The sequence below is a fragment of the Staphylococcus edaphicus genome (genome assembly GCF_002614725.1).
Classification (GTDB): domain Bacteria; phylum Bacillota; class Bacilli; order Staphylococcales; family Staphylococcaceae; genus Staphylococcus; species Staphylococcus edaphicus.
Genome location: NZ_MRZN01000008.1, coordinates 57,672 through 99,210, shown reverse-complemented (window position 1 = coordinate 99,210; position 41,539 = coordinate 57,672). Strand labels below are relative to the sequence as shown.

Below are 41,539 nucleotides of genomic sequence, written 5' to 3'. Positions count from 1 at the left end.
AACAATCTCATTTACATATCGTGATATATCATTATTAGGTATTAAAATTGAAGTTTCCATTGGTAGTGTAATTTGAGTCATGTTATAATCTTTATACATAAGGCACCTCGTTAATTTAGTTTAGTAGAGTTTATTAAATTATACGAAAGGGCCTTATTTTTTTGAATAACAAAATGTATATTGTACCGATTTTGTAACGTGCTGACGCCTAGGGGAATAGTATGAGTGAGAGACTACAGGCTCGAACCATACCCCAGGCAAGCATGCACGGTCAAAATCGTAAGATTTTAAATATAAAGAGGACTAACCCATAAAGGATTAGCCCTCTTTTTTTGAGATTGGGTATTTATGTCCCAGCCTCCTCTATTAATATATGGACAGCATTTGAGTACAGTGATTGTTAAAGTATGACTCAAACAAATTATCCAACATGAAATACGAGCGTAACTTTGCCGTTTTCATCATTAAGTATGCTTAAAATGTCCAAGAATCAAAATCTTTCACAAATTTAAATGGTGGTGTCATCGGTTGTGACTTAAGTGATTCACTAATGGTTTCTACTTCGTCTATTGTATATCGATTACTTATATGCGTAATTAAACTATAATCTACTTGAGCATTTTCAATTAAACTAAACACATCTTCAATATGACTATGGTGATAATTATTTGCTAGTGTTTTATCCCCTTCTATATATGTACTTTCATGAACCATGACATTAGCATGATCAGCAATGATTTCCTCATTTTTACAAGGCATTGTATCTCCAAAAATAGCAACAACAGGGCCTTTCACTGCATCACCTTTAAAGTCATTTGAATTATAAATCATGCCATTATATTCAAAAGTTTCGTTATTTTTAACGTCTTGATATTTTGGTCCGGGTTCTAAACCTATTTCTTTTAAGGCAGTTACATCTATCTTACCAGATGTATAAGGTGCTTCAATACGATATCCAAATGAAGGTATACCGTGATTTAACATGTGCGCTTCTACATTGAATCCATTATTTTGATAAGATAAGTGATCTTCAATTTCTATATAAGTAATTGAATAGTTTAATTTTGATTCAGATAGGTGTAACGTTGTTTCTACAAATGCTTTGATACCTTTAGGACCAATAACTGTTAATGGTTTCCCTTCACCACCTTGAAAAGATCTGCTTGTTAACAATCCAGGTAAACCAAAAATATGATCGCCGTGCATATGCGTTATAAAGATATGATCTACTTTTCCTAATTTAATAGAGTGATGTAATATTTGGTGTTGTGTGCCTTCACCTACATCAAAAAGCCAAATATTATTAGCATATGGCTCTAAGTTTAATGCGATAGCTTGCGTGTTTCGTTCTTTTGTTGGTAGACCAGCACTCGTACCAAAGAATGTGATTTCCATGCATATGCCTCCTCTTCTTGTTCATATTTTATCATAGAAAAGAATAAAAAATATATTAAAATTTGCTTCTTTTAAGCAAAAAGGTATGAACAATACAGACGATTGTTCTATAATAAATACAGATTTATAAAAAGAATTGAGGTTTTGATCTTGAATACTAAAAATAAAGATATTCCATGCTTAATAACCATTTTTGGAGCAACTGGTGATTTAAGTCACAGAAAATTATTTCCATCACTGTTTCACCTATATCAACAAGAAAATTTAAATGAGCAGGTTGCTATAATTGGTATTGGTAGAAGAGACTTAACAAATGATGATTTTCGTAATCAAGTGAAGTCATCAATTCAAGAACATGTTAAAGATACGAAACATCTTGATAAGTTTATGGAGCATGTATTTTATCATAAACATGACGTAAGTGATGAGGCTAGTTACCAATCATTACTAGAAGTGAGTAATAAACTAGACAATGAATTTAATTTAAAAGGTAATAGATTATTCTATTTGGCTATGGCACCAAAATTCTTTGGTGTAATTTCTGATTATTTAAAATCATCTGGATTAACAGATACGACTGGATTCAAACGTTTAGTTATCGAAAAACCATTTGGTTCAGATTTAGAATCTGCTGAAGAATTAAATGAACAATTACGTCGGTCGTTTAAAGAAGAGGAAATTTATCGTATTGATCATTACTTAGGTAAAGACATGGTACAAAATATTGAAGTGTTACGCTTTGCAAACGCTATGTTTGAACCATTGTGGAACAATAAATATATATCTAATATCCAAGTTACCTCTTCAGAAGTATTAGGTGTTGAAGATAGAGGTGGCTATTATGAATCTAGTGGTGCATTAAAAGATATGGTACAAAACCATATGTTACAAATGGTTGCCTTATTAGCAATGGAAGCGCCTATCAGTTTACACAGTGAAGATATCAGAGCAGAAAAAGTCAAAGCACTTAAATCATTACGCAAATTAGAACCAGAAGAAGTTAAACAAAATTTTGTTCGTGGTCAGTATGGTGAAGGTACGATAAATGGACAAAAAGTGCCAAAATATAGAGATGAAGAGCGTGTCGCTGAGGATTCAACTACACCTACATTTGTTGCAGGTAAATTAACGATTGATAACTTTAGATGGGCAGGTGTCCCTTTCTATATTAGAACTGGTAAGCGCATGAAGAGTAAAACGATTCAAGTAGTTGTAGAATTTAAAGAAGTACCGATGAATTTATATTATGAAACAGACAAAAAATTAGATTCAAATTTACTAGTGATTAATATACAACCAAATGAAGGTGTGTCACTGCATTTAAATGCTAAGAAAAATGTCCAAGGCATTGAAACTGAGCCTGTACAATTATCTTATGCAATGAGCGCACAGGATAAAATGAACACAGTAGATGCATATGAAAATCTATTATTTGATTGTTTGAATGGTGATGCAACAAACTTTACACATTGGGAAGAATTAAAATCTACATGGAAATTTGTCGATGCGATTCAAGGAGAATGGAATCAAAACGAACCAGAATTTCCTAACTATGAATCAGGTTCAAATGGACCACTTGATAGTGACTTATTATTAAGTAGAGATGGTTTCAACTGGTGGGACGATATCCATTAAAGAATGAATTACTAAATTAAATGTGGGGCAGGGACGAATTAATGACGTCCCTGCCTCCTTTTATATTGTAAAGTCCCACTTCTCAATTTAATGAGTTAGTGGGACTTATTCATGAGACAAAACTCAGCTAATCTTTTTATATTATTTCAATCTAATCACACTTTACGGGATGGGACGATGACTTCTTTTAAAAAATCAGATTTCTATCCCACTCTCTTTTTTATTATCTATTTTTTTATGTTATGATTTAATCCATTGAGTTAAAAAAGTGAAATTCGATACAACTTATTTACATTTTACCCCATTTAATATTTTTAAGATGTATGTACAGCAAAAATGATGTAGAATGTACTTAATTAGTTAAAACATATTTACCATAATGTATTTATTTTTCGAGAATCAGCAAATAATTGTTCCATTATTTACAATGGTGTTGTTTGGTAAGTAATGGTATACATATCATTTGCATGTCCCTCTATAAATAAATATATTATAGACTATACATAATTGGACAATTTAGGAGTGAAAGTTTTGGACGTTATCAAGCAAATACAACAGGCAATTGTTTATATAGAAGATCATTTGTTAGAGCCTTTTCATTTGCAAGCACTTAGTGATTACGTTGGTCTTTCACCTTATCATCTTGACCAATCGTTTAAAATGATTGTCGGTCAGTCTCCAACAGCATATGCTAGGTCACGTAGAATGACGCTAGCCGCACAAGACATAATTAGTGGATCTAGTCGCTTAATGGATGTAGCTAAGAAATATCATTATAATGATACAAATGATTTTGCGAATGATTTCAGTGATTTCCATGGTGTTTCTCCTATTCAAGTTAATACAAAACGTGATGAATTAAAAATGCAACCACGATTATATATTAAATTATCGACCACTGAAAAACCACCTAATGCCTATCGTCTGGAAGATACAGAAGGTATTTCTTTAGTGGGGTATGCAAAATTTATAGATTCTGATCATTTAGAGAATCCTTTTAAAGTACCAGATTTTCTTGAAGATTTAATGGAAAATGGGAATATTAAAGAACTGCAACGATACAATGATGTCAATCCACATGAGTTGTTTGTAGTGAATTGTCCTCTAGATGAAGGTGTGGAAATATTTATCGGAGTTCCTAGTGAACGTTATCCGTCACATTTAGAAAGTAGATATCTACCGGATAGACAATATGCAAAATTTAACTTGCAAGGTGAATTAGATTATGTTGTTAATGAGGCTTGGTATTATATAGAAACAAGTTTACAAATGACATTACCTTATGAGCATAATAGTCTCTATGTTGAGGTTTATCCTTTTGACATTTCATTTGATGACCCATTTACCAAAGTACAGTTGTGGATGCCTGTAGATCAAGAACAGTATTTGAATTTTGACTAAATACTATTAAGTCCCACTTCTCAATTTATTGAGTTAGTGGGACTTTATGCATGAGCAACAGCTCAGGTAAACCATTGACCCCACTTCTCAATTTATTGAGTTAGTAGGACTTTATGCATGAGCAACAGCTCAGGTAATTTTTTTATACTTTTATAATTTCAGTTATATTTGAGACGGGATTGGGACAAAGAAACCTTTTTAATAAAATTAGATTTTTGAACCCGCCGTTATTTTAGTTTTATAACTTCATTACAAATGCTTCAAATGGAAGTATGTTATTAAAGTTTGGTGAATGTGTCTTATAATTTTCGAGCACTAGATTTTCATTATTAACTTTCATATTATTAGGTATATCTAAAGATGCTACTTGATCCGTAAGGTTTGCTACAACCAATACTTGTTTATTATCTAATGTTCTAGTATATGCAAATACTTGTTCATTTTCGGGGTCTACAAGGTCGAAGATGCCATAAGTATATACCTCGTCAGATTTTTTTAATTGAATCAACAATTTATAAAAGCTGAGTATGGAGTCTGGATCATTTTCCTGCGCGGCAACGTTAATTTTTTTATAATTAGGATTTATTGGAAACCACGGTTCATGCTCTGAAAATCCCCCATTTTTATGATGATTCCATTGCATAGGTGTTCTTGAATTATCTCTATTTTCCATCTTGTGTTTTTCTAATAAGGCAGAAGTATCTCCATTTTGAGATTTCACCATATTGTATTCATTCACAACGGCAACATCATTGAAAGTTTCAATATTTGTAAAAGGATAATTTGTCATCCCTATTTCCTGTCCTTGGTAAATGAAAGGTGTCCCTTGTTGTAAAAAATAAGCCAATGCATGACTTGTAGCAGATTCATGCCAATATGTTTCATCATCACCCCATGTTGATACGCGTCTCGGCTGATCATGATTTTCTATAAATAATGCGTTCCATCCTACATTTTCTAGTTTCTTTTGCCATCGATTTAATATATCTTTATATGATTTGACATCAAATTTGACATCCCCAGTATTCCATAAGCCGAGATGTTCAAATTGAAAAATCATATTAAATTTTCCCTTATCTTTACCTACCCACTCTTCTGCGTTATCAGGACTAACACCATTAGCTTCACCAACGGTCATAATATCATATTGACTCAGCGATTTCACTTTCATCTCTTGCAACCATGTTTGGATACCAGGTTGATTCATATCTACATCAAATGCAGGTGCATATTTTTTGCCTTCTGGTACAGGTAAATCTCCAGCTTCAAATGTTTTTTTGATATGTGTTATAGCATCAACTCTAAAGCCATCGATACCTTTTTCAAACCACCAGTTCATCATATCAAAAATTTCTTTTCGTACTTCTGGGTTATCCCAATTTAAATCTGGTTGTTTTTTACTAAATAAATGGAAGTAGTAGGATTCAGTTTGTTCATCAAACTCCCAAGTTGATCCATTAAAAATACTTTCCCAATTATTTGGTTCAGAACCATCAGATTTAGGTGCTTGCCATATATACCAATCCCGTTTAGGATTGTGTTTACTAGATTTTGATTCTATGAACCAAGGATGCTCATCAGAGGTATGGTTTACCACAAGATCAAGTATTAATTTCATCCCCCGCTCGTGTACGCACTCAAGTAATAAGTTAAAATCATGCATTGTCCCAAATTCATCCATAATATCTTGGTAATCACTAATATCATAACCGTTATCATCATTTGGAGATTTATACATTGGACTTAACCAAATTACGTCAATACCTAGATCTTTTAAATAATCCAATTTATCAATAATCCCTGGTAAATCTCCAATGCCGTCATTATTTGAATCATTAAAACTTCTTGGGTATACCTGATAAGCTATAGCTTCTTTCCACCATTTTTTGTCCATGATATTGCCTCCTTAAATTCCTTGTGTTGAAGCGCGTTTAACTATATGCGTGCTTATTATTTTATTTCTGTCTTCTATAGGTTCTTCTTTTAATAATTTGATAATACTTTCTCCTGCTGCTTGTCCTAATCTTTGGGGTTGGATATTAACTGCAGTTTGTGGTGGTGAAGCAGTTGCAGATATAAATGAATCATTAAAAGTTGCAGTTTGTATATTATCGGGAATACGTATATTCAAAGTATATAAGGCGCTTAAAACAAGTTGATTGAGCATCATATCAGAAGTAATTACGATTGTTGGCAATGTATGGTTTGTCATTAAACCTTTAAAATAGTTTATAATCTGATGACGATGCATTTCTATATATGATACATGTGGTTCTAGATGTGCTTTCTCCATTTCTTCTTTTGTATCCGTTAACACGATCTTTGATCACTTCATAATTACCTATTTCAGCTACAAAATGAAATGACGTATGTCCTAAATTGATTAAATAGCGTGTTAATAATTTTGAAGCAATAATATTATCGTTATCTATATGTATAATATTATCTGCAGTTATTGACTTACCGATAATGACAAAAGGTATAGCTTGCTGCTTCAATAAATTAGAAATATCATCATTTTCCTTTGAATATAATACAATAAATCCATCAACTGCGTGAGTTTGAATCATATGGAAGACTTCTGAAATGATTTCGTCAGGCTGCTCACTTGTCGTAGAAAGTGTTGAATAATCATATTTTTTACATTCAGTATAAATGCCAGACAGTACTTCTATAAGAAAAGGATTTTGTCTTGTTACCTCATCTCCATATTTTTGAATAATACCTATAGTTTTTGATTTTTTTGTGATTAAAGTTCTTGCAGCATTGTTAGGACGATAGTTTAGGTCAGCCATTATTTTTTTACTTTTTTCTGAGTGTTTATACTTATACGACTATTGCCACTAGTTACACGTGAAACTGTTGAGGGTGAAACATTTGCTGCATTTGCAATATCTCTAATAGTTACCAATCTAAGGACACCACCTATTTAAACACTTTATCTTTCTTAGAATAAGCATAGGTAAAAGATATAAGAAAGTCAAAAGATTCATGCAAACGATTGCACAAATTAAAGTGTAAATAAAAAAGCCAGGACATTTTCAAATGTCTTGGCTCTACAAAAAAACAAATAGTTATCAAATTAAAATATTAATGCAAATTCTATACTTACTATGAGTCATTTAATAAAATAGACGTCATAATGTTTTAAAATTATGATTAATCTTCAATCCATTGTGTGTGGAACACACCTTCACGGTCTTTACGTTCATAAGTGTGTGCGCCAAAATAATCACGTTGTGCTTGAATTAAATTTGCTGGTAAGTTTTCTGAACGATAACTATCATAATAATTAATACTAGCAGAAAATCCAGGTGTTGGAACTCCGTTTTGTACACCAGTTGCGACAACATCACGTAACGCATCTTGATAATTTGTTACTATGTCTTTGAAATAAGGATCTAATAGCAAGTTTTGTAATTCTGTATTGTTGTCATAAGCTTCTTTAATTTTTTGTAAGAATTGTGCACGGATAATACAACCCTCACGCCAAATCATCGCTAATTCACCTAATTTAAGGTTCCATTCGTTATCGTCACTCGCTTTTCTCATTTGAGCAAAACCTTGTGCGTATGAACAAATTTTACTCATATAGAGTGCTTTACGAATTTTTTCTAAGAATTCATCTTTATTTCCCTCAAATTTAGCATTTGGACCATTTAATTGTTTTGAAGCATTGACACGTTCTTCTTTAATTGAAGAAATGAAACGTGCAAATACTGATTCAGTAATAATTGTTAACGGAATGCCTAATTCTAGAGCATTAATTGAAGTCCATTTACCAGTACCTTTTTGTCCGGCTGTATCTAGGATTTTTTCAACTAAAGCATCATCAGATTTGTCATCTAATTTAGTAAAGATATCTCCAGTAATTTCTATAAGGTAACTTGACAATTCTCCAGCATTCCAATCCTTGAATGTTTGAGAAATTTCTTCATGTGACATGCCAAGTAAATCTTTCATCATTGCATAACTTTCAGCAATTAATTGCATATCTGCATATTCAATACCATTGTGAACCATTTTAACATAGTGTCCAGCACCATTTGGTCCAATGTAAGCAACACATGCAGCGCCATCATCAGCTTTAGCTGAAATTGATTCTAAAATATGACTTACTTTATCAAATGCAGCTTGTTGACCACCAGGCATTAATGAAGGGCCAGTAAGTGCACCAACTTCTCCGCCAGACACGCCCATACCTATAAAGTTAACACCACTTTCAGCAAGTGCTTTGTTACGTCTGATTGTATCTTGATAGTTTGTATTACCACCATCAATTAAGATATCATCGTTGTCTAATAATGGTAATAAACTATCAATTGTTGCATCTGTTGCCGGACCAGCTTTAACCATTAATAAAATTTTGCGGGGTTTTTCTAGAGAATTAATAAATTCTTCTATAGAGTATGTTGGATGTATGTCTTTACCTTCAGACTCTTTAACCATTTCGTCTGTTTTTTCTGAAGAACGGTTAAAAACCGAAACACTATATCCACGAGATTCAATATTCCAAGCAAGGTTTTTACCCATTACGGCTAAACCTACTACACCAATTTGTTGTGTCATTTAACTAACCTCTCTTATTAAAGTTTTCTAGTATATTATATCACAAAGCCGTAATAATATTCACTTAATCAGTTTGCTGATTGTTGAGTAATTATTTCAATAATCTTAATTAGTTGCTCAGTTAATAAATTTAAAGAATCGATGGGCATGCGTTCATCTGTAGTGTGAATGTTTTCATAACCGACGCCTAATATAACAGTAGGAATTCCAAATTGGTTAAAGATTGTGCCATCAGAGCCCCCTCCAGCCATTACAGTATTGGGTTTTAAACCTAGAGCAACAGCACTTGCTTTAGCAACTTTAGTTACAATAGCCTCATCAGATATTTTAAAACCAGGATAGCTCTTAATAATTTCAACGTCAGACGTACAGCCATATTTTTCTGCAGTATCTTCAAATACAGACTTCATATGTTTGACTTGTGCATTGATACTTTCATCGGAATGTGAACGTGCTTCAGCTTTTAGTGTAACTTTATCTGCAACAATATTTGTAGCAGAACCACCTTCAAAGCGCCCAATATTGGCCGTTGTATATGCATCTATTTGTCCTAGTTTCATTTCACTTACTGCTTTAGCAGCAATATTGATAGCACTGATACCTTTATTAGGCGTACTTGCATGTGCAGTTTTACCATAAATAGTGGCATTTACTTTCATTTGTGTAGGCGCATGTGTAACAGTAGTACCTACATCAACGCTTGCATCAATAGCATAGCCATATGCAGCATCTAATAAATTTTGATCCAATGCTTTAGCCCCTTCAAGTCCGGATTCTTCTCCTACAGTGATTACAAATTGGATTTGGCCATGAGGGATAGCTTGTTCTTTTAACACGTGAATACATTCTAGAATTGAAGCTAATCCGGCTTTATCATCAGCCCCTAAGATTGTACTCCCATCAGAGTATATGTATCCATCATCTTTAACTTGTGGTTTAACATTTAAACCAGGCACAACCGTATCCATATGGCTTGTAAAATATACTTTATCAATATTTGTCGAATTTGAAGTAGCAGGTAAAGTACAAATAAGGTTGTTAGCACCCAGTTTTTCATTTTCACTAGCTTTATCTTCTGCTACGATTAATCCTAATGATTCAAATTTTGTTTTGAGATGTGATTGAATTGTTTGCTCATTACCACTCTCAGAATTTATCTGTACTAGTTCTAAAAAAACATCTAAAAGTCGTTGCTTGTTAATCATTTAAAATGCCCCATTCCATTTATATATATCTTATGTTTAAGTTTAACGAATTATATAGTACAGTAAAACTAATATGATTCAACGTTGGTGGAAGTCATATGATATAATGAACGTATAAGTGTATGTATAGAACGTACGTAAAGATGTATGTTACATCGATGAAATTGTATGATTTGGAGGAATAATCTTTGAATAATAATAAAGTTTTAAGAGTTATTATCGTAGTTATGTTAGTTGCTGTAGTCCTTGCATTGATTTTGACAAGCGTAGTGCCATTAGTAAACTAAACATAAACGATCTATAGACACAATTTATTAATTAATAAAACAGTGTATTAGAAATTTGTTTTCTAAAAACTTTCCTGAATTCATTCTAACAAGGCAATGATAACTAGCTATGGATACTATTTAATTTGTCTAGCTAAACCTTTTGTTGTCTTTATAATCAAACTAGACCGAGACATGTGTATGTCTGGTCTAGTTTGATTATAAATATTATTTTGATGGGATATTATTGTTCGCTATGTAATCTTAACGAACCAAACTGTGATTTAACAGCCAAATACCCTTCTAATTCATATAATAATTGCAAGAGGCTTGCACGCGTTCTAAACGATGCATGTGTCGTTGGTAGATCTAATTCATTCAATTCTAATCTTATTTCATATAAAGAGTGTAGTCTTAATGCGGTATAGTCATTACTATTTACATTTTTTGCTACTTCAGCAAATAAATTTGAAATCTTAGTTAACAAGTAATCTTTTGTTTCAATATTTTCAATTATAATCGCCATTCGTCTCAATAATTCTAATTGTTCCTCTCTCATATCAAAATAATGGTAATAAGAGTTCTCATTTCTGACAAAATGATTTTTTACATCTCTAAAAGCAATAGATTTTGCCTTACGAATCGTATATTTTAAGTCTTTAAAAGAAATATTAATATCAGTATTAGGAGTTCTACATGTATTACTAAATGTTTCAAAAATTGTAGTGAATTGCTGTTCTATTTCCTGTTTATAGTGTTTTAAATTACCATCTAAACTAGGCATAATGATATTCATTAAAAATGCTATGCCTAGACCGACAACTAACAGTAAAACTTCATTTACGAATAAATGTAAGTCAATGGATTGTGCATTAAATACGTGCAATAAGATGACACAGCTTGTTACAACACCTTCTTGAACTTTAAATACAACTGTTAAGGGTATAAATAATAAAACAATGATGCCTAAAACAATCGCATGTTGTCCTAACATGCTGAAAACAATAGAGCCAAATATTAGAATCATAAGACAAGATACGAACCGAGATACAATTGCTTGCAGTGAATGTATTTTCGTATGCTTGATGCATAAAACTACTAAAATAGCGCTTGAAGCAAAATTATCAAGCCCCATTAACTTGGCAATGATAATACCAAGCGCCATGCCAACCGCTGTCTTAATTGTTCTAAATCCAATTCTATAGGGATTTAAACTTGTCATGTTTTACGCCTCTATTTTTCGACACAATATTTATCGAATAAATTTTGTAACTGTGTAATGACGTTCATTACATCATGTCCCTCTATTTGATGTCTTTCTATCATTTCAGTCACTTTGCCATCTTTGATTAATGCGAATGAAGGGCTTGATGGTGCATAGCCTTCAAAATAATCTCTTGCTTGTTGTGTTGCTTCCTTATCTTGGCCAGCAAATACAGTTACCAAACGATCAGGTAACTTATCGTAATGTAAGGCATGTGTAGCTGCTGGTCTAGCGATACCACCTGCACAACCACATACGGAGTTAACCATTACTAATGTAGTGCCATCCTGTTTTAATACATTATCTACTTCATCTGCAGACGTTAATTGTTCATAACCTGCTTCTTCAATTTCATTTCTAGCTTGGTTTACAACATCTGTCATATATAAATCAAAATTTAAGTCCATATTCATTTTCACCCTTCATTTCTAGATTAATACTTTCATTCTACTAATATATACATAATACTTCAACATGTGTGTTTTCTGTTGTCTAAACTTTTTATTTTATGTGAATACTTCAAAAATAATATTATCTACTATTTAGTAATTGATAAAAGTCTGATCACTTATCGGTTTGTGAGTTAATCTGAATTTTCTCTACTAGGTCTTATTGGCAAAAAAAAGCTCTAAAAAAGAGAATAATTGTACGATACCACCCTTATAATGAGATGTCGTACAATTATTCTCTAATTTATTGATTGTTTATCATACTAATAAATACTTGTATGCTCTATAGAATATTGTTCAATGCGTGTTTTAACAAAATTCATAAATCTGCCTGCTTGTAACCCATCTAAAATACGATGATCAATTGAAATACATAAATTAACCATATTACGAATTGCAATCATGTCATCAATAACGACAGGTTTTTTAATTACAGATTCAATTTGAAGTATAGCGGCTTGAGGGTGATTAATAATACCCATAGATGATACTGAACCAAATGTTCCAGTATTATTTACTGTAAATGTACCACCTTGCATATCTTCAGAACGTAATTTTTTATTTCTAGCTTTTTGTGCTAATTCATTTATTTCTCTAGCAATTCCTTTTATCGATTTTTCGTCAGCATTTTTAATGACAGGCACATATAATTTATCTTCATCGGCAACAGCAATAGAAATATTGACATCTTTGTGCATAACAATTTCTGAATCTTGCCAACTACTATTAAGTAATGGGTAGGCTTTTAATCCTTCAGCAACAGCTTTTACAAAGAAAGCGAAGAAAGTTAGATTATAACCTTCACTTTCTTTAAAACTTTGTTTATGATAATTACGTGTTTTAACTAAGTTGGTTGCATCTGCTTCTACCATCATCCATGCATGTGGAATTTCATTAACGCTATTAACCATATTTTGAGCAATTTGTTTACGAACACCATTAACTGGAATAGATGAGCCTGGCGATGGTTCATTATATACAGCTTGTTTAGAAACTTTTGGTGAATCTTTTGGCGAAATTATAGTCGAAGATGTTTTGCTCGTACCTTCTTTAATTGCCTTTTCAACATCTTTTTTAGTTACACGTCCTTCGAAACCAGTACCAACTACCTGTGTTAAATCGATCTCGTTTTCGGATGCAAGTTTAAACACGACTGGTGAATAACGTCCATTATTTTTAGGTTCATTATCAGAACTAGCGCTATTATGGCTTTCAACTGGTATTGTATGATTCGTGTCTTGTTCCTTAGATTCATTTGTACTGTCACTTTGGGTTTCAGCTTGAGACACGCTTTCCTCAGCGGATTCAAGTGTTTGATCATCAGCATCAAGGATACATATCACTTCATCTACAGCTACCGTTGTACCTTCTTCAACGATGATTTGACGTATAGTACCAGCGTATGATGAAGGCACTTCTGCAGTTACTTTATCCGTAATAACCTCACAAAGTGGGTCATACTCCTCTACTTTATCGCCTACTGAAACTAACCACTGTTCTATTGTGCCCTCATGCACACTTTCTCCGAGTTTAGGCATTTTTATTTCCATCATTGTGCCTCCTTAAAATTCTGCGAGTTCACGCATTTTAATTTTTATCTTATCTGGATTAATCATAAACTCATCTTCGAGTGTTGGTGCAAATGGCATTGAAGGAACATCGGGTCCAGCAAGTCTCATAATTGGTGCGTCTAAATCAAACAGACAATTTTCAGCAATAATTGCAGCAACTTCAGATATGATACTACCTTCTAGGTTATCTTCAGTGACCAATAAAACCTTACCTGTTAATTTAGCTCTCTCAATAATCGTTTCTTTATCTAATGGGTAGACTGTGCGTAAATCAACCACTTCAACATTTATATCATCTTCAGCAAGCATATCAGCTGCTTGAATACAGTAATTGACACAAAGACCGTAAGTAAATACAGTTATATCATCACCTTCACGCTTAACATCTGCTTTACCAATTGGCACAGTGTAATACGATTCAGGTACTTCGTCTTTAAGTAAGCGATATGCTTTTTTATGTTCAAAATACAATACGGGGTCATTGGATTCTATTGATGAAAGTAATAGGCCTTTAGCATCATATGGTGTAGAAGGAATAACTATTGTTAGCCCCGGTGTAGAAGCAAAAATGGATTCAACACTTTGTGAATGATAAAGAGCACCGTGTATGCCTCCACCAAATGGAGAACGAATAGTAATAGGACAATGCCAATCATTATTAGAGCGGTATCTCATTTTTGCTGCTTCACTCATAATTTGATTCGTTGCTGGTAAAATATATTCAGCAAATTGAATTTCTGCAACTGGCCGTTTACCTAACATAGCAGCACCAATACTAGTGCCTACAATATTTGATTCTGCCAGTGGTGTATCTAATACTCTTGCTTCTCCATATTTTTGTTGTAAACCTAACGTGACACCAAACACGCCACCTTTTTTTCCTACATCTTCACCAAGTACGAAAACGTCGTCATTCTTTGCCATGGCTTGGTCTAGTCCTTGTTGAATTGCTTCTAAATAGCTTAATTTAGGCATTGCTTGAGCTCCCTTCTTCGTAAACATACGTGTAAGTTTCTTCTGGTGATGGATAAGGTGCTTTTTCAGCCTCTTTAGTGGCTTGGTTTACGATTTCCTTGTGTTCATTTTCAATTACTTCTAACCATTGTTCATCAATTATTCCTTCATCAAGTAGAAACGATTTGAATTTTAGGTTACAATCTAATGATTTTAATCCATCGCGCTCTTCTTGTGTACGGTACTTGTCATCATCATCTGAAGAGTGTGCAGTCATTCTTGTACACATCGCTTCGATTAATGTCGAGCCCTCACCATTCAATGCTCGTTCTCGTGCTTCTTTCATTACTTTATACATTGCTATCGGATCATTACCATCGACATGCTCACCATGCATACCATAACCAATTGCACGATCAGATAATTTTTCTGCACCATATTGTAGCGTATCGGGTACTGAAATTGCATACTTGTTGTTTTCAATCACGCATATAAACGGAAGGTTGTGAACACCAGCAAAATTGAGGCCCTCATGAAAATCACCTTGGTTTGAACTACCTTCTCCCACAGTTGCCATAGCAATATTAGGCTTATTATCCATCTTTAATGCCAATGCAGCACCTACAGCGTGTACTATTTGTGTTCCTACAGGCGAACTTTGCGATAATATACCTTTTTCTCTTTTTCCAAAATGAGAAGGCATTTGTTTCCCGCCGGAATTTATATCATCACGTTTACCGAATGCAGCTAGCATTGAATCTAATGCTGTCATGCCCATATAAGTTACGAACGCTAAATCTCTATAATAAGGTGAAGAGATGTCTCCTTCACGCATAGCATATGCCATACCTATTTGTGTCGCCTCTTGCCCCTGGCAGCTTATGACAAATGGAATTTTCCCAGCGCGGTTTAAAAGCCACATACGCTCATCTATTTTACGACCTAAGTCCATCCATTTATACATGGTTTGTAAGTCAGACGCTTCGAGTCCAACTGATTTATAATCAAACATCTTATTTCCTCCTTATTTAAACATGAATCGATCTGTTTTCAACTTTTAAGCCTAACTCCATTAACACTTCGGACAGCGACGGATGTGCATGAGTAGTTAATCCAAGTTCTAGAGTGGAGCCATTCATAAATTGCATTAATGATACTTCATTAATTAATTCTGTTACATGTGGTCCAATCATATTAAGACCAAGTACAGTATCATTATCCTGATTGATTACGATTTCGCAAAAGCCATTTTGATTTGTAACATTTTCTATAACAGCTTTGCCGATTGCTTTAAACGGAACTTTAAAGGCTTTTGCATTAACGTTATTAGATTTTGCTTGTTCTAAATTTTGCCCAATACTAGCTATTTCAGGTTGCGTATAAACACATTTTGGCATTTTATCATAATTCAATGGTAAAGGTGCTTCATCAAACATGTGTTCAATAGCAGTAGTGCCCTCTTTTGAACCAACGTGTGCGAGTTGTAATTTGCCGATACAATCGCCTGCAGCATATATATGTTTGTCTTCTGTTTGTTGAAATTCATTTACAATTATATGATTAGCAGCTGATAATTGTATTTTCGTATTATTTAAACCAATATCATCCGTATTTGGCTTTCTACCAATTGCGACTAAGCATTTTTCAAAATGAGTCGTTTCATCATTCAATAAAATATTGATACCAGAGTCATCAATTGAAATTTGTGATTCCGATAGTTGTGTATTTTCATGAAATTTCACACCACGTTGTGTTAAATCATTTTTTAATGTATTTGCGATAGATTTACTTTCAGTCGGTAAGATGCGTTCACCTGCTTCGATGACCGTTACTTTAACCCCAAAATCTGTCAGTAAAGATGCAAATTCTAAACCTATGACTCCTCCACCAATGATAACAAGTGATTTTGGTAACATTTCTAATTTTAAGATGTCGTCACTAGAAAGAACAATATCATGATCAAATGGTAAAAAAGGTAAAGGCATTGGTTGTGATCCAGTTGCAATAAGAACATTATTATTTGGTATAAGTTCGGATTCGCCATTTTCAAATTCCACAGATATTGTACCGCTTTGTGGAGAAAATATAGAAGGTCCTAAAATACGCCCAGTTCCATTAAAGACATCAATTTTATTATGTTCCATTAATTGAGTGACACCGTTAAACATTTGTTTTACGATATCGTTTTTTCTTGATTTTATGCGTGAATAATTAAGCTTAAAGTCTTCTACATCAACACCATAGTCAGTAGCGTTTGAAATTGTCCGCATAACTTCTGCCGATTTTAATAAAGCTTTTGTCGGTATACACCCTTTATGTAAACAAGTACCACCTAAGAGAGATTGTTCTACGAGTGCAACTTTTTTACCTAATTGTGAGGCTCTGATTGCAGATACATAACCTGCAGTACCTCCACCAAGTATTACTAAATCATATTTTTCTTCTGACATTTTTTTGCTCCTAACTATAAGCTTTAACCTTTTCGTCTCCAGTTAATACTGCTAAGGTTCTGCTAGCCATTGCTTCCATTTCTTGTTCACCGGGATATACAGATACTGGTGCAAGCCATGAAACAAAGCCTTTAATATTTTCTACAAGTTGTGTATTATAACTTAATCCACCAGTTAAAATAATTTGATCAATTTTGCCTTGAAAAACAATTGACCTTTCACCAATTGCTTTTGCAATCTGATATGCTAATGCGTCAAAAGCAAATTGAACATCGGGATTCGTATGATACTCACTTGATAATTGTGACAAATCATTTGTTTTGAACATACTAATGAAACCACCTTCTTTACTCAAAAAGTGATTCATTTCTGTTGGTGTGAAATTGTGTTGATAACCGTAATTGTATAATTGATCATTTGGAATGGATCCTGTACGCTCAGGACTAAACGGGCCTTCACCAAGTAATCCATCGTTGACATCCACTACATTTCCATTTTTATGTGCCCCAACTGTTATGCCACCACCCAGATGTGCAACAATGACATTTATGTCAGCGTAGGTTTTTTCTACAGACATTGCATAATGTCTTGCAACTGCTTTTTGATTTAATGCGTGAAAAACACTACGCCTTTCTATACCTTTAATCCCTGTTACTTTTGCTATTGGCATTAATTCGTCGACAACTACTGGATCCACGGTGAAAACGGGTATATTCAAAAAAGAACCCAATTCATAACCTATAATACCACTCAAATTCGATGCATGTATACCATATTTAAAAACTTTGAGCTCATTGTACATTGCTTTATCAATGCGATATACGCCACCGGAAATTGGTTTTACAATACCACCTCTACAAGCAATAGCATGAAACTGACTAAAATCCATACCAACAGTCTGTTCAATGAAATATTTTATTAGTTTCATACGTGGTTCTTTTTGATCAATTAATTTTAAAGACGTTAATTGTATGTTATGTCTTATTGTCTTATTTTGTATACACGTTGTATTTTCGTATATCGCAATTTTAGAAGAAGTACTGCCCAAGTTCAATATCAAAATTCGCGCCATATTTGCACCTTCTTTATTAACATAACCATCATTTATTGGTTATTAAACGTGAGGTACATTGGAAAAGTTAAAGATGAAAAACTGTGGCAATGCAATCTTAGCTTTTAAATCAATATCCTATAAAGTTTGGCTATATTAATCATTTTATAATATCCATATTTATTTTACATCAATTAAGGTCTTTATAAAATTAATAACCTATCCCTAAATAAGAATAATACATTTAGTTGTAAGATTATTTTAGTTTAATACTTTAAGTGCCAGTAATAATGAATCTAGTTTATTCTGTTTTGAATCAGTGCGTGAGGTTAATACAATTGGGAAATTGGCGCCTAACACTAAACTTGATACCCTTGCGCCACCAAAATACGTAAATGATTTATATAAGGCGTTACCAACATCAATATGTGAGACTAATAATGCATCTACATCGCCTGCGACTGATGAAGTAATATGCTTCTTAATTACACTTTCCATATTAACCGCATTGTCAAAAGCAAATGGTCCGTCAACAACTAAAAAATTTGACTCAGCACGATGAAAGATTTGTTTCAATTTTTCTGAATCTATGGAAGATTGTATCTTTTTAACAGCCTTTTCGACAGAAGATAGTAAACCTACTTTAAATTGCTCATACCCAAGTGATTTAGCAAAGTTTGATAAATTGATAATGATTTGCTCTTTTTCTTTGACAGTCGGATTAATATTAAATGCAACATCACTCAGCATTAGTGTTTTGTGATAGTTAGGTATATCGAAACATGCAACATGATTTAAAAATCCGTGGTTATCTATGAAATGTTTATGACTCAATACAAACGATAATAAGGTTGAAGACATCATATTGCCCTTCATTAATAAGCTTACTTTACCTGTAGTTAAATCATCTGCACATTTCTGGAATAATTCATTTTTAGTGCTAAAACTAAGAATATGAATTCGATTTAATAGTTGTACTTCTATATCAAATGAGCGGATAATTTCAGTCAGGTCTTGTGTATCATATAAATAAACTTCTATATCACTTATAGATAATGCTTCGATGACTACAGACAACATTTTCTCATCATTAGCAAATAAAATAGCGACATTACCCTTTAAGGATTGAGTTGGCGTAATTAAATGTTGATATTGCACGAAAATCAACACCTTTCTCAGTTTATAAAATACGAGTTAGTTATTTACGTAAACGTTGGTTTTGTTCTATCATTTCTTTTGCATTCTGGCGTGTGAGTTCAGTAACACTTGCCCCCGAAATCATTCTCGCAATTTCTGTTACACGTTCTTCACCTGATAAAGCTTGGACATGCGTTGTTGTGCGATCTTCTGACGTATTTTTACTAATAAATAGATGATGGTCACTCATCGTAGCTACTTGTGGTAAATGAGAGATACAGATAACTTGAATATAAGTAGCTAAATCTTTCATTTTTTCGGCCATTTTTTGTGCAGCTTGACCAGAAACACCTGAATCAACTTCATCAAATAATATTGCTGTTTGTCCTCTAGTTTTCACAAAAATTGATTTAAGTGCTAACATAATTCTAGATAATTCTCCGCCAGATGCAATTTTATTTAAACTTTTAAGTGGCTCTCCCTTATTTGGACTTATTAAAAATTCTACAAATTCTACACCTTCACGATTTGGTGTGTCTAAAGGTTTAAATGAAATTTCTAAATTAGCATCTTTCATTTGTAAATTTTGAATCTCTTCAACAATATGAGCTCTAAGTGTTTGTGCAACATCACGTCGTTCTTTAGATAATTGTTTACCTAAATGAATTACTTCATCATATAATGATTCGATTTCTTGTCGTAATTGAGAGGTGCTTTCCTCGTAATTTTCAATTTTATCAATTTCACTGGCTAATTTACTTTGATAAATCATAAGTTCGTTAACATCTTTACCATATTTTCTTTTCAGGTCATTAAGTACATTCATTCTAGACTCAAGTTCGTTTAAATATTGTTCATCAAATTCTGTGTTTGTTAATTCATCGTATAGCTGATGCTTAGCATCTTCTAAAGTATAATAAAACTGGTCTACCTCTTCTTTTAAACTGTCATATTTTTCAGGTAGAATTTGATTAATTGCTTGTAGTTGATTACTTAATTCATATAGCCGGTCGGTAATCGCATGTTCATCAGTTAAGGTAAGGTGTGCATTATTTAAAGCAAGACTTAAATTTTCAGAGTTTTGTATGCGTTTAATATCTGTTTCAAGCTGCTTAACTTCACCTTCTACTAAATGAGCTTCTTGTAATTCTTCATATTGGAACTTCAACAAATCTAACCTTTGCAACAAGGCTTGATCGGCAGATTCTAATGCTTCTAGTTCTTTCTTCTTAGCATGATATTGATCAAATGTTGAAATATACTTATCTAATAAATCTTTATATTTATCTTCAGCGTAATTATCAAGCAGTTGTAGATGATATCTTTGTTTTAACAGTGTTTGAGTTTCGTGTTGCCCATGAATATCTAACAATTCTTGCATGATTTTACGTAAATCTTGTAATGTAACGATTTGGTTATTAACTCTACACAAGCTTTTGCCTGTACTAAAAATTTCTCTTTTTACTAAAAGAAAATCTTCATCTATATCAATATCTAATGCTTCTAGTATGGAAATGGCTTCTTTACTTTCATCTATATCAAAAATGCCTTCAATAATAGCTTTTTTCTCACCATGTCTTACATAATTTGACGAAGCTCTCATTCCAATCAATTGACCTATTGCATCAATTATAATTGATTTACCAGCACCTGTTTCACCACTGAGTACAGTTAATCCATCACCAAAATGGACTTCTAATTCATCGATAATTGCAAATTGTTTTATAGATAGCGTTTGGAGCATCTTTTTACACTTCCTTATTCTTATAATAAATTAAAGATGCGTGTTTTGATCTTTTCACTTGCAGCATCATCGCGACAGATAATTAAACAAGTATCGTCGCCACAAATTGTACCTAATACTTCTTCCCAGTCTATTTGATCTAAAATTGCACCGATAGATTGTGCGTTTCCAGGCAATGTCTTTAATACTAATAAATTATCCGTACCATCAATATTTACAAACGAATCCATTAAATAGCGACCTAATTTTTCTAGTGGGTGGTATTTCCTGTCATTAGGTAGACTATAAACATATTGACCTGCGGGAGTAGGCACCTTAATTAGTTGTAGTTCTTTAATATCTCTAGATACAGTCGCTTGAGTGACATTTAATTCATATTCATTTAATCGTTTTACCAATTCATCTTGTGTTTCAATTTTTTCATTTGAAATGATTTCTCTTATTTTGATATGTCTTACTGATTTTTTAGCCATATATAGCACCTCTATAAACGAATATTTATACATTTATTTTACCATAAGCCTTATTATACTACTACCAAAGACAGTTTATAATTTATATGAATAGCACGATTGTTTCGCGTGCTTCTAGTCTATTTAGTACATAATTACATCATCAAAGTATTTAGAATTTAATTATTGTATATAGTTACATTATAATTCTGATGAATAATTATTAAATAGAATAAAAGATTTAAATAAAAAATCACACTACCATAAGGTAGCATGATTATTAAAGTTATACATTTAAATCTAAGATTCACGATGATTAAAGAGTTCAATGATATAAACTAAATTGTCTGTATGATAGTGTTTTGGCAATTGTCTTAAACATCGGTATGCTGCTTCAGTATGATATTTAAGTTTTTCTTCTGCACCTTGCTGACCTAAAAGTGACACATATGTACTTTTATCATTTTCTATATCACTGCCCACTGATTTACCAAGTTTTGCCTCATCACCATAAATATCTAATAAATCATCTTTGATTTGGAACATTAATCCCAAATGTTCACTGTATAATTCTAGGGCTTCGGCAACATGCTTTTCAGGATTAGCAATATCTACTGCTGCCATTACTGCAAATTTTAAAAGGGCACCTGTTTTTGCATTATGAATTTGCTCTAGGGTATCGATATCGACACGCGTTCCTTCACCTTCACTTTGCATGTCCAATGTTTGCCCGCCTACCATGCCTAAGTGCCCACTTGCAAATGCTAGACGTTTTATTAATTTAATTTTAGCTGCATCAGAAAGTGCTTGATCATTTACAATTATATCGAAAGCTTTTGTTAATAAAGCATCGCCTGCTAGTATTGCTTTCCACTCTCCAAACACTTTATGATTCGTTAGTTTCCCTCTACGATAATCATCATTATCCATCGGTGGTAAGTCATCATGTATGAGTGAATACGTGTGTACCATTTCTAGTCCAAGTGCTGATGAGAAACCTTTATTATAATCGTTCGTTAACATTTCTAAAGTTAGAAGTAATAAAACAGGTCGAATGCGTTTTCCCCCTGCTTCTAGTGAATAACGCATACTTTCTTCTAAATTAGTATTTAGTGTTGAACTTGGAATTGTCTCAGATAACATCTGATTAATTTCTTCAGTTAACTGGTCCATTTTTTTATTCATCATCGCTATCAACCTTCTCGAGATTGTCATTAGTATCGTTTTGATCATCAGACATTAATTCGTTAACTTTTTTCTCGGCATCTTTTAACGTTTCATCACACGTTGCAGATAATTTCATACCACGTTGGTATAAATTTAAAGACTCTTCTAATGATACGCTCTCATTGTCTAATTTTTGAACGATTGTTTCTAGTTCTTTCATCATATCTTCAAAACTTTGTGTACTATTATTACTCATCATTACACCTTACTTTCTTAACTTGTGCATCAACAACACCGTCTTTCATTGTTAACACAATGTTATCATTTTCAGCTAGGTCTTTAGTGCTCGTAATAACTTGCTCATCCTTATTTACAATGGTATAACCACGCAACATTGTATTTGTAGGACTTAAATTATTTAGATTCTCTAGTTTTCTAGCCAAATTATTTTTTTGATTATTAATAAAATTACGCATAACTTTATTTAAATCTTCGCGCTTTTGATTGATTGTTAATTGCTCTCTATTGATATTGAGTTTAAACGTTTTCAAATTAAATTTATTATATAATAATTGTAATTGCTGTTGTTGATTTTTAATTTTTAATTGCATTGATAGATTAAGTTGTTTCTCTAAGTCATCACGTTTTTGTATTTGCTGATCATAAAGCAATGAAGGCGTTTTGAATTTATAATAAGAAGCAACATGTTCTAAATATTTTCTTTGTTGTTGCATATGTTGTTTGATAAATCGAGTGAGTGACAAATTGGTTTGATGTAAATATTGGCGCAATTCGTATTGGTCTGGCGTAGCCATAACTGCTGCTTGCGTTGGCGTTGCTGCTCTAACATCTGCTACAAAGTCGCTTAGTGTAAAGTCTGTTTCGTGTCCTACTGCGGAAATAATTGGTGTCTGACAAGTATAAATGGCTTTAACAACATCCTCTTCGTTAAAATTCCATAAATCTTCGATAGAACCACCGCCACGACCGATGATAACTGTATCCACATTTAGTGCATCTGCTTGACGAATCTTATCAATAATATCATTTTTAGCTTGTTCGCCCTGTACAAGTGTATTGATTTGAATTTGTTCAGCTAGTGGATATCTACTATTAATAGTTGTATGGATATCTCGTATAGCAGCGCCCGTTCCTGCTGTTAGAACTGCAATTTTTTTAGGGAATTTAGGTATGGGTTTTTTATGATTTTGATCGAAATAACCTTCTTTAGTTAATTTCTTTTTTAGTTGCTCTAATTTTTGATAAAGGTTGCCTACACCATCAATATGCATTTTATTAACATATATTTGATAATTACCACGACGTTCATAAACAGAAACACGTGCTTCTAGTAGCACTTCGTCTCCTTCTTTAGGATCGAAATCTATTTTAGAAGCATTACCTTTAAACATCATTGCGCTTATCACGCTACTTTTATCTTTTACGTTAAAATAAAGATGACCGCTACTATGCTTTTTAAAGTTTGATAATTCACCTTTAATCAAAACAGATTGAAGATGAGGGTCTTGGTCAAATTTATATTTAATATATTTAGTTAACGAAGTAACACTTAAATATTCTGACATGTTATATCACTCTTTTATTCAATATTGCTCAATACACCATTTATAAATTTGTAGTGGTCATCATCACTGAATTGCTTAGCTAATTCAACTGCTTCATTGATAATAACCTTCTGTGGTGTTGAACTATGTAACAATTCAAACGTAGACATTCTTAAAATAATTCTATCTGATTTTAATAATCTGGCTAAAGTCCAATCTTTCAAATGGGGTTGAATCTTTTCGTCTAGTACAGATTCATGGTCTTTCACGCCAGTTACTAGCCAATTGATGAACTCGAATTCTAAATCTGGATTCTCATCCTTAATAAAGCTGATTGCTTCTTCAATTGTTAAATCGCTATTTTTCATTTCAAGTTGAAATAGAGTTTGAAAGGCTTGCGTTCTGGATTCTTTTCGACTCATTATAAACTCCTTCAAGCATTATATTATTGTAAATCACTGGCGAAAAGAGATGTTTCACAAAGATAACATGCACTTTTCGCAAAATGAATTTAAATTAAATTTGCTTTTATAAATTTTAAGTTGTTGGTTCAATATGTGTAATATGGATATTGATTTGACTTGGTTCAATTGTAGTCATTGTTGTTAAAGAATTATAAATGGCTTGTTGTATTTTTTTGGCAGCTTCTGAAATATTTATTCCATTAGATAATGCACAAAACACATCGATATAAATGCCATCTTCTTGCGTATCAACTTTGATACCACGACTTAATTGCTTTTTACTAATATGTTCTAAGCCGCTTTTTTTCAATTCTTTAAAATGACCTTGTATACCTTTTATTTCTGAAGTGGCTATACTTGCAATTACAGTTAATACCTCAGGTGCAATTTCTATTTTGCCTAATTTGGAATGTGAGGTTTCTGATACTTTAACCATGTCACATACCTCCTATTTAGATTGATCATCCATAATATTATAAGTTTCTAAAAACTTAGTATTAAATTCTCCGCTTCTGAAAATGTCATTATTTAACAGACGAATATGGAAAGGTATTGTTGTGTCAATACCTAAAACAAGATACTCACCAAGTGCTCGTAAACCAGTCATTATTGCTTCTTCTCTTGTTGGTTCATGTACTATAAGTTTCGCTACCATAGAATCGTAATATGGTGGGATAGTATAATTAGTATAACATGCCGATTCTATTCTTACTCCGAAACCGCCTGGTGCTAAATATTGAGTGATTTGTCCTGGTGAAGGCATAAAGTTTTTGAAGGGATTCTCAGCATTTATTCTGAATTCCATTGCATGTCCATCAATTTTAATATCTTGTTGTTTGAATGGTAATTGTTCACCCATCGCAATTTTCAATTGTAATTTAACTAAGTCAACACCTGTAACCATTTCAGTAACTGGATGTTCAACTTGAATCCTAGTATTCATTTCCATAAAGTAGAACGCATTAGAATCTAAATCATAGATAAATTCTATTGTTCCAGCGTTTTCATAATTAACGGCTTTTGCAGCTCTAACAGCTGCATTTCCCATTTCTTGACGCTTTTCTTCAGTAAGTATTGGTGAAGGAGCTTCTTCAACTAATTTTTGCATCCTTCTCTGAATTGTACAGTCGCGCTCGCCTAAATGAACAACATTACCAAAGCGATCGCCCATGACTTGTATTTCAATATGGCGGAAATTTTCAATGAATTTTTCCAAGTATAATCCACCATTACCAAATGCAGTTTCAGCCTCTTGTTGCGTCATTTTAAAACCTGTTTCTAATTCTTTTTCATCACGAGCAACTCTGATACCTTTGCCGCCTCCACCAGCAGTTGCTTTAATAATTACAGGGTAACCAATTTTTTTAGCAATCTTTTTTGCATCATTAATATCTTGGACTAGACCTTCACTACCTGGTACTACAGGAACTTCTGCACGTTTCATTTCTTCCTTAGCGACATCTTTAATTCCCATTTTTTGTATTGATTCATAACTTGGTCCAATAAATTTTAATTGGCAAGCTTCACATAATTCTGCAAAATCTCCATTTTCTGCTAAGAAGCCATACCCTGGATGAACACCATCACAACCTGTAGAAGTTGCTATCGATAAAATATTTGGGATGTTTAAATAAGAATCTTTAGATTGAGTTGGGCCAACGCAATATGCTTCATCAGCAATTTGAGTATGTAATGCGTCTTTATCTCCTTCAGAGTATATTGCCACTGTTTGCAATCCAAGGTCATGACAAGCACGAATGATTCTTACCGCAATTTCCCCTCTATTAGCTATTAAAATTTTATTCATTATTTCACCTTAAATAACGGTTGGCCATACTCTACCATTTGACCGTCTTCTACTAAAATTTCTGCAATTTCTCCAGATACTTCGGCTTGAATTTCATTGAATAGTTTCATTGCTTCTAATATGCAAACTGTTGATTCATTTGTAACAGAATCACCAACTTGTACATATGCACTTTCTTCAGGTGATGGGGATTTATAAAATGTACCAACCATGGGTGCATTAATTGTTTGTAAGTTATCGTCAGCAGTACTTGCATTTCCAGTAGTTTCTTCACTGCCACCTGTTATAGGCGCTGAAGCTACACCTTGTTGTGGTGTTAATTGTTGCATTGGTTGTTGAGAAATTTGTGGAGTAATGATTTCAGTTTCTTTCTCTTTTTTTAAATTAACGACATTACCTTTGTCTTCTATATTAATTTCAGTCAAACTTGATTGATCAAGAATTTCGATTAATTCTTTAATTTCTTTAAAATTCATAAATACTGACTCCTTCAGATTGTTTTCATTTACCTAGTTTATTTTACTTTAGTGATATGCTCAATTCAAGCATATACATACTTTCTATAATAAACTGATTAACTTTTATCGTGTTCTATGTACTTATATGCTAAGACAAATGCTTTTTATTTATGAATATTTTGTTTGATTTAATAATATTCTAAAGTATTAAAAAATAAAAACCTTTCCAAAGCACGGCTAATTGGAAAGGTTTTATAAAAAAATTAATGCAATTATGCTCTTGAAATGTAGCTACCGTCACCAGTATTTATCACTAATACGTCACCTTCATTAACAAATAAAGGCACGTTCAATGTATAACCCGTTTCTACAGTAGCAGATTTAGTTGCACCGTTAGCAGTATCACCTTTAATACCAGGTTCAGTTTCAGTAACAGTAAGTTCAACTGTTTTAGGTAATTCAACACCTAATGTTTCATTTTCATAAGATTGGATTTGAACTTCCATGTTAGCTTTTAAGAAATTAAGTTCATATTCTAAATAATCAGCTGGTAATTCTGTTTGTTCAAATGTTTGATTGTCCATGAAAACATGCGTATCGCCATCAGCATATAAATACTGCATGCGACGATTTTCAATCAAAGCGGTTTCTACTTTCTCGCCACCTCTGAATGTTTTCTCTTGAATTGCCCCAGTTCTTAAATTACGTAATTTAGAACGTACAAAGGCTGATCCTTTTCCTGGTTTGACATGTTGGAAATCTAATACTTTCCAAATGCCATTATCTACTGATATTGTTAAGCCTGTTTTAAAATCATTAACCGAAATCATTCAGTTTCCTCCTCGATTGTAAGGTCTTCTATAAAATAATAAGGTTTTTAGTGCATTTAGTAAAGCGTTCACAGCCATTTTCTTTAATTAAAATGTCATCTTCTATACGAACGCCGCCTAAGCCATCTAAATATATGCCGGGTTCTATTGTAACACAATGATTAACATCCAATTCAGTATCAGATTTCCTTGACAGATTAGGACCTTCATGAACATCTAATCCTATACCGTGACCTAGTGAATGACCAAATGCTTCTCCATAACCTTTTTCTGTAATATAATCTCTTGCTATGGCATCTAATGCTTTACCTGTAATTCCTTTTTTCGCAGCCTCGATGCCTTTTAAATTAGCCTCTAGAACAATATTATATATTTCTTTAAGTTTCGGATCTGGTTCTCCGATAGCAAATGTACGTGTGATATCAGAAGTATAGCCTTGGTAATAAGCACCAAAGTCTAATGTAATGAGTTCACCTTTATTAATAACTTTATCACTAGCTACGCCATGTGGTAACGCCCCTCTTACGCCAGAGGCCACGATAGTATCGAAGGATGGACCTTCTGCTCCTAATTCTAACATTTTACTTTCTAATTTAGCTTTTAATTGTTGCTCTGTCATACCCGCTTTAGCAACTGTTAAAATATATTCAAAGGTTTCATCAACAATTTCTGAAGCTTTTTGTATTAGCTTGATTTCTGCTTGGTCTTTTACTTCACGTATTTTCTCGATTACTCCAGTGATACTAATTAGACTGATGTATGCTTTACTTAATTGTAAATATGTATCATAGCTAACGAGATTCCCTTCAAAACCTACATTTTGTACATTTAATTTTTCAAGTTGATGCTTCACTTCTTCAATTAACGAGCCTTGCTGCTTTATAATTTTAAAATCAGGTGCTTGCGCAGTTGCTTGTTCTATGTATCTAAAATCAGTTATTAATAAATTTTGATCTTTAGTAATGATTAACGCACCGCTTGTACCTGTAAACCCTGATAAATATCTTCTATTAAAATCTGATAATATGACTGCGCCTTCTAAATGTTTCAATTCTAAGGCAGAATTTAATTTTTCAATTCTTGTCATTTGTCTTCCTCCCATTCAATAAATTTGTACATTTTCCATTTATACATTAAAATGATAGCATAATTATTATATAAATTTATAGTTTTTGAATTAGGAGAGAATTATGAAGAAAAAAATTGTAGCTATTTTAGGTGCTTCATGTTTATTAGTAGGATGTGGAAGTCAGAATTTAGGTCCGTTAGAAGAAAAAACAATAAAATTACGCGACGAAAATCATAAGTTGAAAAGTAATATTCAGGAATTAAAACAAGACATCAGCAAGGAAAAAAATAATATCACTGCACTAGAAAAAGATAAAAAAAACATAGGCACAGCTAAAAGTAATAAAAAGAGAGTTACAAACTTAAAAGCCTCTTCTACATATTACCAAGATATTGCTAAATCAATAGAACATTATGATGAAATTGAAAGTGATATTACGAAAAATAAAGGCGATAAAAAAGTTCAAGAAAAACTAAATGATATTACTAATAAAATAGACACCGCCTATACTACTTACAAAAATGATCTTAATAAAGAAAAGATGAGTAGCGAAGACAAATCTAAAAATAAAAATATCACTCAACTTAATAAAAAGTTGAGTGATGCGATGAGTAATATTAGTGAAGGTTATAATGATAAAGATAAGAAAAAAATAAAAAAAGGACAAAATGATTTATCAACTATAAGTATTAATAATAATAAAAGTTAGAATGATATAGGAGTGTTTTAAGTGAAACAAGCAATATTTTATATTGTCATTGCTGTTGCAGTTGTCGGATTGGTTCTTAATTTAGATGCTTTTATTTTTAGTTTCGTAAGAATGGCAATTAGCTTAGCAATATTTGCGGGAATTATTTATGTGATATATTATTTCTTCTTCCTTACTGAAGATCAACGTAAATACAAACGTGCACAACGTAAATACAACAGACAAAAAAGAAAGAACAAATAGAAACAAACATGGATAGAACTACGATTATCAATGATAAGTTAAGCTCCCTTCGATGTAGCCATTTAGAAATGAAAACATTGAAGGGAGCTTTTGTATTTTAAAAAATGATTAGACATGTATTAAGTTAATTGATTTTTGAGAAATATGAAAAAGGATTGTGTAACAAATATATTCATATAGACATTAATGTCCAGAAATAGAAATGTTTTATTTCCTAATGCCAATTATTTACGGTAATTCCATTCATCAGCTTTATATTTTACGACTAATTTATCAATTTCCTCTTGTTGATCTGAAGTTAGTTCTAGAGGTTTAAAGTTAATATTCAAGCCTTTTTTAAAACCAATTTCAAAAGCTTCTTCCATCTCTTCAAGCGTGATATAACGTTCAGAAATATCATTGATTGCAACAGCTTTATCAACAAAAGCTTGTTTCATTTTATCTTTTAATCGTTCATTTTTGAAAATAAACATATCAAACAAATCATCAATATCCACATCTTGTAACAATGAACCGTGTTGTAATATGACACCTTTTTGTCGTACTTGAGCACTGCCTGCTATTTTTCTGCCTTCAACTACTAATTCATACCAACTTGGTGCATCGAAGCACACTGCACTTCTCGGTTGTTTGAGTTTCGCCCTTTCTTCCTTAGAGCGTGGAATAGCAAAAGAAGCATCAAAGCCTAAATATTTGAACCCTTCTAACAGCCCTTCAGAAATCACTCTATAAGCTTCTGTAACTGTTGAAGGCATATCCGGATGTGATTCTGGGACGATTACACTATACGTTAATTCTTTGTCGTGTAGTACGCCCCTTCCGCCTGTTTGGCGACGTACAAGCCCATATCCTTTTTCTGCCACTTTCTCTATATCGATTTCTTTCGTTAACCTTTGAAAGTAACCTATAGATAATGTTGCAGGATTCCAAGTATAAAATCTGATGACTGGGTCTATTTCACCTCTAGAAACAAAATTTAATAGGGCTTCATCCATCGCCATATTAAAATAAGGATCTTTACTACCAGTATTGATAAAATTCCATGTTTCTGTCACATTCAAAACTCCAATCGCTAAATTAAATTGTGATAACAGATATTTTGTGTTATCGTTTTCAATAATTGTACAAGTTTGTCAGCATGAAATATGTATCAAAAGAAAAATATTTTGATAAATTGCGCTAACAGTCTTATAATATATAATATCGGTTAATTAGGGAGGATGCAAGATGAGTAACTTTTGGTTTATACCGTTAGCAGTATTAATAATTATCATCGCTTACATGCTAATCAATTATTTTCTTAATAAAAGAGCAGTCACAGAATTAAACCAAAATGAATTCCATAATGGTTTGCGCAAAGCTCAAGTAATTGATGTAAGGGAAAAAGTAGATTATGATTACGGGCATATTAACGGAGCACGTAATATACCCATTACAATGTTTAAACAAAGATATCAAGGTTTAAGAACAGATCAACCAATTTATCTTTGTGATGCTAATGGCATTGCCAGTTATCGTGCCGCTAAAACACTAAGAAAAAATGGTTATAAAGACATTTATATGCTAAAAGGCGGATACAAAAAATGGACTGGTAAGATCAAGTCTAAAAAATAGTTTTAATAATTAGCTATTCAAATGATATAGGATTATTTAACTAAAATTAACAAGCGAGCCACTATTTTAAATGCATAGTGACTCGCTTTATTTATTGTGATATTAATCTTTTTCAGAACGAAGATGTTCAAATTTTAAAACAGGATTTCTTGCTGCTTTTGTCTCATCTAGTCTATCTATTATTGTCGTATGTGGCGCTTCTAACACTTTGTCAGGGTTTTCTTTAGCTTCATTTGCAATTTCAATCATTTTATCACAGAAATAATCAAGTGTTTCTTTTGATTCTGTTTCTGTTGGTTCAATCATCATGCCTTCTTCAACATTAAGTGGGAAATAGATGGTTGGTGGATGAACACCAAAATCAAGTAAACGTTTAGCCATATCTAATGTCCGTACACCATGCTCTTTTTGTTTTGAACCACTGAGTACAAATTCATGTTTACAGTACTGAGGGTAAGGTATTTCAAAATGATCTTTTAAGCGTGCTTTAATATAATTTGCATTTAAAACAGCTGCCTCAGAAACTTCTTCAAGTCCTTTATTACCCATCGTACGAATATACGTATATGCTCTTAGATATATACCAAAATTTCCATAAAAAGGTTTTACGCGTCCAATTGAATTTTCAATAGCATTATCATATTTATAAATATCATTTTCTTTAACCACCATTGGTTTCGGTAAAAAACTAGCTAATTCTTTTTTTACGCCAACTGGTCCAGAACCTGGTCCACCTCCACCGTGTGGTCCAGTAAATGTTTTGTGTAAGTTAAGGTGTACTGCATCAAATCCCATGTCTCCAGGTCTTACTTTATCCATAATCGCATTTAAATTTGCACCATCATAATACAGTAACCCACCTGCCTCATGCACGATGTTTCTTATGTCCATGATATTTTTTTCAAATATTCCTAACGTATTTGGGTTTGTCAGCATTATTGCCGCAGTATTTTCATTTACAACACGTTTCAGATCGTCAATATCAACTTCACCGCGTTCGTTTGATTTTACAGTAACTGCTTTGAATCCTGCAAAAGCTGCAGATGCTGGGTTAGTACCATGAGCAGAGTCAGGTACAATGACTTCATCACGGTGTCCCTCACCATTCTTTTGATGGAACGCCTTGAAAATCATCAAGGCAGTCCATTCTCCATGTGCCCCAGCAGCAGGTTGTAAAGTGACTTCATCCATACCCGTTATTTCTTTGAGTTCCTCTTGAAGACTATAAATAATTTCTAAAGACCCTTGTACTTGTGATTCATCTTGAAGTGGATGTGAATCAGCAAAACCAGGGATACGAGCAATTTTTTCATTAATCTTTGGATTATACTTCATTGTACATGAGCCTAATGGATAAAATCCTGAATCAACCCCGAAATTTTTGTTAGAAAGTTCAGTATAATGACGTACTAAATCTAATTCAGCGACTTCAGGCAGTTCAGCTTTATTTTTTCTGATGAATTTTCCATCCAATAATTTTTCTACCGCACCATTATCAATTTCTTTTTTAGGTAATGAATATGCATAACGACCTTTTTTTGAACGTTCGAATATTAATGGACTAGATTTACTTACTACCATTTAATTCACCTGCTTTCTTAACAAATGTGTCGATCTCGTCTTTAGTTCTTAACTCTGTAACAGCTATCAACATATAGTTTTCAAAGTCTTTTGAAACTTCACATAAGTCGAAGCCACCAATAATTCCTTGTTGTAGTAGTGCGTCATTAATATCTTTGACGGGTTTGTCAAATTTCACTACAAATTCATTGAAAGATGTCCCGTTTGATACTTCTAATCCAATTTCTTTGAATTGTGTTTTTGCATAATTAGCATTTTCAAAGTTTTGTACTGCTATATCATAAATTCCTTGTTTACCTAATGCAGACATACAAATTGATGAAGCTAATGCATTTAATGCTTGGTTTGAACATATATTCGAAGTTGCCTTGTCACGACGGATGTGTTGTTCACGTGCTTGTAATGTTAATACGAAACCACGATTTCCATCCCCATCTTCAGTTTGGCCAACCAGACGTCCTGGTGTTTTTCTCATTAATTTTTTAGTAGTTGCAAAGAAGCCACAGTGTGGTCCACCAAACTGTGCTGGTATACCAAATGGTTGTGTATCTCCTACAACGATATCAGCTCCAAAACTACCTGGTGGTGTTAATAAACCTAAAGCAAGTGGGTTTGCATAAACAATAAACAGAGCTTTTTTATCTTCTATAAATGAGTGGATTTTTTCTAAATCTTCAATAGAACCGTAAAAATTGGGGTATTGAACAGCCACAGCAGCTGTGTTCTCATCAACTGCATTTTCTAGTTTTTCTAAATCAGTTATCGTACCATCGAGATCAACTTCTACGACTTCAAATTCTTCACGTGTTTTAACGTAAGTATTTAAAACTTGTAGCGCCTGATAATGAAGTCCTTTTGAAACAACTATTTTATTTTTACGTGTTTGATTAAATGCTAAAATACACGCTTCTGCAAAACTAGTGATTCCATCATACATTGATGAATTAGCAATATCCATATTTGTTAGTTCACAAATTAATGTTTGAAATTCAAAGATGGCTTGTAATTCACCTTGTGAAATTTCTGGTTGGTACGGTGTATATGCAGTATAAAATTCTGAACGAGAAATCATAGCATCAACGACAGCAGGGGCGTAATGATCATATACGCCTGCACCTAGAAATGAACTGTGTGTTTCTTTCGTAATGTTTTTACTAGCTATTCTACTTAAGCGCCTTGTTAATGTAGTTTCAGCTTCACCATCTGGTATGGCTAACTCTCTATTTAATAATATATCTTTTGGAACATCACCAAAAAGTTCACTAATAGAATTTGCTCCAATGGTATTTAACATTTCGTTTTTATCTTGTTCTGTTAATGGAATATAACGATGACTCACAGTAACACCCCTTTGAATTATTTATTAATTTGATTTTTTTTGACAATTTTAGCTCTAACTTGTCTTTTTCTAACTTGAACAATTACTTCTTTTCCCATTTCAAAAACATTTCGATCGATTAATGCTAGTCCAATAGATTTACCTGTTAAAGGTGATTGTGTTCCTGAAGTAACTTCACCTATTTGATTACCATCTAAATCGTATACCTCATAACCTGTTCGTGGAATACCTTTATCAATCATTTCTAGACCTACAGTTCTGCGTTTAGATCCATTCTCTTTCTGATCCTTTAAGACGTCTTTACCTATAAAATCAGCTTCAATTAATGGTTTTGCAGCGAATGCAATTCCTGCCTCATAAGGTGTGATTGTTTCACTTAAATCTTGTCCGTGTAATGGCAATCCAGCTTCCAATCTCAATGTGTCTCTGGCACCTAAACCACATGGCGTCACATTATATTTAAGTATTTCATTCCATAAATATGGCGCATCATCCGCAGCACAATATATTTCAAATCCATCTTCACCTGTATAGCCAGATTGTGAAAGGATGATATTTTTACCGAAGAAATCAACATCTTGCTTAAATTCAAACGGCTTCATCTCAATTATATTGGTATTTACATGTTGTTGAACTAAATCACGTGCTTTTGGCCCCTGAATTGCTAACTGACCATATTCACTTGAGACATTGAGTACTTCAGCTTCAAATTCACTTGATTTTTTCTTCATCCATTCGAAGTCTTTTTCAGTATTTCCTGCGTTAACTACTAAAAGATAAACATTTTCTTCTAGTTTATACGTGATTAAATCGTCTATAATGCCACCATTTTCATTACATAAAGCAGTATACTGAGCTTTAGTAGTAGTTAAGTTTTCAGTATCATTTGAAAGTAAATATTGAACCAACTTAGCAGCATCTGGCCCTTTAATAATAATTTCGCCCATATGACTTACATCAAATAAGCCTATTTCAGTTCTAACAGCGTTATGTTCTTCTTTAATACTAGAAAATTGGACTGGCATCGCCCATCCACCAAATTCTACGATTTTAGCACCACTATCTACAAATGTTTGATAAAGTGGTGTTTTTTTAAGTTCGTTGGACATGAAGAAACCTCCTAATGATTTTTATATATTAAAAAAACAGAGTAGCCTTAACTACCCTGTTTTAATATTCCAGGAATGCGTTACAGTATTATCCTTTTGCCTGAGAGTTTCGTAAAAACTTGCACCTTCGGCGATGGTAAACAGTTATATGATACATAACGATCCATTCTCTCTAATACTGATCATTCGCAAACTATCTCTTCCATGATTTCACTTTGTAGAACTGAAAGAGACTGATTACTATTTATTTTTATGAATGCGATTTCATTATATCTTGAAAACCGGGATGAATACAAGCTTTTTAATTCAAATAACGATTTATTATTTGCATTTGGTCTATTACTGTCATGGCTTATTCTGTTGTAAACAATACTTATATCGCAATCTAACCAAATCACTTTTGGCTGTTTTTTTAAAATTTCAAATGATTGGTCACCTTCGATAATTCCACCACCAGTTGAAATAATATCATAATTTTGAATACACTTTTTTAAATATTCAAATTCTAATTGTCTAAATCCACTTTCACCTATAGCTTTAAAAATGTCCGGAATAGAACTTTTTTCCTGAGTTGCTATATGTTCATCTAAATCAATATATGAAAGTTGGTTCATTTTGGCTAAATATTTACCTAATGTTGTCTTACCTGTCCCCATAAAGCCAATAAGTATTAAGGGTTCAATTTTATTATTATTCAAAATTAACGTCCTTTTTTATGTAAGTATTTATTTGTTTTTTATAATATGATTCAATGTTATCTAAAGTTTTTAATTGTATACCGATTTGAAATGTATAAATAGTTATTAAAGATAAATATAGCATAAATATCACCATCATAAAAGGATACATATATGCTGAACGATTAAAAAATAAGTTTCTTTTCATAGTAGTTGCCTTTCTCCAATATTTTTAAATAAATAACTATATATTTGTCATTAATGATTTTAAATTTAGCACTGCCAACTTTGTATAATAATGTTATATTACCTTTTCCATTTATTGTTTTAATAATTTTTTTATTTACAAATTGATAAACAATGCTTTTATGTTTATTTTTTATTACAACACGTTGATGATTAGACTGATTTACATCAATGTATGCATCATCTTGAATTAAATCTTGTGTAAAATCTCTTGAAAAAAATGCCAAATCAATTTCCTGACTATTCATTATTTGTTCATTGAGGTTGCCTGTGGTTTTAAATAATGTTGGTAAGATTGACAAAATAAGAATGCATATAAAAAGAGAAAATAAGAGTTCTATATATGTGAAAGCTTTCAAGCTATTTAAAGAAACATTTTTCATATTTCTCCCCTTTTTTAGTTATACATATTTTGTTGTTATCCAATTTCAGTTTGTACCTATCAATAGTGATACCAGTTTTTAGTTCTTTTTTATTGTAATGATGAAGTGAATTCAATAACACCCTACTTAATTCTATTTCATTGGTTTTAATTTGAATATTTGATTTTAATTGTAATATCATAGGTATAAATAAGACACAAATAAAAGTAATCATTGAAAATGATAAGAGACTATCAACAAATAATGATCCTTTCATATTAAATTTGTTCATATCTTATACGTCCTTTATCAATATGAAATATAATTTTATAAAGTGAGTCTACTGTCTTTATATATAGACTGCCAAATTTATTTCTTTCTCCAGATTTATTAAAGGTAATGAAATGTAAGTTTGTACGAGGATGTATAAAGCAGTTGTGGGGCAACTTAATAGTATGGATTGTTTTACTAGTAGTAAATTGTTCTCTAACAATAACTTTATTAGAGTAGTCATTGAAGAGAAGCGTGATAGACTGGTTTTCTTTTATAGCTTTTGATTTTATATAGTTGAATTGCATTATCAAGTTGTTAATTTTTTGTTGTTCATGACTAATGCTATTATTAGAAATGATACTGACGTTAGATACTTGTATAAATAAAAGTAAACTGACAATACATAATACGAAAAGCATTTCGACATAAGTAAAAGCTTTATTCATTTGCAACAGCTTCACCATTATTGATAGTGATCGATGAGCCAGATCTACATTTGCTTTGATTTTCTTTAATATATCCTTCTGCAATTAAATCATCAATAGAATTGGGTTTTTTATTGAACTTTAATGTGTAAGCTTCAATTTGGCTATCGATCATTTTAATCTGCGCTTTACATCCTGTACTTTGTATATGAGATGATTGTTTTGCAATATTTGGAATTATTAATATTAATAATAAACTAATAACCAATAATACGAGTAACATTTCTATTAATGTAAAAGCATTTTTACTAATATTTAATTTCTTCATAGTTAATTTAATTTCCTCTATTCAAAGTTATTTAATTGTTTGCATTAAATCAAACATTGGTAACATAATAACCAGGTATAGTGACACTATTAATATTGCAATCAAGGAAAATATAACTGGTTGAATAAATTTTATAATTAAATGAATTAATTGTTCTGTTTGCTCAAGTAAGATGTCACTATATATTTTCATTTCGATTTCTAATCTTCCTTTTTTCTCTCCTTCTTCAACAAAGCTAATTAAATTTTTTTCAAAACAAAGTAGTTTTTTTAACACTTCACTTAAATTTAATCCATTTTGCGTACCTGTCGAAATTTCATTTGCTAAATAATTTAAGTATTCATCTTTTTGTTTAGCATAAATATCAACAATTTTTTGTAATGTTATACCATTTTTATAAAACAAAGATAATTCAGTAGATAAGCAATAAGTTTTATATAGTTTAAAAAATTTAGAAATAATGGGTATTGCTAAAATTAATTTGTGTTTGGTTACTATAGGTGCCTTTCTGAATATAATTAAGAAACTAAGCGTGCTTAAAACGAGGAAAATTGTACAATAAAGGAGAAAAGTAGGTAAGTTTGATATAAATAAAGATAAGTAAGATTGTAACGGTGAAATACTTACATCCATATTGCTATATAGATTTTGAAATTCTGGTATGATTGTATGGTTTAAGATAATTAGCATAATCATAAAAATTATTAGTAATAATAAGGGATATTGTATGGTTTTTAAAAAGCGTTGTTTTGATTTATAATTTCTTACTAAAAACTCATAAGCATGTGGTAAAGTGATTGTTAAATCTCCAAATATTTCTGCGAAGTGAATTAAAGTTACGATGGCTTTAGGATAATTTAGTAATTTTAATATTTGGGCGCAATTTGCACCATTATTTAATGCTAGTTTAATTTGTGATTGTAAATGAAGACTTCTAATATTTGTATATTGAATGATGAATAGAAATGCTTCAGATAGCGTGTAACCATGATCCAACAAATCTTTTAGTTTTATTAGTAAGACTATTTTACTTTTTTCGCTTAAAAGAAAGAATTTTTTAAATCTAAATATATCGGTCCTTAGTTTCTTCACAAATAACACCCTCTTTTGCTAATTGAGTTAATTGAGTGGATAAATTAAAAAAAGAGTTGGGCAATGCGAAATTATTATCAATTAAATGCTTTATTTGTATTTTGTTTAATTGTTCATAAATCAACTTTCGTTCATTATTATAGGTTGTGATAAGCCTTTGGTTTATAACACTTAATAATGACTGGCTCATTTCTTGCATTGTAATGCCCATTTCTTGAAGACGTAGTAAAGTGCCCTTACAATTATCGGCATGAATAGTTGTTAATACTAAATGACCGCTCAAGCTTGCCTGTATTGCACATTTAGCGATTGAATCATCTCTAATTTCACCTATTAAAATAATGTCAGGGTCACATCTTAAAATTGCTTTAAAAGTATTAGTATAATTTATACCTGCCTTTTCATTTATTGATACTTGTGTAATCCCTGAGATTATCTGCTCAACAGGATCCTCGATAGTTATGATATTTAAAGCTAAAGTTTCTTTGGCATATATAAGCATGTGATACATCAATGTACTCTTACCAGATCCTGTTGGACCGCTGAACATTATTAACCCTTGCTTTTTATTCATTAATTTATATAATTCACTTAGATTTGTCGTACCATCACCTTTTTGAAAGTATTGTGGAATTATTCTAATTACACAACTTTCTATGCCAAGTGATAAAGGTAATGTAGATATTCTTAAAAAGTAAATTTCCTTTAATTTATATATGTGTCTTCCACTTTGAGCTACATTATGCTTTGAAACATCTAGTCCAGCTTGGTATTTCATATAAGTTAATAACTTTAAATATACATGATGTTGTATTGATTCAATTGGTGCAAGTTTATCTAAAAGTCTAAATTTAATATCTATTTTGTCGTCTGTTGGAATAAAGTGTATATCTGTAGCATTCGTGCTGATGGCTTTTTTTATTATATTATTAAATAAAAGTTTCAAAAAAATCCACCTCCTACATATTTACACGTAAGAGGTGGATAAATTACTTTTATTTTTTTGAAACTTTAAATGGAATTAAGAGAGAGCGTTAGCCATGTAAGTAAGGATTTAACTGTTCATCTTCCACAGTAGTATAAGGACCATGTCCTGGAAATAGTGGTAAGTCATCTTCTAAAGAAAACAATTTATCAAGTATTGAATCTACTAAAGTTTCATAGTCTCCTTTATATAAATCAGTTCTACCTATACCTTGTTTAAATAATGTATCACCAACTATAGCAAATTCATTAAATACAAATGTCAAACTTCCGGGAGAATGACCAGGCGTGTGAAGTACATTAAACTCAAAGTCAGAAATCTTCTTAGTCCCTTCTGATAAGGGCTGTGGCGTTACATTGCTGATTACTTGCGGTAGACCATACTGTTTAAATTTTTCAGAACCGTTTTTCTCAGTATTAGTTAAGAAATCAAATTCTGAATGATGCATAAAAACAGGTACTTGATATTTCTCTACAATTTCATCTAATGCACCAATATGATCAAAATGTGCATGTGTTAGTAAAATTGCGGAAAGTGGTTTATTAATTTGATTTAACTTTTTAATAATCAAGTCACTATCACTCGCAGGATCAACTAAAATAACATTTTGCTCATTTTCTATAAAATAAGCATTTGTATCAACTAACCCTAAAGTTAAACTTGATATTTTCATTATTCTTGTCCTCCATAATCTAAATGTTTTTGGACTGATTCTAGTTTGTCGTTCATTTTACGAGATTTATCTCTTCTGTCATCTATTCTAATATTTGTACACACTCGTTCTAAACCTTTATCGAAAGGTAATTCATGGATTGCTTGTACAACTTCAAATAAATCTTTCAAGTCACCTTCTATCAACGTATTCATAGGTGTTAGTTGATAGTCAATCTTTCCTAGTGCTTTATATTCTTTAAGTTTAGTTTGGATTTCAGCAATATATTTACTTACACTTGGCCCCTCAGTACCAACTGGTATAACTACTACATCTACAATTGCCATTATTTAACACCATCCATTTCTATTACATAAGTATAAATTAATCCTGCTGCTCCAGTGATGCCAGCATCATTACCAAGTTGTGCTTGGACAATTTGGGTTTCTTGCTGTGCAGGCGTGAAAGTTAGGTTATGATACTCAGTTTTAATATTTTCAATCAAAATCAATCCTGCAGTTGACATGCCACCACCTAAAACAATGTACTTTGGATTACTAGTAACACTTAAAATACTACATAAATAAGCGATATAATTAGCCACTCGTTCAGTAATGAAAATGCAGAATTGATCGCCTTCTTTTGCTGCATCAAAAACTGCCTTTGCAGTCACTTTATTATCTTTTATCAATTGAAGTATAGAAGATTTAAAAGTCAATTTTGGATAATAAAAGTTGACGAGGTTCACTACCCCAGTAGCGGAGGCGACAGTTTCAATACATCCTGATTTACCGCAGTTACATTTAAAACGCTGATCATGATCAACTCTGAAATGGCCGATTTCAGCCCCAGATCCATTGTGACCGTGTACGATTTCACCATTTGAAATTATTCCTCCGCCGAGTCCAGTGCCTAATGTAATAGCAACAACGTCCTCAGAGCCATTACCTGCTCCTTTGTGTTTCTCCCCCAAAGCAGCAACGTTAGCATCATTATCAACG

Annotated in this window: 45 protein-coding genes and 1 riboswitch (1 of these 46 running past the window's edge); of the genes, 6 read left to right on the top strand and 39 right to left on the bottom strand. The window is 32.3% G+C overall.

The window, feature by feature from the left end; translation table 11 throughout:
- Positions 1-474 precede the first annotated feature (474 nt).
- Positions 475-1,395: a ribonuclease Z gene (gene rnz, locus BTJ66_RS06915; RefSeq protein WP_099090238.1), complete on the bottom strand. Its 921-nt coding sequence runs from the start codon at positions 1,393-1,395 to the stop codon at positions 475-477.
- A gap of 150 nt (positions 1,396-1,545) precedes the next feature.
- On the opposite strand from rnz, the gene zwf reads away from it, so the two are divergent.
- Together zwf and BTJ66_RS06905 are read left to right on the top strand one after the other, a co-directional pair.
- The gene (gene zwf / locus BTJ66_RS06910) at positions 1,546-3,030 is read left to right on the top strand and encodes a glucose-6-phosphate dehydrogenase (RefSeq protein WP_099090237.1); all 1,485 of its coding nucleotides are present in this window, start codon (positions 1,546-1,548) and stop codon (positions 3,028-3,030) included.
- Positions 3,031-3,561: 531 nt separating this feature from the next.
- Positions 3,562-4,431 carry an AraC family transcriptional regulator gene (locus tag BTJ66_RS06905; protein ID WP_099090236.1) on the top strand — a complete coding sequence of 290 codons (870 nt, stop codon included), beginning with the start codon at positions 3,562-3,564 and terminating at the stop codon, positions 4,429-4,431.
- Between the two features lie 238 nt (positions 4,432-4,669).
- On the opposite strand, the gene BTJ66_RS06900 is transcribed toward BTJ66_RS06905, so the two are convergent.
- The 6 genes from BTJ66_RS06900 to BTJ66_RS06885 all read right to left on the bottom strand — a co-directional run bounded on the left by BTJ66_RS06900 (position 4,670) and on the right by BTJ66_RS06885 (position 10,205).
- Positions 4,670-6,325, bottom strand: coding sequence for a glycoside hydrolase family 13 protein (locus tag BTJ66_RS06900; protein WP_099090235.1), 1,656 nt, complete (start codon positions 6,323-6,325; stop codon positions 4,670-4,672).
- 12 nt (positions 6,326-6,337) lie between these two features.
- Positions 6,338-6,682, bottom strand: coding sequence for a substrate-binding domain-containing protein (locus BTJ66_RS13820; protein WP_238597602.1), 345 nt, complete (start codon positions 6,680-6,682; stop codon positions 6,338-6,340).
- Positions 6,651-7,226, bottom strand: a complete 576-nt coding sequence (locus tag BTJ66_RS13815) for a helix-turn-helix transcriptional regulator (RefSeq protein WP_238597601.1) — start codon at positions 7,224-7,226, stop codon at positions 6,651-6,653. The genes BTJ66_RS13820 and BTJ66_RS13815 overlap by 32 nt, the downstream gene beginning before the upstream one ends.
- The gene (locus BTJ66_RS13810) at positions 7,226-7,342 is read right to left on the bottom strand and encodes a LacI family DNA-binding transcriptional regulator (protein WP_238597600.1); all 117 of its coding nucleotides are present in this window, start codon (positions 7,340-7,342) and stop codon (positions 7,226-7,228) included. The genes BTJ66_RS13815 and BTJ66_RS13810 overlap by 1 nt, the downstream gene beginning before the upstream one ends.
- Before the next feature lie 248 nt (positions 7,343-7,590).
- Positions 7,591-9,000, bottom strand: a complete 1,410-nt coding sequence (gene gndA, locus BTJ66_RS06890) for an NADP-dependent phosphogluconate dehydrogenase (RefSeq protein ID WP_099090234.1) — start codon at positions 8,998-9,000, stop codon at positions 7,591-7,593.
- A gap of 68 nt (positions 9,001-9,068) precedes the next feature.
- Positions 9,069-10,205: a M20/M25/M40 family metallo-hydrolase gene (locus tag BTJ66_RS06885; protein ID WP_099090233.1), complete on the bottom strand. Its 1,137-nt coding sequence runs from the start codon at positions 10,203-10,205 to the stop codon at positions 9,069-9,071.
- Between the two features lie 188 nt (positions 10,206-10,393).
- Between BTJ66_RS06885 and prli42 the strand changes: the two genes are divergently transcribed.
- Positions 10,394-10,492, top strand: coding sequence for a stressosome-associated protein Prli42 (gene prli42 / locus BTJ66_RS13515; protein WP_017724546.1), 99 nt, complete (start codon positions 10,394-10,396; stop codon positions 10,490-10,492).
- A 223-nt stretch (positions 10,493-10,715) separates the two neighbouring features.
- Here prli42 and BTJ66_RS06880 read toward each other — a convergent pair whose 3' ends face one another.
- The 19 genes from BTJ66_RS06880 to BTJ66_RS06790 all read right to left on the bottom strand — a co-directional run bounded on the left by BTJ66_RS06880 (position 10,716) and on the right by BTJ66_RS06790 (position 28,921).
- Positions 10,716-11,693: an aromatic acid exporter family protein gene (locus BTJ66_RS06880; RefSeq protein WP_099090232.1), complete on the bottom strand. Its 978-nt coding sequence runs from the start codon at positions 11,691-11,693 to the stop codon at positions 10,716-10,718.
- Positions 11,694-11,704: 11 nt separating this feature from the next.
- Positions 11,705-12,142 (bottom strand): bacilliredoxin BrxB, encoded by a 438-nt coding sequence (gene brxB, locus BTJ66_RS06875; protein WP_099090231.1) that lies wholly within the window; start codon positions 12,140-12,142, stop codon positions 11,705-11,707.
- Positions 12,143-12,447: 305 nt separating this feature from the next.
- Positions 12,448-13,734, bottom strand: coding sequence for a dihydrolipoamide acetyltransferase family protein (locus BTJ66_RS06870; RefSeq protein WP_099090230.1), 1,287 nt, complete (start codon positions 13,732-13,734; stop codon positions 12,448-12,450).
- A 12-nt stretch (positions 13,735-13,746) separates the two neighbouring features.
- On the bottom strand, positions 13,747-14,730 hold the full coding sequence (locus tag BTJ66_RS06865; RefSeq protein WP_099090229.1) for an alpha-ketoacid dehydrogenase subunit beta: 984 nt from the start codon (positions 14,728-14,730) through the stop codon (positions 13,747-13,749).
- Positions 14,723-15,721 carry a thiamine pyrophosphate-dependent dehydrogenase E1 component subunit alpha gene (locus tag BTJ66_RS06860; RefSeq protein WP_099090228.1) on the bottom strand — a complete coding sequence of 333 codons (999 nt, stop codon included), beginning with the start codon at positions 15,719-15,721 and terminating at the stop codon, positions 14,723-14,725. The genes BTJ66_RS06865 and BTJ66_RS06860 overlap by 8 nt, the downstream gene beginning before the upstream one ends.
- Positions 15,722-15,737: 16 nt before the next feature.
- Positions 15,738-17,159 (bottom strand): dihydrolipoyl dehydrogenase, encoded by a 1,422-nt coding sequence (gene lpdA, locus BTJ66_RS06855; protein ID WP_099090227.1) that lies wholly within the window; start codon positions 17,157-17,159, stop codon positions 15,738-15,740.
- 10 nt (positions 17,160-17,169) lie between these two features.
- Positions 17,170-18,231: a butyrate kinase gene (gene buk, locus BTJ66_RS06850; RefSeq protein ID WP_099090226.1), complete on the bottom strand. Its 1,062-nt coding sequence runs from the start codon at positions 18,229-18,231 to the stop codon at positions 17,170-17,172.
- A 240-nt stretch (positions 18,232-18,471) separates the two neighbouring features.
- On the bottom strand, positions 18,472-19,368 hold the full coding sequence (locus BTJ66_RS06845; protein WP_099090225.1) for a phosphate acyltransferase: 897 nt from the start codon (positions 19,366-19,368) through the stop codon (positions 18,472-18,474).
- A gap of 40 nt (positions 19,369-19,408) precedes the next feature.
- Positions 19,409-21,091 carry a DNA repair protein RecN gene (recN, locus tag BTJ66_RS06840; protein WP_099090224.1) on the bottom strand — a complete coding sequence of 561 codons (1,683 nt, stop codon included), beginning with the start codon at positions 21,089-21,091 and terminating at the stop codon, positions 19,409-19,411.
- 20 nt (positions 21,092-21,111) lie between these two features.
- Positions 21,112-21,564 (bottom strand): transcriptional regulator AhrC/ArgR, encoded by a 453-nt coding sequence (gene ahrC, locus BTJ66_RS06835; protein WP_099090223.1) that lies wholly within the window; start codon positions 21,562-21,564, stop codon positions 21,112-21,114.
- Positions 21,565-21,843: 279 nt separating this feature from the next.
- Positions 21,844-22,731, bottom strand: a complete 888-nt coding sequence (locus BTJ66_RS06830; RefSeq protein ID WP_099090222.1) for a polyprenyl synthetase family protein — start codon at positions 22,729-22,731, stop codon at positions 21,844-21,846.
- On the bottom strand, positions 22,721-22,966 hold the full coding sequence (locus tag BTJ66_RS06825) for an exodeoxyribonuclease VII small subunit (RefSeq protein ID WP_099090221.1): 246 nt from the start codon (positions 22,964-22,966) through the stop codon (positions 22,721-22,723). Before BTJ66_RS06825 ends, BTJ66_RS06830 begins: the two co-directional genes overlap by 11 nt.
- The gene (xseA, locus tag BTJ66_RS06820) at positions 22,959-24,296 is read right to left on the bottom strand and encodes an exodeoxyribonuclease VII large subunit (protein WP_099090220.1); all 1,338 of its coding nucleotides are present in this window, start codon (positions 24,294-24,296) and stop codon (positions 22,959-22,961) included. The genes BTJ66_RS06825 and xseA overlap by 8 nt, the downstream gene beginning before the upstream one ends.
- Before the next feature lie 14 nt (positions 24,297-24,310).
- Positions 24,311-24,697: a transcription antitermination factor NusB gene (gene nusB, locus BTJ66_RS06815; RefSeq protein ID WP_099090219.1), complete on the bottom strand. Its 387-nt coding sequence runs from the start codon at positions 24,695-24,697 to the stop codon at positions 24,311-24,313.
- A 115-nt stretch (positions 24,698-24,812) separates the two neighbouring features.
- Entirely contained in the window at positions 24,813-25,175 is a 363-nt protein-coding gene (locus BTJ66_RS06810) for an Asp23/Gls24 family envelope stress response protein (protein WP_099090218.1), read from the bottom strand.
- Positions 25,176-25,187: 12 nt separating this feature from the next.
- On the bottom strand, positions 25,188-26,546 hold the full coding sequence (gene accC, locus BTJ66_RS06805; protein ID WP_099090217.1) for an acetyl-CoA carboxylase biotin carboxylase subunit: 1,359 nt from the start codon (positions 26,544-26,546) through the stop codon (positions 25,188-25,190).
- Positions 26,546-27,022 carry an acetyl-CoA carboxylase biotin carboxyl carrier protein gene (gene accB, locus BTJ66_RS06800; RefSeq protein ID WP_099090216.1) on the bottom strand — a complete coding sequence of 159 codons (477 nt, stop codon included), beginning with the start codon at positions 27,020-27,022 and terminating at the stop codon, positions 26,546-26,548. The genes accC and accB overlap by 1 nt, the downstream gene beginning before the upstream one ends.
- A gap of 254 nt (positions 27,023-27,276) precedes the next feature.
- The gene (gene efp, locus BTJ66_RS06795; protein WP_002483201.1) at positions 27,277-27,834 is read right to left on the bottom strand and encodes an elongation factor P; all 558 of its coding nucleotides are present in this window, start codon (positions 27,832-27,834) and stop codon (positions 27,277-27,279) included.
- A gap of 28 nt (positions 27,835-27,862) precedes the next feature.
- Positions 27,863-28,921: a M24 family metallopeptidase gene (locus BTJ66_RS06790; protein ID WP_099090215.1), complete on the bottom strand. Its 1,059-nt coding sequence runs from the start codon at positions 28,919-28,921 to the stop codon at positions 27,863-27,865.
- 103 nt (positions 28,922-29,024) lie between these two features.
- On the opposite strand from BTJ66_RS06790, the gene BTJ66_RS06785 reads away from it, so the two are divergent.
- Both BTJ66_RS06785 and BTJ66_RS06780 read left to right on the top strand, forming a co-directional pair.
- Complete coding sequence (locus tag BTJ66_RS06785) at positions 29,025-29,612, top strand: hypothetical protein (protein WP_099090214.1); 588 nt, start codon at positions 29,025-29,027, stop codon at positions 29,610-29,612.
- 21 nt (positions 29,613-29,633) lie between these two features.
- On the top strand, positions 29,634-29,855 hold the full coding sequence (locus tag BTJ66_RS06780) for an SA1362 family protein (protein ID WP_099090213.1): 222 nt from the start codon (positions 29,634-29,636) through the stop codon (positions 29,853-29,855).
- Positions 29,856-30,079: 224 nt separating this feature from the next.
- Here the strand turns inward: BTJ66_RS06780 and BTJ66_RS06775 are convergent, their stop codons facing one another.
- On the bottom strand, positions 30,080-30,910 hold the full coding sequence (locus BTJ66_RS06775) for a lipoate--protein ligase family protein (protein WP_099090212.1): 831 nt from the start codon (positions 30,908-30,910) through the stop codon (positions 30,080-30,082).
- Positions 30,911-31,082: 172 nt separating this feature from the next.
- Between BTJ66_RS06775 and BTJ66_RS06770 the strand changes: the two genes are divergently transcribed.
- Positions 31,083-31,469, top strand: coding sequence for a rhodanese-like domain-containing protein (locus BTJ66_RS06770; RefSeq protein WP_099090211.1), 387 nt, complete (start codon positions 31,083-31,085; stop codon positions 31,467-31,469).
- A 102-nt stretch (positions 31,470-31,571) separates the two neighbouring features.
- Here BTJ66_RS06770 and gcvPB read toward each other — a convergent pair whose 3' ends face one another.
- The 12 genes from gcvPB to BTJ66_RS06700 form a co-directional block, all read right to left on the bottom strand.
- A complete protein-coding gene (gcvPB, locus tag BTJ66_RS06765) occupies positions 31,572-33,050 on the bottom strand; it encodes an aminomethyl-transferring glycine dehydrogenase subunit GcvPB (RefSeq protein WP_099090210.1) in 1,479 nt (492 codons plus the stop codon).
- Positions 33,037-34,389, bottom strand: a complete 1,353-nt coding sequence (gene gcvPA / locus BTJ66_RS06760; RefSeq protein WP_099090209.1) for an aminomethyl-transferring glycine dehydrogenase subunit GcvPA — start codon at positions 34,387-34,389, stop codon at positions 33,037-33,039. Before gcvPA ends, gcvPB begins: the two co-directional genes overlap by 14 nt.
- Positions 34,390-34,406: 17 nt before the next feature.
- Positions 34,407-35,498 (bottom strand): glycine cleavage system aminomethyltransferase GcvT, encoded by a 1,092-nt coding sequence (gcvT, locus tag BTJ66_RS06755; protein WP_099090208.1) that lies wholly within the window; start codon positions 35,496-35,498, stop codon positions 34,407-34,409.
- Between the two features lie 78 nt (positions 35,499-35,576).
- Positions 35,577-35,684: riboswitch (glycine riboswitch) on the bottom strand.
- Positions 35,681-36,154: a shikimate kinase gene (locus BTJ66_RS06750; RefSeq protein WP_153043324.1), complete on the bottom strand. Its 474-nt coding sequence runs from the start codon at positions 36,152-36,154 to the stop codon at positions 35,681-35,683. It overlaps the preceding riboswitch by 4 nt.
- 206 nt (positions 36,155-36,360) lie before the next feature.
- Positions 36,361-36,804, bottom strand: coding sequence for a competence type IV pilus minor pilin ComGF (gene comGF, locus BTJ66_RS06740; RefSeq protein WP_099090205.1), 444 nt, complete (start codon positions 36,802-36,804; stop codon positions 36,361-36,363).
- A 257-nt stretch (positions 36,805-37,061) separates the two neighbouring features.
- Positions 37,062-37,475 carry a competence protein gene (locus tag BTJ66_RS13960; RefSeq protein ID WP_099090241.1) on the bottom strand — a complete coding sequence of 138 codons (414 nt, stop codon included), beginning with the start codon at positions 37,473-37,475 and terminating at the stop codon, positions 37,062-37,064.
- Positions 37,476-37,494: 19 nt separating this feature from the next.
- Positions 37,495-37,809, bottom strand: a complete 315-nt coding sequence (gene comGC / locus BTJ66_RS06725; RefSeq protein ID WP_099090203.1) for a competence type IV pilus major pilin ComGC — start codon at positions 37,807-37,809, stop codon at positions 37,495-37,497.
- Between the two features lie 27 nt (positions 37,810-37,836).
- Positions 37,837-38,901 carry a competence type IV pilus assembly protein ComGB gene (gene comGB / locus BTJ66_RS06720; protein ID WP_099090202.1) on the bottom strand — a complete coding sequence of 355 codons (1,065 nt, stop codon included), beginning with the start codon at positions 38,899-38,901 and terminating at the stop codon, positions 37,837-37,839.
- Entirely contained in the window at positions 38,873-39,847 is a 975-nt protein-coding gene (gene comGA, locus BTJ66_RS06715) for a competence type IV pilus ATPase ComGA (protein ID WP_099090201.1), read from the bottom strand. Before comGA ends, comGB begins: the two co-directional genes overlap by 29 nt.
- Positions 39,848-39,935: 88 nt before the next feature.
- Positions 39,936-40,559: an MBL fold metallo-hydrolase gene (locus BTJ66_RS06710; protein WP_099090200.1), complete on the bottom strand. Its 624-nt coding sequence runs from the start codon at positions 40,557-40,559 to the stop codon at positions 39,936-39,938.
- Positions 40,559-40,885, bottom strand: coding sequence for an MTH1187 family thiamine-binding protein (locus BTJ66_RS06705; protein WP_099090199.1), 327 nt, complete (start codon positions 40,883-40,885; stop codon positions 40,559-40,561). The genes BTJ66_RS06710 and BTJ66_RS06705 overlap by 1 nt, the downstream gene beginning before the upstream one ends.
- Positions 40,885-41,539, bottom strand: partial view of a glucokinase gene (locus tag BTJ66_RS06700; RefSeq protein WP_099090198.1) — the 3' portion only. It continues 332 nt past the right edge of the window; 655 of the gene's 987 nt are visible here — the last part of the coding sequence; the start codon falls outside the window, past its right edge; the stop codon is at positions 40,885-40,887. The genes BTJ66_RS06705 and BTJ66_RS06700 overlap by 1 nt, the downstream gene beginning before the upstream one ends.

Excerpts from the sequence above, each read along its gene's own strand:
- BTJ66_RS06705 (WP_099090199.1), bottom strand. The coding sequence starts at position 40,885 with ATGGCAATTGTAGATGTAGTAGTTATACCAGTTGGTACTGAGGGGCCA.
- BTJ66_RS13820 (WP_238597602.1), bottom strand. The coding sequence starts at position 6,682 with ATGCATCGTCATCAGATTATAAACTATTTTAAAGGTTTAATGACAAAC.
- BTJ66_RS06880 (WP_099090232.1), bottom strand. The coding sequence starts at position 11,693 with ATGACAAGTTTAAATCCCTATAGAATTGGATTTAGAACAATTAAGACA.
- rnz (WP_099090238.1), bottom strand. The coding sequence starts at position 1,395 with ATGGAAATCACATTCTTTGGTACGAGTGCTGGTCTACCAACAAAAGAA.
- BTJ66_RS06770 (WP_099090211.1), top strand. The coding sequence starts at position 31,083 with ATGAGTAACTTTTGGTTTATACCGTTAGCAGTATTAATAATTATCATC.
- BTJ66_RS13815 (WP_238597601.1), bottom strand. The coding sequence starts at position 7,226 with ATGGCTGACCTAAACTATCGTCCTAACAATGCTGCAAGAACTTTAATC.
- comGC (WP_099090203.1), bottom strand. The coding sequence starts at position 37,809 with ATGAAGAAATTAAATATTAGTAAAAATGCTTTTACATTAATAGAAATG.
- gcvPB (WP_099090210.1), bottom strand. The coding sequence starts at position 33,050 with ATGGTAGTAAGTAAATCTAGTCCATTAATATTCGAACGTTCAAAAAAA.
- accC (WP_099090217.1), bottom strand. The coding sequence starts at position 26,546 with ATGAATAAAATTTTAATAGCTAATAGAGGGGAAATTGCGGTAAGAATC.
- BTJ66_RS06830 (WP_099090222.1), bottom strand. The coding sequence starts at position 22,731 with ATGATGAATAAAAAAATGGACCAGTTAACTGAAGAAATTAATCAGATG.
- BTJ66_RS06790 (WP_099090215.1), bottom strand. The coding sequence starts at position 28,921 with ATGACAAGAATTGAAAAATTAAATTCTGCCTTAGAATTGAAACATTTA.
- BTJ66_RS06860 (WP_099090228.1), bottom strand. The coding sequence starts at position 15,721 with ATGTTTGATTATAAATCAGTTGGACTCGAAGCGTCTGACTTACAAACC.
- BTJ66_RS06885 (WP_099090233.1), bottom strand. The coding sequence starts at position 10,205 with ATGATTAACAAGCAACGACTTTTAGATGTTTTTTTAGAACTAGTACAG.
- xseA (WP_099090220.1), bottom strand. The coding sequence starts at position 24,296 with ATGTCAGAATATTTAAGTGTTACTTCGTTAACTAAATATATTAAATAT.
- comGF (WP_099090205.1), bottom strand. The coding sequence starts at position 36,804 with ATGAAAAATGTTTCTTTAAATAGCTTGAAAGCTTTCACATATATAGAA.
- BTJ66_RS06810 (WP_099090218.1), bottom strand. The coding sequence starts at position 25,175 with ATGGTTAAAGTATCAGAAACCTCACATTCCAAATTAGGCAAAATAGAA.
- gcvT (WP_099090208.1), bottom strand. The coding sequence starts at position 35,498 with ATGTCCAACGAACTTAAAAAAACACCACTTTATCAAACATTTGTAGAT.
- BTJ66_RS06785 (WP_099090214.1), top strand. The coding sequence starts at position 29,025 with ATGAAGAAAAAAATTGTAGCTATTTTAGGTGCTTCATGTTTATTAGTA.
- brxB (WP_099090231.1), bottom strand. The coding sequence starts at position 12,142 with ATGGACTTAAATTTTGATTTATATATGACAGATGTTGTAAACCAAGCT.
- efp (WP_002483201.1), bottom strand. The coding sequence starts at position 27,834 with ATGATTTCGGTTAATGATTTTAAAACAGGCTTAACAATATCAGTAGAT.
- recN (WP_099090224.1), bottom strand. The coding sequence starts at position 21,091 with ATGCTCCAAACGCTATCTATAAAACAATTTGCAATTATCGATGAATTA.
- nusB (WP_099090219.1), bottom strand. The coding sequence starts at position 24,697 with ATGAGTCGAAAAGAATCCAGAACGCAAGCCTTTCAAACTCTATTTCAA.
- lpdA (WP_099090227.1), bottom strand. The coding sequence starts at position 17,159 with ATGTCAGAAGAAAAATATGATTTAGTAATACTTGGTGGAGGTACTGCA.
- gndA (WP_099090234.1), bottom strand. The coding sequence starts at position 9,000 with ATGACACAACAAATTGGTGTAGTAGGTTTAGCCGTAATGGGTAAAAAC.
- BTJ66_RS06750 (WP_153043324.1), bottom strand. The coding sequence starts at position 36,154 with ATGGGGACAGGTAAGACAACATTAGGTAAATATTTAGCCAAAATGAAC.
- BTJ66_RS06865 (WP_099090229.1), bottom strand. The coding sequence starts at position 14,730 with ATGCCTAAATTAAGCTATTTAGAAGCAATTCAACAAGGACTAGACCAA.
- ahrC (WP_099090223.1), bottom strand. The coding sequence starts at position 21,564 with ATGGCTAAAAAATCAGTAAGACATATCAAAATAAGAGAAATCATTTCA.
- accB (WP_099090216.1), bottom strand. The coding sequence starts at position 27,022 with ATGAATTTTAAAGAAATTAAAGAATTAATCGAAATTCTTGATCAATCA.
- BTJ66_RS13960 (WP_099090241.1), bottom strand. The coding sequence starts at position 37,475 with ATGCTTTTCGTATTATGTATTGTCAGTTTACTTTTATTTATACAAGTA.
- buk (WP_099090226.1), bottom strand. The coding sequence starts at position 18,231 with ATGGCGCGAATTTTGATATTGAACTTGGGCAGTACTTCTTCTAAAATT.
- BTJ66_RS06710 (WP_099090200.1), bottom strand. The coding sequence starts at position 40,559 with ATGAAAATATCAAGTTTAACTTTAGGGTTAGTTGATACAAATGCTTAT.
- BTJ66_RS06900 (WP_099090235.1), bottom strand. The coding sequence starts at position 6,325 with ATGGACAAAAAATGGTGGAAAGAAGCTATAGCTTATCAGGTATACCCA.
- BTJ66_RS06870 (WP_099090230.1), bottom strand. The coding sequence starts at position 13,734 with ATGGAAATAAAAATGCCTAAACTCGGAGAAAGTGTGCATGAGGGCACA.
- BTJ66_RS06825 (WP_099090221.1), bottom strand. The coding sequence starts at position 22,966 with ATGAGTAATAATAGTACACAAAGTTTTGAAGATATGATGAAAGAACTA.